The organism is Sporomusa sp. GT1 (genome assembly GCF_014634905.1).
GTDB lineage: Bacteria > Bacillota > Negativicutes > Sporomusales > Sporomusaceae > Sporomusa > Sporomusa sphaeroides.
On record NZ_BMBX01000006.1, the window covers coordinates 115,344 to 173,014 of the forward strand.

The following is a 57,671-nucleotide window of genomic DNA, read 5'->3' on the forward strand; positions in this document are numbered from 1 at the left end:
CAGCAATATCCCGGTAAGCTGGGCCTGTTAATTCAGTAAAACATCCGTTAATATCATTAAGATTTATATAAGCTTCACTTGCCCCATCTGTAATAACATGTTTGATACAACTATGTTTTTGCACTAACCTGGCAGCCAATTCTTCATAATTAAATCCTAAATAAGTGGTCGGAATTATATAGGCAACAGGTTTTGCCACTTCCAAGATTCCACTTACATCAGATTCTCGCTGCGCCGGCAGAATTAACACAGGTACAGCACCAATTCTAAAAAGAGCAAAACAAGTGACAAAAAATGAAATGGTATTGGGCAGTTGAACTGCCACGTTATCACCTTTTTTGATACCCATATGATAAAAACCAAAAGCTAATTCATCTGCTTTTTGATCAAGTTCTTGATAAGTCAATCTAACATTATCTTCTATCAAAGCGATTCTATCTTTATAAGTGGCAGCCCACTCCCTTAAACGTTCTCCATAGGTAACTTTTTCCCAAACCCCTAACTCTTCAAATCTTTTTTCCGCCTGAGCAAACCACTCTTCCCGGCCACTGGCTATTCCCATAAGTCTCCCTCCCCAAATAAAAATTGTATTTTGCGTTTTACTTAACCAATCATCCTGGCATTTGAATATTTTAAAACAATATCTTTTACAAAACTCAGCAACACGTCCTTATTTGATTGAAGAAAAAAGTGATCTCCTGCAATCATTTCAAGGTTAAATTTGTTACTGGTATGCTGTCGCCAAGCTTCTAATTCTCTTGGATCAGCTTCAGGATCAGCTGTTCCCCCAAATGCCGAAATTGGACAAGCAATCGGTTCTTCCGGCAAATGAACATAGGTTTCATCAACCATAAAATCAGCCCGTAATATAGGAATAAACAATTCCATCAACTCTTTATTTTGTAAAATTGCCTCTGGCGTACCCGAAAAACGCCTTAATTCATTAACAAAAGCCTCATCAGTTAAATGATGCAATGGTTTTGGCTCCGGAATATGAGGAGCGCGACTGCCTGAAACAATTAAATGACATGGCACTAATTGCCATTTTCTGCGTAAAGTACGCACAACTTCAAAAGCTATTCTTGCACCTAAACTATGACCAAAAAAGATAAAGGGCTTTGTTAAGTATGGTCTTAAAACATTAGAAATTTCAGCTACCAAATCAACCATATCGGTGAAGGGTTTATCGGAAATACGGTTTTCCCTGCCTGGTAATTGAATTGGATATACCCCCACATTCTTTGGAAAAAGCTTCTGCCAATCCCGATAACTAGAAGCTCCGCCGCCAGCAAAAGGAAAACAAAAAATGCGAATTTGATCACTGACCGCTGGCAAAACCGATAGCCAAGGCGTCTTTTCCTGAAACATCATCATTACTCCTTGCATATGTATTAATACCTTCAAGTACCAACTCAGCAAGATGAGTCGCATTTGGTTCTGTTTCAATACAAGTAATATGATTACCATTAATTCTTTGTACTGCAAACTCACCCAGACAAATGTCTTGCCAGAAATTAAGCGTATCTTCGTCATATCCGCTAAAGAGAAATGGTTCTTCAGCTAATAAGAAACGAATATCACCCATATATGGTTCGGGTTTAAATAAAGCCGATTTTAAACTTTTGTGAAATACTTTAAACATCCCTTCAGCCATTTCAGCAGGCATATTATTACCCTGCTTCTTAGCAATTGCCTCCGCATAGGCAACAAAACGATCACTTCGCGGCATAGCGGCAAGCTTTCTAAATAATGCACCTACTTTATCCAAAATCTCGTCACCACTAATTGTTACCGAAGCATCTGCAGGCACACCCTGAGTATGGGTTTCGAAAATATGTAAGAAACCACGGCCAAGCTCCGCAGGACTTAACTCACATAAACTAGTATCACTAAGCGAAACACCAATATTGGGGACAAAAAGCGCCTCTATCAGCAAATCATCTTTGATATCATGAATAATGGGGTGACTGCTAATAAGCACAAGATCAACTACATTTACGCCTCTTTCCAACAGTCTTCTGGAAACTTCAAGCGCTACCAAACCACCTATACAATAACCAATCAATTGAACATCTGTATGCCCGGTTGCAATTATTCTTTCTGCATAATCATCTGCTAATTGCTCAGCAATTTCTAAATCAGCTAAAGCACAATACCTTTCCGTATCTGCTATGGTTATACCAATAACAGGGCCTGCTTGTTGCGTATCCAAATGTTTCAGCAAGAAACGGAAACAATTCATTGTTCCCATGCCGGCATGAAAAACAACTCTGAGAGGACCTTCTTCGCCACCGCCATAAGAAGTAAATACACCATAACTGTCCGGACTTGCTTGCTGCGCTACAGCAGGAGTACCATTTTTACTGTTACGCAAACTTTTTTCCTTGGTTTCTACAAATTCAACCAAAGCAGCTAAAGTGGAATAATTCAGCATTTGTCTAAGTAAAGTATCAAAGGGAATATCATATTTAAATGGTTCCTTAGCAAATAAGTCACGTAATTTACCTGCTACTTGCGCCATAATAAGAGAATCCGCCCCATAATCATAAAAACTTTTATTGGGACTCATTGCAGAAATACCTAAAGATTCCGTCCAAGCTTTTGTTATCTGCGCTACTAATGGACTTGCCGCCAACCTCTCACCCGCCTCTGCCGGAGACGCATCTGTACCTTTGCTCCAATTAAGTAAAGCCTTACGGTCAATCTTCCCATTACCGGTAAGCGGCAATGACTCTATAATATGAAATTGAGCCGGAACCATATAATTAGGTAAACGTTCTGCCAGGAAATCTATCATTTCAGTAATATTTACTTCTGCATTGACCGTATTGGTTTCAACAAAACCAACAAGTGTCTTACTGTCACCGACTGTCTCCACTATCACCACAGCTTGCGTAACCGCTGGATATTTTAGCAGAACGGCTTCAATTTCACCAAGCTCAACCCTGTAACCCCTAATTTTGACCTGATTATCTTGACGGCCTAAAAATTCAATTTCTCCACCGGGAACATATCTGCCCATATCCCCAGTACGATAAAGCGGCTCTCCATCAACAGGGTGTGTAAAGAAACGTTCTGCCGTACTTACCGGATCACCAAAATAACCTTGAGCTAAACCAATGCCGGTAATATATAACTCACCAGTTACCCACACAGGACAATCATTCATCTTTTGATCTAAAACACGCCAGCCTTGATTAGTCAGAGGTTTACCATAAGGGATGCTATTCCATTCAGGCAGTAATTGCTTATATAAATGATAAATTGACCAAATCGAAGCTTCAGTAGCTCCACCTAAACTAACTACCTGTACATTAGGAATAAGTTTTACCATCATGTCAGGTAAAGTTAGAGGAATCCAATCACCAGATAACAGAGCCACTCTGAGACTGGCCAACTTGGCTGCCTGACTCTCATGTAAAGAAACAAGCAACATCTGCATCATTGCCGGCACAGAATTCCAAATAGTAACTTTGTGTTCATTAAACAATTCTAGCAAATGTCCGGGCTCTGTCTGTTTATCAACAGCCGGATAAACTAAAGTACCGCCCCTGGATAAAATTCCAAAAATATCATAAACAGATAAATCAAAACTCAATTGCGCCAACCCTAATACTTTATCTGCTGCAGAAACCTGGAAACGGTTATTAATATCTTCTATCGTATTAACAGCGGCCCGGTGAGTAATAACAACCCCTTTTGGCTGCCCTGTCGAACCTGATGTATGAATAATATAAGCCGGTTTATCAGGATCTCCGCTTTCGGTAATAGTATTTTCCTGAAGCGGATTTAGGGTATCTACTTGAATAATTTTCGTATTTGCCGGCCAGCTGAGCAGGTTGCTGCCACAAGCCAAAACATGAATTATTTCCGCCTTCTCCAAAATAGCTCTCTGCCGAAGCAGCGGCTGCGTAACATCAATTGGAACATAAACAGCCCCCACTGATAAAATACCTAAGACCGAGATAACCTGATAAGCTGATTTATCCATAATAATCGCAACCCTGTCTTGCTCTTTGCAATCAGCCTTCTTCAATGCTTCAGCTACTGCCGAAGCTCTCAGCATAATGTCTTCATAGGTAAATTGACCTTGTCCGTCAATAACCGCAACTTTGTCCGGAGTTTTGTTTGCTTTTTCAATTATCTTGCTATGCAGGAAATAATTTGGTATTGTCCCGTTAGTGGCATTAGCAGCTTGACGCTCTTTTATTTGCCATTCCGGTAAAGTCACAGCATTATTAAGCTTCCAGGCTTGCTCGGTTTGCGCCAGTTGATTTAAAAGTATTGCAAAAGCATCAAACATATCATCAATCATATTTTCCGGAAAAACACCTGCGCGAACATCCCAATTCACTTGCAGTCCATGACGGCCATCCATAGCCTGACAATCAATAAACACCTGTGGTGTTTGACTAATACCAGTCCCTGTAAAATTACCCTTCATCTCCTCTTGCTCAGTCGCCTGCAAAAGACCAATCGCACTAGTAAATACAATAGGCATTAAAGCGGCTTCTCTGCCACGCCGGCGTGATAGCTCTCTCATTACTTCAACACCGGAAAATAAACGATGGTCTAAATCATCAAAAAGTTGAGCATTTAAAGATTTAGCCTGATCTGCAAATGATTTTCCCGTAGTACAATCTACAGCTAATAAATTTACGGAGGTAAAGTCACCGATAATACCATTAACCTCTGAATGAAGCGGTAATCGGTTTAAAACAGTAAGATTCAAACAAAATTCTTTATTATGGCTCCATTTTTCTATAGTTGCGGCATACGCAGTCATAACAGCAATTGTTGGTGTCAATCCATGTTTCTGCGCCTTCTCTTTAAACTGCTGCCACACCGCAGGCGCCAACTGTAAAAAGCGACGACTAAAACGCACTTTTTCAGAAGTGGCTTGAGCTATAGTACGCGACAAGTCGGGTGCCTGTGGCAAAGTATCAATACGGTTCAACCAATACTCTCTATCTTGTTTATATTTATCAGTTTCACGCAGCTTTCTCTCCGCTAACAAATAATCCCGAAAACTAAGTTCAAATTCAGGCAGCTTCTTTTGCGGTTGGTAATATAAAGTTTCAAACTCTGAAATAAGCTGCCAGATACTAGCCCAATCGGCAATCAAAAATTCTATTGAGAAATGAAAAATAGTGTCTTGAGCCGTTTTAGTTACTTTAACATCAAACATTGGCCAGGAGTTAGCCGGATAAACCCGATGGCCCATGTCTTCCCGCAAAGCTTCCAATTTTTCTTTAGCTGCTTTGGCTTCCAAAGTACTGATAACTTGATATTCCACCTCAAACCACGGTGTTTTTTCCTGTACCTGTTGATAGCCGTCCTCTTTCATCGTCGCCCTTAACATATCGTGCCGGGCTATCAATTGATTCCAAATTTCTGTAACACGCTGTATGTCAAGTTCGGGATAATTTAATTCAAAATAAATATGACAAGCAGTACCACCATAATCAAAAACATCATTGCGTCCAAGTAAATAAGCGGCTTGGACATCGGTTAGAGGAAACGGTTCATATCTTGCTTCAGGGCTAAGTTTAACTACCTGCGTTTCTTGTTCTGCCTTTAAGAACTCTAAAATTTTTTCTCTATGTTGCTTTAATATCTCTAAGTCACTTGCGGCCAACATTCCTTGAGGGGCTCTATAGCGTAGTCTACCTGCCTCCTCCCATAAAGTAATGCCTTCACTTCTTAAGCGCGTTACCAAACCATTTATATCAGCCAAGCCATTTTGCATATTTTCAGTCCTCCAACTTTCTTACATATCTGCAGTTGTAGAAAACACAGCCCCATGCAATAATTTTTTATCAAACTCTTTGTTGATATCACCACGTAAACCTACTTCCAAAATGCCATTTCTCGGAGCTGCCTCCAGTCTTATCCAGGTATCATCCAAAGTAAGCTGCCTGTACATATCTATTAAATCTTCTGTAACGCCTACCCTAATCCAGGCAACACCGGTAACACCATTAGCATGATTAATTTTCTTAGGCCTTTGTGGTGGATCATAATGAGAGAGAAAGAAAGGAAGACCAACTGTTTCTGGTGCAAAAAAGCTATACTTAACTTTTTCTCCATTTGGTTTAGTTCTGCCGCCCTTAACAACTTTAGAGGCATTAAGGCCAAGTTTATCAAAAGTATTTTTTACTTTTACCAGCTCCTGATAGTTGAACTCTGCGTCAGGAGGTGCTTCATGGTTTTCCCGATATGTTTCTAAAGCTATATCACACCAACCATGAGGACAATCAAACCAATACTCCCAACGTTTTCCCGCTGCTTTGCCAAGAAACCAGGAAAATGGATATTTCATGCATTTTAATGGTTTTGGTATCCTAAAAAATTCAATATGTGGTCCTGTTTCAAACCACAGGAAAGCATTTTGAGAATTTTTGGGGTTAGAGCCCCATTGAACAGTAAAACCTAACGCTTCATAATCCTTAACTACTTGCTTAATATCCTCTACCCGACAAACAAGTTGGCTGCATTTAAACATTCTTTCTCCCCACCATACATATTTTTTATCTAATTTTTATTTTAGCTATTTATTCAGCTAAAGAAGTTCTTACTATAAATAACTTTTGCCCCATAGGATCAAGGAGATGCCCCTCCTCAGGCAGTATTATTACTTCTGCTGCGCCTATTCTTTTGAATATTTCTTGCCATGCTTTTATTGGTCTGAATATTGTCTCCGTAATTTCCCTGTCATCTACCGGTCTCATAAACCCTTGAGATATTAACATTTGAGGAAAATCAACTATTGGTTCTGTCATAATTAACCAGCCGCCAGGTACTAAAACCTTCATTAAACCAGTAAGTGTTTTCTGCAAATCATAAGAATTGTCTATAACTCCTGCAGCAATAATAATCTCTGCACTATTGGGTCCTAAATTTTGCTTCTGAAAATCAGTATCAATATCAACTATTTGATACTTCACCCACGGATACTCTTGATATTTATTACGTGCATCAACCACAAAATAATTGGAAACATCGGTAAACAAATAACTAAGTTCTAAATCACGTATTTTTTCTTTCAATCTTGGCAATACCTCATCTGTGGTAGCTCCTGTACCTGCTCCGATTTCTACAATTCTCAGTCTCTTCTTATCTGGCTTTTCCAGCTTTTGAATATTACTAATGCGAATGACTGCTTCTGCCATTGTCTTATTTAAATAACGGGCAAGTACATCACGGTAACAGGAATTTGCATAATCCATTTTACCTTCAGGAAACATAAGCCAAGTAGGGTCTATGTTCCCGTTCATTAACTGGGCTAAATTTTTGGCATTTTGAACAATATAATCCATCGTCAATGGTGAACCCAGCTTGTTATCCCAAACATCTCTGACTGTTTTCCAGGCATCCTTCACTGTTTCTTCAGTAACCGGGTCACAACCATAATAAAGCTTATCTTTATTTGTTAAGTAATTATTTTCCACTAAAAGCTCTAACCAGCGTGTAACCAAATATTCATGTCTGGAGAGCAAATCTAATTTTGCCAGAATGTCTGCTCTGCTTTGTCCCTTTTCTTTATCAAGCAAAGCACCTTGGTTTTGCAAAGTATGAATGATCACAGAAAAAACAGCTTCCTTTATTCTAGCTGCAAACAGTTTTACTTTATTGGCATCGATTGCCCCAAGTTCTCGGTCGGCAAATTCAGTACATGTTAACAAATCAGTTTTACCTTCATCTTCTAAACGTTTTTTCTCAATAAAAAGCTCATCAGGAATTTTTGCAACAACTTCCTTAAAAACACTGGCAGCTAATGGTTGGTGAATAGCACCTGGACGTAAAAACGGATAGCCAAAAGACGAACTTATTTCTTGCCATTGTCTGGAACATAACAATTCTTGTTGGACCTTCATCATTACATTTGATTGACCATTTATCATCTGTTTCATATTCAGTAAATCCTGCTTAATTGCATTAGGCCAATATTGTGAGAGAATTTTCCTGTAGCTAGCCGGCGGCGAAGACCATAAAACTTCATTACTGTTTGCCAGCAGATATTCTACCTCAGTTGTGACAATATCGCTCATCATACTTAAATTATTAGGTACATGTAATCTCGGACGCCAAATAACATCTCCATGCGTATCACTTAAACATAAGTTGCCTGCCTCTGAGCCGATAACAACATTGTGAAGTAAACGCAGATAATTATCCGGATCATTCGGATTAACTTCGTTATTCACCCGAAAAATAGCTGGGATTTTACCAAGCGTTCCTGTTAAAACTTGAAAAGGCCCGTCTACATTACTTGCCTCTTTGGTCTGCCAAGGACGTATTGAGGGCAACACTTCCTGAAGAATATGGATCATCGGATAAGATACTTGAGAAGCAAACGCCGCATCAACATAAAGCAGCTTTTGTCTTTCTGCTAAAGCCTTAGCACAAGCAATAAATCTTTTTACTGCAGGTAAATGTACATATAAATTGCCTGTAGAAAATACCAGTTTTTTTTCATTGGCCTTTTTTAAACACAAGGCCATATCTTTATGATGAATAGGTTGTTCATGAATAACATGAATCCCTCGCTCCAGCAATGCCAAAGATACTTCAGTACCTTTACCGCCCAATACACCTGACCGTAATACTACACAAGCCAGTTCAACCTCTGCCGGAACCTCACTACTATCTGTATATAGTGCAATACCATGATATTGGGCACACTTTTTAGATCTTGTGCTGCCGTTAGCAAGCAAACCCACAAGTTCAAATTCTTCAGGTAAAAGCTGTAAAGCTTCCATATAAAACTGGCCAAAAGAAGAACCGCATACGATTGTCTTTATTTTTTTCATAGTTCACCTTCTATGGGTTGCAATAATTGTTCTATTGAAAGCTCAAATATCTTGAACATACTCTGACAGCCTAATTTCTGCAATGTATCGACCACTATATTCAGGTTAGCAATTTCCGAGAAAGGCCTCACGCCTGCCGGTACAATTCCTGCCAATACACTCATACCTGCCGCTGCTGTAGCCGAACCAATAACGGCTGAAGGGTTCTGAGCCTGTAAAACTAAAGTGCGCGTTGTTTTGCTTCCATTAATTAAACCATCAAGCTGTATAATAAATTTTAGATACTTTTCCCGGCCAGCAGCATCCAGTTTGGAAGCCTGACAAATACGTTCAACCGCAGTCTTAGGCTCTGTTAAAAATTGAATACTGATTTCTTCCAATAAAGCTGCGACTCGACTACCCTCATTGACTAAATACCATTTACCATCATGTAATCCCAAGGATTTCGCCACAAATTCGGTCTCTTTATCAAAATACGGATATACAGTGACTTCACGAGGAAAAAAGGGCAGCTCAGCCTTTTGTTTTCTCAGCACCCCGATACTACATTCCCCATCTTGCCAAGCTGCTAAAGGCTTATTAGCTTCCATTACCCCAGCGAGATAATCCTCAGCCGCCGAAGGCGTAAAATCAGCCAACATACCAGTGTAAGAAATTAGAGAATCGACTTTATCAAAAGAAGTTCCCAGCCAACGTGGCAATAAGCCAGATAGTCCTGGTATCGCCCCCGCTGCATGAATAACAGCTGTTCTATTTGATTCTTGTTGTAATGCTGCTAATTTGTCATCTGTACCTGAATCAACACAATGACAACCCTTTTCCAAACATAGTTGAGCCACCCGAACAGAAAACTTGCTTGACGGACCGGCACAATTTACTATCAACTTACAATTTTGACAAAAAGACGCTAAACTTTGGACATCATTAATATCAACAGCTACCCATGCAGCATTAGAAAATTCACTTTTAATTTCATCACTTACTGTTTGAGGGTTTCTGCCACCTATTTTCAGATTACTTTTCCCCAATTTCACAAAAGCTCTCGCTGCCTCCAAACCAACATCGCCGTAACCACCAATAATACCGATCATATTTCTCCTTCCTCCATGGGTTGGTTTATATCTATCATGGTTTCTTCAATACAAGCTGCTATTTCACATAAGGTTGGGGAATCAATTAACTTTCTAAGCGAAACATCTATCCCATATTTTTCTTTTACTGCTACAATAAAGCGAGTAGCCAGCAAGCTATCTCCCCCTAATTCAAAAAACCCTTGTTTACTGCCAACAGCCTCTATGTGCAAAAGACTTTTCCATATTTGCGCGATCTCATATTCCAGGCCCTCCAGAACTTCTGTTTCCACATTTGCAGTATTTTGAAGCTCGAATATCTTTGCAATTGCTTTACGATCCACTTTGTTATTGTTATTCAAAGGAATCCACGGTAATATTTCAATTTTTTCCGGCAGCATATGACTTGGCAAATAATTAGCTGCAAACTCTAAAATCTCACCTGCTTTAAGCTTTACCATGTTTTCCGAACAACTGGCCTCAATAAATTCAGTAAAAGAACCTTTAACCGGCACAGAATTCATCTGTTCAAAACCAACGCTCTGTAGAGCTATTTGCCACTCTCTAGCTGTCAACATTGGATTGCAATTCCGGCGTCGTTCCAAGTTCAAATTGGAAAATCCCTTTTCTAAAACAGCTGCTGTTATTTTAGCTATTGGCGTCAATTCACAATGCTCTAAAATAAATAGCTTACCGTTGTTGTTAAGCATACTATTAGCTATCTGGATTCCCTGTTTCGGCTCAGGATAACGATGCAATGAATTTATGGCTAAAACAAGATCATAAGAATATCTAAACCCCTCAGGCACAATATTTCCTAACAAATTACAATACTTAATAACATGTTTCTTATTCAATAATCTATCTTTAGCCGAATCAAGCATAGACGAAGCTGACTCAAATAAAGTCAATTCTATTTCCTTTGGTTCTAATAAATCCAGCAGTTTAACAGCAATAATACCACTTCTTCCGTCCAAAAGGGCTGCCTGCAACGGTTGCCCGGTCTGTTTTGCAAGCTGCCTTATTCTCGCCGCTATCAATCTTATTCCGTCACCAGTTCCCGGGTCTATAGAAGTTAGACTCTCCGGCGACAAAATATCATCATCTAAAAGAACTACCGGTGAAATCTCTCCACAAAGAATAGCTCTGTATATACTTATTTTTTGAAACAACTTGATACCTACACCTGTTAACCCCATCGCTATAGTTACTGTGCTGACCTCATGTACACTTTTAGCAAACTGTTCGGCAAACGCAAGCGCCTCTTGAAATCTTACCCCAGCTTCTAAAACAGACTCAGAAAACACAATAATTTCTCTTGCCTCAAGCCAAGCTAACCACATCTGGATTAACGGCCCATAGCTATCTATAAGAGCTAGCTTGTTTTTTAAGGCAGTTGTTGTTACCGGACTATATTGTAAGTTGTTTAGCTCTAACAAATTTATAATAAAAGTTTCAGCAAGTTTAGCTTGTTTTTCCCAACTTTCCATTCGAATAGAATCAAATTCAAGTGTTTTGGCTGACTCGACTACTTGCATTGCCGGAAAATTTCCTTTAGCTGCAATTGCAGCATAAAGATGTTGCAAGCCATTTTGTGAGGACATTATTGCCACAGCTTGATCAACCCCAGGATATTGCCGCAAAATTGTCTCTATTTCTCCAAGCTCAATCCGGTAACCCCTAAATTTAACCTGTTGATCGACTCTGCCAAGAAACTCAATATTGCCGTCAGGCCAATACCGCCCCAAATCGCCGGTTCTGTACCAACGTTGGTTTCCTTCATTAATAAAGCTCCTGCCTGTCAATTCAGTGTTGTTATAATAACCTTTGGCCACACCAGCGCCGCCAATCCAAAGTTCACCTGCAACCAAATCAGGGCAATCGCGACCAAGCTTATCCACAACCCGAAACCGCTGATTACTCAGAGGTTTGCCATAAGGTATGGAAAGCCAGGAAACTTCAACTTTTTCTATTTCAAAATAATTAGACCAAATAGCAGCTTCTGTCGCTCCGCCCAAACCAATCATTTTACAATTTGGCGATTTCATTTTTAACTTTCCATATAAGTCTAAGCCAATCCAATCTCCTGATAATAAAACAAGTCTGAGTGACGAAAGCTTATCAGCCACAGTAAGCAGCATATTAAATAACGCCGGTACCGAATTCCAAATCGTCACCCTCATATCACAAATAAGGTTCAACCAGCTTCCAGCCTCACGTTCCTCGCCTGCTTGCGGCAATACTAAAGCGCCACCTGAGGAAAGGATGCCAAAAATATCATAAACAGAAAGATCAAACTCCAAGGCTGATACAGCCAAAACTCGATCAAATTCATTCACTCTATAACGAATATTAATATCTTCAATTGTGTTATAAGCGGCTTGATGAGTAATTTCTACTCCTTTTGGTTCACCAGTGGAACCTGAAGTAAAAATAATATAAGCGGTAGCAGCAGGAGAAACTTCTACAAAACCCGGAGCAGGAATTTGCTGCTCACCAGCCTCAACTAAAATAACTTCTAATTTGTCTTTGGACGCAAAAATTGCCAAACCATTTTTATCCGTAATCAAGTGTCTGATTTTACTTATGCGATATATTCTATCTCTTCGTTCCATAGGCTGACTCAAATTAACAGGAACATAAGCCGCACCTGCCGCTAACACCGCTAAAACAGCAATTATCTGCCTCGGGCCTCTGGCTAAACTAACTGCTACATTGTCTCCCTTCTTAACGCCTTTTTCTAAAATTACCGTCACCAAACTAAGCACCCTATGTGCCAATTCCCCGTAAGTCATGCTTTTATATTTATCATCCTCTTGCCAAAACAAAGCCTCTCTTTCAGGATTATCCTGAGCTTGTTTAAAAAAATTCTGGTGAATTAATTTGCTCTCTATAGAAAAAAATGTATCATTAACTATTTGTCGGACTAGCCTCTGTTTTTCCGGAAGTAGTTCAGGAATTTTCTGCTCCCATTTCCCCTCAAGCAGCCAATTCAGCAATAAACTATTGGCAGCAAACATTGACTCAGGCATATCTTCAGGGAAAAGATTTTCAGGAATACTCCAAGTAGCTTTGAGGCCAAATTCACCTTCTAAAACTGAACAATGTAGACATTTTTTTTGTACTCTTTCATGAGAAAAATATCTATTTTCACCTTTACCATAATGAATCGCAGGATAAAAATTAAAATTACTTGCATCATATGAGAAGTAAATGATAGCCTCATCTTTTTTACCATCTTCAATATCGTCGAATGTAAAGTTTCCCTGCTCCAAACTTCTTAAATGTGATTCTACTTTTTGACAACATTCACACCAATTATTAAAATTGTCTGGTCGAAATACCATAGGAAAAGAAGTATTACACCCTTTATTACCTAAAACAATACTAAAAGGATTTCCCGAACTCCACCTGCTAAGCACCTCGCCCAAAGCGGCAAGTAAAATAGACAAAGCTGAACATTTATACTGTAAAGCAAATATTTTAATTGTCTGCCATTCCTTGGCATTGATGGTATGTTCCTTTTGGAAAAAACTGCGATCTGCAGTAGTTCTAATAGGTAACGATGGCGCCAACGATAATAAATCGCATACTTTATTTTGATTCTCAAGGTTTTCTTGTAACAATTTGTCCACTCCTTATAGCCAAACCAAGACTTATTCTCGAAAGTAACTAATAGACATCACTATTACATTATTTTTACCATTGATATTAATTATCATTATCACTAATAATATCCTATTTATCCCTTTTTTCCTATGACAAACAGGATAACTTTTATGGTATTCGGGATACTTAATAATAACGCAGAATGACACTAAGTCATTCTGCGTTATCATTTCGATAAGGAACTTTATACCAGGCAGCATACATAACAGGCAGTATTAACAAAGTAAGTATTGTTGCCCCAAAAAGCCCACCGGCTATAGCTACTGCCATAGGACCCCAGAAATCATTGGAAACTAATGGTATCATCGCCAAAATTGTCGCTGCCGCCGTAAGCATAATTGGCCTAAAACGGGAAACAGCGGCATTAACAATAGCATCCCAAGGATGTTCGCCAGCTTCTGTATGTTTTTCAATTTGATCAATGAGAATAACAGAATTCCGCATGATTATTCCCGATAAAGCCAAAATAGCCAGCTGCACGACAAATCCCATTGGTCTGTCAGTCAATAACAAGATAATACTAACCCCAATCAGCCCCATTGGTGCGGTAAGTAAAGTCAGCAGCATTTTAGGAATATTTTGTATCTGTAACATTAGCAAAGTAATAATCGCTAAAATCATGACAGGCACAAGCTGCATTACCCAGCCATTTGCTTTCAAACTCATCTCCAAAGAGCCGCCAATATCGATACTATAACCATTAGGCAACCCTGCCCGCAGCTCAGCCAAACTGTCATAAACTGCCTGAGTGGCATTATTACTAAGTATGCCTTCAATTGTATTTGCTTGCACAGTAATTGTTGGCTGTAAATCACGCCGCCAAATTAATCCTTCCTCAGCGGCATAGCTAATATTAGCAACCTGCGCTAATGGCACATAACCATTACCTGCCGGAACATTTATATTCTTAAGCAAGCTCAGATTATTGCGACTCTCCTGATCAAGTCTAAAAACAATACCGATAGTCCTGTCTTTTTCCCTAAATTCGGCAATAGCAGTACCTGATAACATCGCTTGAAGATTAGCAGCAAGTGTTTGATTATCAACGCCTAACATTCTTGCTTTATCTTGATCAATTTCAAGTTTTAAAATCTGGCTTTTTTCGCTCCAATCAAGAGTAACCTCTGTTATGATTGGATTATTATTCATTTCACCTACAACTTGTTCAGCTATTTTACGTACCTGATCATGATCTTTTCCTGTTACTCGCAAATTAACCGGATAAGGATAAGACGGACCTGTTTTTAAAAATTTTACATTACCGCGTACTTCCGGAAATTCAGTGCTTAATAATTCTCTGGCCTTTTTAGCCAGCTTATCCCGAACAGCTATATCTTTAGCAACAATAACAAATTGAACTAAATTAGTATTAGGAAATTCCGCATCACCTGTTAAAATAAATCTTGGTGCTCCTTTGCCGACATAATAAGAATAGTTTGTCAGCTCAGCCTCCCTGGTCAGCTTCTCAATAAAACGTTTAGCCTCTCGCTCAGTAGCTTTCACAGAAGCTCCTTGTGGTAACCGCATATCGATAACAATTTCCGGTCGCGAAGATTCTGGAAAGAATTCTTGTTTAACAATACCCATTAAAAATATCGAACCAATAAACGCAGCTAAAGTACTGATTAATACTTGCTTGCGATGAGATAAACACCAAATTAAAATGCTTTTAAACTTATTGTAAAAGCGGGTATTATACATATCATTTTTTATTAAACTCGCATCAGAAGAACTTTTTAATAAACTATAACCCAACAACGGTGTTACTAATACCGAGACAACCCAGGAAAGCAAAAGAGCTATCGTAATTACCCAAAAAATACTGCCGATAAATTCAGAAGCTGTTCCCTCAGAGAAGCCCATAGGAATAAAACCGGCGCAGGTAATTAATGTCCCGGTAAGCATGGGGAAAGAAGTAACCCTATAAGCATAACAAGCAGCTTCAAAACGCGCCATTCCCTCTTGCAGCTTAACTTTCATCATCTCAATGGCAATAATAGCATCATCAACCAGTAAACCTAAAGAGATAATTAATGCTCCTAAAGAAATTTTATGAAGATCTATTCCGAGCAATTTCATAACTAAAAAGACACCACAAATAACCAATGGAATACCCAGAGCCACTACCAGTCCGGAGCGTACCCCCAAACTAAAAAAGCAAACAAGCAAGACAATGATGATAGCTTCCGCCAAAGACCTGACAAAATCATTAATTGCTTGCTGCACAACTTCCGGTTGATTAGCGACAATAGCCAGCTCCATACCTACAGGCAGTTGCTGTTTGATTGCTAAAAGAGCATTATCTAAGTTCTCACCAAGTTTAATAATGTTTCCGCCTGTATCCATCGACAAAGCCAAACCAATTGCCGGTTGACCATTAAAAAACATTTTAGGGTCAGCCGGATCACTGTAATTGCGATTAATCTTAGCAATATCGGCTAAACGAAAACTTTGCCCCTTAGCATAAATCGGCATATTTTTTAAGTCTTCAAGATTATCAAATCTACCACTGATTCGTAAATGCAAATTACTTGTCTCAGTTTCGATCATACCTGAAGAACTCATAACATTATGGTTATACACAGCGTTCATCATATCGGAAGGAGCAAGGCCCAACTGTGCTAATTTGGCATTGTCCATTTCAATATATATTTTTTCAGTTTGAACGCCTTGCAGCTCAATTTTTTTAACACTAGGAATGTTAACCAGCAAACGCCGAATCCGCTCAGCCTCTTCTCTCAGTTCTTCATAACTGTAATCAGGCCCTGTCAAAGCGTAAATGCAGCCAAAAACATCATCAAACCGATCATTACAAAAAGGACCATTTACGCCTGCCGGTAAGGTATATTTAATTTCCTCAACCATATTGCGCACTTCAAACCACGTTTGCCGGACCTGACTGCCTTTAACCTCATCTTCTTTTAAGGCAACATAAATAATGCACTGCCCTGGTGTTGAATAACTCATTATATAATCAAGCCCTGGCGTATCCTGCAATCTTCTTTCCAATTTATCGGTAACTTGCTCTTCCATTTGACGGGCAGTAGCTCCAGGCCAGCTGGCAGACACTACCATCAAACGTAAAGTAAAGTCAGGATCCTCCATCCGCCCTAAATCCTGATAAGAAGATATTCCGGCAATAAAAATGATAATAATAAAATAGTAAACTACTTGCTTGTGTTTAAGAGCCCATTCTGTTAAATTTATTTTTCCCATATCAATTACTACCAATAACTTTAATTTGTTGTTTTTCCTGCAATTTATGAACTCCCGCTGTCACGATAACTTCTCCGGCTTGGAGACCTGACAGTATTTGCACCAAATCATTATCCTGCAGGCCGACTTCAACAACCCGTAAAGTAACCACATTATCCTTAACGACCCAAACACAAGGTTGATGCTCTGTTTGATACAAAGCTGTCAGGGGAATAGTATTTACTACAGAATGCTCACCATTTTTCATCATAACCGAAGCAGTCATGCCCAAACTTACTGCAGGCGGCGGATTAACTAAGGAAATTCGGACTTTATAAGTACGGGTAAGGGCATTAGCCATCGGAGCAATTTCCCTGACCCGGCCTTCCACACTTACCCCGGGAAGAGCCCAAAATATTACTTCACATTCAGGAGCTTCTTTTACTTCTGGCAAACGATTCTCCGGCACATGAATCTCGATCTCCCGTTCGCCGTCATATACAAGCGTCAGCACCGTTTCACCGGCACTGACGACTTGCCCGGTTTCTGCGCCAATGTGAGCTACAACTCCAGCTTGTTCAGCAACCAACCGGGTATAACCCAGTTGGTTGGAACCTTGTTCGTATTGAGCAGTTGCTTGACGGCTTGCGGCGCTGGCCACATCATAAGCATTTTGATAATAATCAAGTTCCGCTCTGCTGATAGCATCCTGGGCATATAATTGTTTATAACGAGCTAAATTACTTTCTGCAAGTTTTTGCTGCGTTTGAGCAGCCGCTAGCTGCGCAGCATTGTTATTGATAACTTCTTTAACATCCTTAGGATCAATACTCATTAAAACGTCTCCCGCTTGTACAGCCATGCCCAAATCCACAAAACGGTTACTGACTTTACCTCCCACTTGAAAAGCCAACTGGCTTTCGTAACGGCCACGCACTTCACCGGCATAAGTATAAGCGGCAGTTTTGTCCGCGCTGCCTACAATTTGTGTCCGCACCAACGGAACATTAGCAGCAACTGACTTGCCTTGCTCCTTCCCCAAGAAACCGCCGCTAACCAAGCTAACTGCCACGATAGCTATTAGTCCGTAAAACCATTTTCTCTGTTTTAACTTCAGAAAACCTTTTACTTGCATTTTTCTTCCTTCTTCCCAATAACCATATATGACGTGCTAAAATTTTTGCAGGCGGGTGTCACCGCGCCACCCGCCTGCGCCTGCCAATTCTTTAACACGGAGTATATAGCAAGCAACAAAAATCATAACAATAAAATTACAGACGCGTTTCCACACCAAATACGAACTGGCGGGAAGACATTGGCTGACTGCCAACAGTATTCCATAAATAGGTAGTCTCATAAGCACGATTTGTTAAATTGTAGACCTTGGCATACGCTTTGATATCTTGGTTAACCTGATAGCTGGCACCTATATCAAGCACCCAATACCGTTTGGAGGAAAAAGCATTTTCCGGTACCACTATCGGGTTCCCGGCTGCATCTGCCGACCACATGCCTCTGGTAGAATTACGTCCTGTGGCACCGCGGCCCATAATATTGACATTCCAACGATCCTGATGATAATTGAAACCTAATTGATAATAATTGGGATTGCTGTTGGTAATATCATATTGTTCTCCCCAGCCATCGTCTCTATCTTGTCTTACTTTTAAATAAGAATAGCCTAATACCACATCCCAGGTATCTGAAAGCGGATGGTTAATCCGCAAATCTAACCCACGCTTCTTTTGTTTGGCGACATTAGCCATATAGGCGGTTGGCTTATTAGTAGTCGGTTCAATAGGATACTGATACTCAAACGCATTGTCTACATCGGTTTTAAACAAGCTTGCCTGTATTTTTGTCCCCCCAGACAACACGGTATTATACCCTAAGGTAAACGAATCGCCGGTTTCCGGTTTAAGGTTGGGGTTGGGAAGATACATAGGGTCCCAGCCCCTAAAAAAAGAAATTGCGTTAGGAGCGCGGAAAAATTGTCCCCAGGAAAAGTAAGCATTACTGTTATCATTTATTTCTTTATTAAGACTGAATCTGACAGTATTTTCACCATCATATTTATTACTGTCATCATGACGGAAGCCGCCGGTTAACGTCCATTTTGGCGCAAAATTCCAATGATCTTCTAAATAGAGCCCCAGCATCCGCAATTTATTTTCAGCATAGGGAGCCGAACGGTCATCAACCTTAGCCATTTTCCAGTCAAAGCCCCCAACGATCCTGTTATTTTTGCCCAACGGTCTGGATTGGTTCCATTCAACACCATATTCTTTATCCCTATATCTGCTCATTGAATTATAATTACCCATATACCAATCCATTCGATAATCATTTTGATAAATTTGGAAATTATTTGTAATAGTTTCTCCCTGTTTCCAACGATAAGCTAATGCTACATTATTTTGCTTGATATCTCGAAATGCTTTAGAGTCGTGAATTTCATACGGATTACCGTCCATATCATACCCGATCGTACCAGGCTTTGCGATGGGACTTCCGGCTTCTTCATCCACATGGTCATAATAAAAGGTCAACATTCTCTCTTTACCCAAATCATGATCAATGCGAACAGACGCATTATTTCTTTCAAATTTACTATTCGGCATTTTTACAACATCGCCGGTTTGATGATCCTTGTATTCATAGTGGTCTTGCGTCCAGCGGCCGGCAGTTATCATATAACTGGTTTTGCCGTCTTTACCGGTACTGCCGCCTGTCGTTATTCCATATTTTCTTGAATTCCAGCTGCCAAATTCCGAATAAGCGGTTGTCTTAGTTTCCGCACCTGTGCGCGTAATAATATTAATAACACCGCCAACAGCAGCACTTCCATACATTGTGGAAGCAGCGCCTCTGACGACTTCAATTTTTTCGATACTATCCACACTGGGCAGCATCCCCAAATTGTAGCCCAGACTGTTCTGTTCCAATTTCTGCTCCACATTAATTTTCCGGCCATTTACTAACACAATAATTCTGTTATCACCATTTAAAATAATGCCGCCGGCATCACCAACACTGCCGCCTTCATAATATACTTCCACACCGGCATCAATAAGTGCTTCAGCAACACTTTTTATACTTTTTTGTTCAATCACCGCCTGATCGATTACGGTAACATGCGCTGCCGTCTCACTGATTTTAGTAGGCATTCTACTGGCTGTTACCACATATTCCTCCATACTAAATTCTTGCATACTTGCCTGAGCCTCTATTGCCTGCTCATCTTGAGCCCCGTTAACAACAGCTTCCTCAGCAGCAGCGGCTCCGGCACAACCTAAAAATAAGGAACTGCTTAGTAATAAGTGCAATAATTTTTTCCCGGTGATTTTTGGTTTTCTCATTTTTTCTCTCTCCCCGTTGTGCGCACATTGTACGCTTCATAATTCATACCTGACTGATTTTCCAACTGCCGGCCTGCATTCTTCGCTGCCAGAAATCTTTATACTGTCCATCCACCTCAATAAGCCTTTCATGCACACCCTGTTGAACAATCCTCCCTTTGTCCAAGACTAAAATTTGATCAGCTTCCTTAATAGTAGATAAACGATGGGCAATAACCACTAAGGTTTTATTTCTGACAAGCTCACTAATAGCAGCTTGAATCTGCTTTTCATTATCCGGGTCTAAACTAGCTGTTGCTTCATCTAAAAGAATAATCGGCGCATCCTTTAAAATAGCTCTGGCAATAGATATACGCTGCTTCTCGCCGCCAGATAAAGATGAGCCTCCTTCACCAACAATAGTGTCATAGCCATTAGGTAATTCCATAATGAAATCATGACAGCAAGCCTTTTTACAAACCTCCATAATTTCGCTAAGCGTTGCCTCAGGCTTGGCTAATCTTAAATTATTCAAAATAGTATCATTAAACAAATACACATCTTGAAAAACCATGCTAATATTCTTAAGCAAACTATCGAAAGTCATTTCTTTACTATCAACACCGCCTATTTTAATGGCTCCGCCTTGAACATCCCAAAACCGGGCAATCAAATTAGCAATAGTCGTTTTGCCGCTGCCGGATTTACCAACTAGAGCAGTCATACTATTCTCCGGCACAACAAAACTAACATTGTGTATTATTGGTTCTTGCTCATAAGCAAACGAAACATTGTTAAATTCAATGTCAAATTTATTTAAAACAATATCTTTACCATCTTTATCAACATTTTCTATATTACAAATGGAATCAAAACGGTCCAAAGCATTTTTCATAATATTAATCATGACACTAAGTACATTTATAGTTTTAAAGGGCAGATATATTTGAAATGCAAAAATTATCATCACCAGCAGCATTGATAATTCCATTGTCTTATTAAAATAGAAATAGGCTGAGGCAAATACAGTAAGCGTGGTACCAAGTGCTAAAGCCCGGTCAAAATTTATACTTGGCGGAATAAACTCTTCTTCAAAGTTAATATTTACATCACGATGGTTTTTAAACTCTTGATAGATTCTCTCTGTTCTTTCTGCCGTCATATTAAAGGATTTAATCACTGAAATACCTTTTACATATTCTAAAACAGCGCTAATAAGTCTGGACTGACTTTCCTGCCTGTCGGCAGCACGAACTACAATAACTTTTTCAACTTGTTTCAAAGCCAAAGAGGCTAATATAAAAGTAAACAGCGAAATAAAGCCAATACGATAATCAAACGTAAACAGCAAAATTACGCTGACTACAATCCCGAGATAACAAGAAACAACCTTGGACAGCACCGACATGGAATGTTCTTCAATAAAAACCAAATCAGAAGTAACCACTGCTGTAATTTTACCTATGTTTCCATCGGAAAAATATCCCATTGGCAGCCTTTTCAAACGGTCACCCAGCTTTAATCTTTCTCTGGCAAAAATCTCATAACCGGTACTGCTTTGTAGGCCATCTATCCATCTTTTTAGCAAAGCTCTTATAAGAATACTAAGTACAATAACCAAAGCTACCAGTTGGACATCTTGAACTGTAATATTATTGGCAGATATTTTAATCAAAACAACTAACACGGCTAAAATCGGAACTTGACCCAAAAAGGCTTCAAAAGTACTAAGAAAAAAAGCAAACTTTATCCGCAGGGAATATTCACCGGCCAGTGTCAAAAGCCTATTGATGATCTTAAACATGTTCCACCTCCTTAACCTTGATTCCCCACTGCAAGGTTTCCATGTGAGAATTCCATAAATGATGGTATGCGTCTGAGGACTGCAGCAATTGTGAGTGGGTTCCCTCACCAATTAAAACACCTTTATCCAGTACAATAATCTTATTGGCATCGGCAATAGTGGAAAGCCTATGAGCAATAACAATTACTGTCTTGCCAATGATCAATTTATTTAAAGCTGCTTGAATTTTATCTTCATTTTCAGGATCGGTAAAAGCAGTCGCTTCATCTAAAACAATAATCGGCGCATTCTTTAAAATTGCTCTGGCAATACTAATTCTTTGTTTTTCTCCCCCGGAAAATTTATTGCCGTCCTCACCGGCAATAGTGTCGTAGCCTCTGTCCAATTCAGTGATAAAGTCATGACACATAGCAGCTTTCGCGCACGCAATAACTTCCTCATTGGTTGCACCCGGGCGGCCAATTCGAATATTTTCCATAACCGTAGTATTAAACAGGTAAACATCCTGCGAAACATAACTGACAATATCCATCAATTCTTCAAAAGAAAAATCATGTATATTGACTCCCCCGATAGTTATCTCTCCTGCTTTCACATCCCAAAAATGCACCAATAATTTAGCCAACGTGCTTTTGCCACTGCCCGAAGCACCAACAATGGCAGTAACACTATTTTCCTTAGCTGTAAAAGAAATATTGCTGATAACATTTTGCTCTTCATAGCCAAAATAAACATTACGGAATTCTACGTCATAATGAGCAGGCTTGATATTTTTATTTAAAGTAATTAATTCCTGACCACTGAATGTTTTCTCCAACTGCTCTATTTTGTGCTTTAACACAGGAATAGTGGGCATAAAGTCAACCAACCTAAGTAACGGCTGCCCCAGCCCCATAGACAAAAGCAAAGAAAAAGCCAGTACCGGCAAAGTCAATGTGCCATTAAGATAAAATAGTGTGCCTACAGGCAATAGAAATAAGATTGTACACGGCAGTATCGAACTATAAATAGCCATATAAGTCCATGATTCTTTGAACCAATCCAACGTATATTTTTTGTAATTTTCAATAGACACCACATAGTTTTCATAAGAGCTTGTGGTTCTATTAAAAATTTTTATAACTTCCATACCGGAAACATACTCAACAATAGTTGCGTTCATCTTACGGGCCGAATCATAATAATACCCCATCTTTTTTAAACTGCTCCGCATCATAATAAAAATCGGTATCATGCCAACAAATACCGAGGCAAGCGAAAGAAATCCCAGGCGCCAATCTAATAAAAATAAAACAATATAAACGATAATAGGTGTTATTACGAACGGAATACCCTCTGGGATCATATGAGCCAATAAGGTTTCGGTACTTTCAATATCATCAACAAAATTTTTCTTATAACTGCCTACTCCTCTTGCTTTTATATCTCCCATCGGTAATTTTGACATCTTTTCGGCAAATTTAATTCTCAATTCCATCAAAGTATCATAAGCTGCTTGGTGTGATGCCGTTAAGCCTTTATAAAATAAAAAAGATTGCAATAATAAACCAATAAATATTCCGGTCGATATAACTAATAAATAATTTAGAGTAACCGTATTTGATTCAATAAATCGAATCATCATATCATAAGTAAAAAGATAGGGAACAATCCCAGAAAAAGCACTGAGAAAAATTAAAAAGATCGCCAAATATGTCTTTTTTCTATGTTCTTTGGCATAAGAACATATCTTTATAAAACCACTCATAATGTAACCTCCAAATACAGTTGCATTTATAGTTGATATTGATTCTCATGATTAATAATAAAAAAATAATAGATTCTTTCACAAGAGCTGCTTTAATTCTAATGAACAAATTTCAAACATATGAGTTTCATAAACTTTATACAATTACACGCCCTGAATGCCAGCCGAGTGCCAATTCCCCAACTCTCATTCATAGTTATGCCTTTAAGCAGTGATTGAGATGAAACCCTAATGTTAGGCGACCATTGCTCCAATTGCTCATTATTATTAACCCAAAAATGCATCATTGCTCCCTTGTTGCCTGATTTCTCAACCATCCTATTAGAACCTTTAACCGCATATTTGGGCTCTGCATCAAAATATAATTCTCCACCGGAAAAACGCTGTGCCATAGCAGCAATTATTGTTTTTAACTGCTCTTCTTTAAAATAGTAAAAAACGCCTGCGGAAATAAAAACTATGCCATCTTCCATATTAAAAATTATGTCATCAAACCAAGACGGATCAAGGAAATTCTTAGCAATACAGGTATTTCGGGGAGTATCTTCAAGTAAACTCTTTCGATAAGCAATAGCATCCGGTAAATCAAGATTGTAATAATTAATGAGGCCATTATCAATTCTGGAAAAAGTCGTATCAAGACCGGCACCGATGTTTACTACAGTTGCTCTAGGATGCTTTGCAAGATAATTACGTATAGCATCATCAAATCTCCTCGCCCGGGCAATATATGTCAAGCCACTAAACTCTCCAAACGATTTAGCAACAGGCGCAAAATCATATTCACATTGTTTAATAAGCCGAATTGCATCCTGATCATCCAAAATAGCCGGATCTTTCCGACTATAAGTAGCGCGTCCCCAAAGAGGCAGCAGCATAGTTGATTCAACAGACTGAGATTTTAATACTACCGATGTACTCAATACAACTCCTCCATTTCTTCACTATATAAACCCATTGATGTATTAGTATTATTGATATTGATTGTCATACTCATTTATAAATGAGTATAACTGATTTATATTTTATTAGCTAAGACAAACAGGATAACTTTTATGGTATATAGCTCAATATCGTTAACCTTTAGCCGAACAAGCTATTTCCGCCATTTTTTCCCGTTGCCGGTCTAATTGCCTATAAGTAGATATAGGCAAAGGCAAATCGGTTCTCTGTCCCTTCATTTTGATGATTTTGGGCGGCGAACCGATCACCGTACAATCTTGCGGGACGTCTCGGTTTGCAATGACGGTTTGCGCGCCAATTTTGCTTTGACTGCCGATAGTAACCGGACCGAGAATTGTCGTACCGTGGCCAATATACACATCATCACCAATAGTAGGATGCCGCTTCCTTTTTTCCTTCCCTGTTCCGCCCAGCGTAACGCCATGAAACAGGGTGCAATTTTTTCCCATTTCCACTGTTTCGCCGATTACCACACCGCAACCGTGGTCGCAAAAGAACCCAGGCCCAATTTTTGCTCCCGGATGAATTTCTATTCCCGTAACAAAACGCATCAATTGCGAAAATAGGCGTGGCAAGAACGGTATGCCGAGGTGGTAAAGCGGATGAATTAAATATCGGTGGGCTGTTATCGCATGAAGGGAGGGATAGAGTAAAAATTCTACATTTTTGCAGGCCGGATCATTACGGTAAATGGCCTTAATGTCCTCAAATAAAGCAACCATCTTCTTCTGCCGCCTTTCCTTACAAAAATAAATTTTTCTCTCCATAAACCAGTTTCTACTAATGCTTGGTCTGGATGTCCATCTGCTTTAAAATGATATTGATTCTCATTGTCGCTAATAAAAAAATCATACCTCATTTTTCCGTCTTTCTTCTATGTCAAACAGGATAAGTTTTATGGTAAAAAGTATTAAGGCACAAAGAATGCGTTATTCCTTGTGCCTGGGCTAACTATCCATATGAAAATAAAGTTACAATTTCTTGCTATATTGTGACGGATTAACGCCATATTTTCCCCGGAATTTTTCCGCAAAATAACTTAAATCATTATAACCGACCAATAAGGCCGCTTCTGTAACCCGGAGTTTTTGGTCCTCGATCAGCAGACGCGCAAGCTCCAGCCGTTTGTCGATAATATAGGCATGAACCGGCAGTCCGAACAATTCCTTAAAGCCGATTTTTAGCTTATATTCATTCAGGCAGATCATTTTTGCCAGTTTTCCCAGAGTAGGCGGGGCTGCAAGATTTTCGTCCAGAATTTTCCTGGCTTTGTATAATGCCTCCCGGTCATAGGCGGAAACTTTGCCTGCCGAGGTTCTGGTCCCGTCTTCAAAAATAGCTTCGTCCAGATAGACGGCAACCAGCTCCAGTATTTTTCCTTCCAGATAGATTTTTTTCAGATGTTCCCGGTAGCGGCAATTCATCATTTCGTTGAGAATCAGACGAATGCCTGGGGAAGTTTTGCCATTACATAAGAAATTACGGCCGGCAAACAGGCTGTGATATGCATGGTCTTTGCCCCTGTGCTGCATAAAACCGGCAATAATGTCAAGATCAAACTCCACACAAATCCCCCAAAAACGCGAACCCGGATGATAGCTGCTGACACTGATGCCTTGGTCGCGGTTGAATATACAACTTTCCCCATAGGTGATTCCATATTCCCGTGGCGGTTTTCCCTCCACCTGCCACCAAAACCCCTCACCCAGACAAAAGGCCAGACTATACAAGGAGCTTTCCTGCTTCTCCCCCATGGTTATCCTTCTATAAAAAGTCATATCGCTGATGGATATCCGCAGGGAGGGTTTGACAACAATCCGCCGGAAATAACCTTCACCAACCGTTTCCGGTATCTTCATCTCCGTTTGAAACGAACTGGTTCTGTAAATATGATCAAGGTCGGCACATATCGGGCAGGCCTCATCCTGCGGATTAAATATCTGATTTTTTGACACGGCATTTTTTATCATGTCTATCGCCCCTTGGTATCGGTAAGTATATCAATGGAGGATATACGCCAAACTCATCCGGTTGTGGCGCGCCGGCGTTCCTAACCCGTAAAACAAAAGAGTTTTTTTAGTTCTGCCAGACTGTTGTCATTAAGAAAAAAATCGGCACCAACTCTGCCACCCGCCAGATTGACAATCCTGGTACAGGTGTGCATGATAAATTCATAATCATGCGTGATGACAAACACCGTTTTTCCCTGGGCCGCAACCTGTTGCAGCAGGGAGGCCACCCGCCGCATATTTTCCGCATCCAGACCACTGGTGGGTTCATCAAAAATCAATATATCCGCCCCCTTGACGATGGCCACGGCAATGGTCACCCGCTGCTTTTGGCCACCGGAGAGAGAGGCAGGATGACGGCTCTTAAAAGTGGATAAACCGAGTGTTTCCATCGTTTCCGCCACTTTTTCCGTCAAATCAGGCAGGCGCTCGTTGCCCAGACCCAGTTCTTCCTCGACGCTTTCGGTAAATAACTGATAGTCGGCATCCTGCATAACAAAATAGGATTTTTTTAGACGCTCGCCTGCTTTTGTCGGCCCGGAGCCAATGCGTATTTTCCCCTGCCGTTCGCTTACCAGTCCGCAGAGAATTTTCGCAAAGGTACTTTTGCCGGCACCATTCAAACCGGTAATACCAATAATTTCTCCTTGTCCGGCCATGAGACACAAGCCGTCGAGAATCCGTGGGCCGCCCTCATACCAAAACGTTGCATCCTCCAGTTGCAAACAGGCCGGCGGGGCGGCTAGCTCTTTGCCGCTGCACTGCAAAGGCAGTTTTTCCGGAAAAATGCATCTTAATCCTTTGTCAATCCGCTCATTATCAGACATAGCCAAAAAACTTTGCCGGTCATACTCGGCGGCAACTGTCCCACCCTCCATATAAACTACTTTGTCAACAAGGTCTTTCAGGTAATACAGGCGGTGTTCGGCGATAATGACGGTATGGCCCGCACTTTTCAGCAGGGCCAGGGCCTGCCTGAGTTCTTCCGTGGCTTGGTGGTCCAGATTGGCCGAAGGTTCGTCCAGCACATACACCGTGGGGCCTGCCGCATGGACAGAAGCGATGGCAATTTTCTGTTTTTCGCCGCTGGACAACTTGAACAGGCTTCTTTCCAGCAGCGGCTCAAGTTTCATGGCCGTTACCGTATTTGTAAGCCGCCGGAGCATTTCCGCTCTGGGTACGCCCATATTTTCGCAGGAAAAAGCAATCTCCGAGGTGGTGTCCACTGTAAAAAACTGCGAACGCGGGTCCTGAAATACCGAGCCGACTAGCCGTGCGAGCTGGTGCAGCTTCATATCACGGATACTTTTCCCGTCAATAAACGCCTCCCCGTGCAAAGTTCCTTCATAAAAATGTGGAATCAGTCCATTCAACAGCCTGGTAATGGTGGTCTTGCCGCAGCCGCTGCGGCCGCACAGCAGGACGAATTCCCCCGGTTTGATCTGTAAATTAATACCTGAAACACTTTCAGCCCGGTCCTCCTGATAGCTGAAATGCACATTCTTCAGTTCAATCACGCGCCCAGCCCCCTTAACGTCAAACGGGGAAATACATTTTTGTCAAGAATTTTTACATCAATGTTATGCTGGCTGGAAAACAAAATCAGTACAAACACCGCCTGCCGGATAACTGTTTCTAACTGCTGCACCTTTTACACCTCACAAGTTTTTTACGTCAATGCTTTGTTCTATCCAAGCAACGGATAGCCCGATAGCTTCCTTAAGCTCCGTACCGTGGTTATACACTCCCGGCCTTTGCAAAGTGTTTTGACAAAATCCACCGGCCCAGGAAAGCACATGTTCTGGATCCCCCGTGCAATCATGATATGATCCTCTATCAATGCATTGATAATGATTTTCATTTATATTATTATAACGAATCCTGTTACGATTGGCAACCCTTTCCATTTAACAGACTAAGAAAAGCCGCCGAGGTGCGCAAAACCTATATTTATTATCAGGTAAAGAAAACACTGTTTGCATCGGGCCTCTGACGACCGTAGTGCCCATATCTTGTTTAACAGAAAATTAACTTTCTGTTAAACTAAAGCAACTACTGTGTACCTGCATCCAGACACACAGTAGTTACCAATGAAAACAAACTACAACAACTTTTTGTTCACACTACCTGAACCTTATACTCGCGCAGCCAATGATCTGCCTGGATAAGGTAGGCAAACAACTGCGGCCCGCTCATCAATTGACCAAACCAGGGAATATTTGCGGCAGTCATAGGAGTCTGAGCCAGTTGCTTAAGCTTTTCAACATTCAGAATTTGCTGCAAGGGGGATGCCGGGTCTTGCAAAATAGCCAAGGCCTCCCCGATCACAAGCTCAGTATAGGCAGGGTTATGCGTTTTGGGGTAAGGACTCTTTTTCCGCCATAGCACATCGTCTGGCAAAATTCCCTCCATAGCGTGGCGCAACAGTCCTTTTTCTCTATTTTGATAATATTTCATGCTCCAGGGCACATTCCAAACATATTCAACCAGCCGGTGATCGCAGAAGGGTACCCTGACCTCCAGGCCAAAGGCCATACTCATGCGGTCTTTACGGTCCAGCAGGGTTGGCATAAACCGCGTAAGGCTGAGATAAAATATTTCACGCATTCTGGCCGAATGCGCATCCTCTCCCGGCAGGCACGGCACTTCTGCCAGCGCCTCCTGATACCGCTGAGCTACATAGTCGTCCGGCTTAATTCTGCTGTACAGGTCCGGATTTAGCCAGGAAATGCGAAATTCCGGCTGGAGCGACCAGGGAAAAGTCGTTGCCTGAATCATCTCTTCCCGTTGAAACCAGGGGTAACCGCCAAACACTTCATCGGCACATTCACCGGATAAAGCCACTGTGGCTCTTTTTTTGATTTCACGACAAAATAAGTATAGTGAAGTATCAATATCGGCCATGCCCGGCAGGTCCCGGGCCAAAACAGCAGGCTTCAGACTGGCTGCCAATTCCGGATTATCTAATACAATATTGTGGTGACAGGTGCCAAAATGTTCTGCTACCCTTGTGACCCAGGGAGCATCCGCATTGGGCTGAAAGCTATTTGCCTTAAAATATAGATCATTGTCCAGATAGTCTACCGAATACGTAGGCAAACTACCTAAGCCTTCCTGTTTAAAAGAGTTGGCCGCTAACGCCGTAAGCACACTCGAATCAAGGCCACCGGACAATAAGGTACAAACAGGCACATCTGACACAAGCTGACGTCTGGCAGCATCAAGCAAAAGCTCCCGAACCTGAGTCGCCGTTGCGGCGAAATCCTCGGTATGAGGTTTGGATACCAGCTGCCAGTAGGGTTTAATCCATTGTCCCTGCCGATTGTAAACCATAAAGTGTCCAGGCTTTAATTCCCGAACACCGCGGAACACGCCATGTCCCGGTGTCCGGGCCGGCCCAAGCATAAACACTTCCGCCAGCCCCTCTTCATCAAGCTCCGGCCGAATCAGGGGATTGGCAAGCAGGGTTTTTAACTCTGAACCAAAGATAAAACTGCTGCCACGTTCAGCGTAAAACAACGGCTTAACTCCAATACGGTCACGGGCTAAAAATAAGCTTTGCCTGGCTTCATCCCAAATACCAAAGGCATATATACCGTTAAACTTCTCAACACACGCCGGCCCCCATTCAATAAAAGCCTGCAGCAGTACTTCCGTATCACAATGGGTACTGAACGTATACCCCTTTGCTTCAAGCTCCTGCCTGATTTCCGGCGTGTTGTACAGTTCACCGTTATAAGTAATGACAAATTGCTGCGCACCGCGACAACGAATCATCGGCTGCGCACCTCCCACAGGGTCAATAACGCTAAGCCGCCGATGCCCAAGTGCCGCATGTGGCGTAATATAGGTCCCCTGCGCATCCGGCCCGCGTGCAGCCAGTGTAGCAACCATAGCTGATACAATATGGCTTTTCTCTGTTAGATTTCCATCCCAGTCAATCCAGCCGGTAATCCCGCACATATATCCATCATCTCCCTAAAAAAGTATTGCCTGTGGCGCCAAGCCGGTAAATCGGCACGCTCCACAGGCAACTTTGCCTCACATATTACATTACCTGCTTATAGATATGCATTAAGGCAAACAATTGTCACTATCGGTAAAAAAATATGTATGGTACGGCGTATCCGCGGATACGCTAGTTTTAATCACCCGATTCAATTAGGGAGGAATTGCTATGAACGAAACCAGACAAGCTTCCGAAGCAGTCACAACATCACAGACAACTGCACAGTCTGATGTTCAAGGCGCTGATATTGATAATGCCGGTGACCTCTACCAGGAAAGCGGTCTTGATGCCACCCAGGATACCCTCCGGACAAGCCATCTAAAGGCAGGCAATCAGCATGCCACAAATAATTTAGTAGCCAGAATGCTGTGGGGACATGAAGAAAAGGTCAATCTTAATATGCGGGTGTCCGAAGATGGCTCCTTAGATTTAAATGATGATGTAAGGTAAAGAAAACACCGGCTTGCGCCGAGCCTTTGGCGGGCCGAATTGCTATGCCATCCATGGCGCAATCGGAACTAGCGCTATCCAGGCGCGTCGCAGCGGAAGCCGATGTTGACCCTTATCCTGTTCTTAAGAAAGTTATACTTTCTGTTAGGTAAAAAAGTTGGAAAAAAGCAGGCCTGTACGGCCTGTTTTTTCCGCGAACAGTGACTTTTGTCACAGCTTATAGTGCATTTATTTGCTAAACTAAGTACAAAGATAACCAAAATCCCCAAATATAAGGAGGTTCTTTGCATGGAAAAGCAATTCATAAAAAATATCGAATTCAGTAAAGCCCTGGATATGGTTAACCTGGTAGACTATCAGCCTGGCAAAGTTGTGAGCCTGACCTTATCACAGAATAAAACCCTCAGTATGACACTGTTCGCCTTTGCCAAAGGTGAAGCCATCAGCAGTCACTCGGCTCCCGGCGATGCTATGGTGTACATCCTTGACGGCAAGGCGGAAATCACTATCGGTGGCGAGACAGTCACTGCAACAACCGGGCAGGTGGTTGTTATGCCAGCCGAAGTTCCTCACGCATTAGACGCTGTCGAGAACTTCAAAATGCTGTTAGTACTTGTTATGTAACGTCAATTGACAAAAACCCGCATTATTTCCCAGGAAATAATGCGGGTTTTTATGTTGAAATAAGGTTACTGTGACAAAACGTCGGCCAGGCGGTACAATTCCGGGTCAATATCTTTCTTCTTGCCGACAGCATCTGCAATCGGCACTTCCACACATTGTTGATTATGATAGCCAATCATAATACCACTCTTCCCGGCTAGCAGTGATCTGACGGCTGTTTCGGCCAGCCGGCTGGCCAGCAGCCTGTCGGCAACCGTGGGCGCCCCGCCGCGCTGAATATGGCCAAGCACCGATACCCTGGTTTCCAAACCGGTTTTAGTACGAATGTACTGACCTAATTCAATAGCACTGCCTGCCCCTTCGGCAACCACCATAATGCTGTATTGCTTGCCCTTAGCTCTCGATTCCAGCAGTTGCTTGCAAATATCCTCCCGGGAAAATGGCACTTCCGGAATGAGGATACTCTCAGCACCGCCCGCCAAGCCGGCAGTAAGGGCAATCCAGCCGCAATTTCTCCCCATAACCTCGACCAGCATGACCCGGCCATGGGCAGAGGCTGTATCCCGTAATTTATTAATGGCTTCAAGCGCAGTATTTACCGCTGTATCAAACCCAATAGTATAATCGGTGCCCCAGATGTCATTATCAATACTGCCTGGGAGGCCCACCATCTTTATTCCCATTTCGCCCAACTGCTTAGCGCCGGTCAGAGAGCCATCACCGCCAATTACAATAAGCCCCTCAATCCCATGGGATTGTAAGTTAGCCACCGCTTTCTGACGTCCGGGTAATGTTTTAAATTCCTCACTGCGGGCTGTTCCCAGGAACGTCCCGCCTTTTTGAATAATATCACCCACTGAGCGCGAATCCAATTTCGCCATAGTATCCGCAATCATGCCGGCATAACCGTTTTTAATTCCCCAGACTTCAACCCCATGGGCTAAAGCCACACGAACTGCCGCACGGATAGCCGCATTCATTCCCGGACAGTCACCGCCGCTGGTAATCACTGCAATTTTCTTCACATTACCACTGCCTCTCAATACCAAATTGCCGTGGATATCTGCTGTATTATTTCTGCAAGCCGGTTCGAATTGCCTGCTTCTCTGCAAAAAAGTACAACTTATTTTATCCATTATCTTTACAGGTATTGCGTGAAATAAGCAGTTTGTTGCTTGTAACTGTTTTATACTTTGAATTTATTAACCGCCTGGATTAATTCTTCAGCCATTTTTGCCAGTGCCTGACTGGAAGCGGCGATTTCTTCCATGGACGCCGATTGCTCCTCTGTTGCGGCAGAAATAGTTTGGACCTGAGCCGCCGCTGCTTTACCTGCCTCATCTATATGGATAGTTGCCGAGCTAACCGTTGCGCTGTCCGTCGACACGATTGCCAACGCCTCGTTTACCTGATTTATATTGGTTACTATATTGCCGACAAGGGCTGTAATCTCCGCAAATGCGTCCCCGGCTTTATTTACAGCCTCGGTACTGTTATTTACGATTACGCCGGTTTCGGACATTCCTTCTACAGCCGCCTTAACATCAGCCTGATTGGCGTTGATGAGCTCTTTAATGTCTTTTGCCGCATTGGCAGACTGCTCTGCCAGTTTGCGTACCTCATCGGCAACTACGGCAAAGCCTCTGCCATTCTCGCCGGCACGGGCGGCTTCAATAGCCGCGTTCAATGCCAGCAGATTGGTCTGCCCGGCAATATCTGTTATGACATTAACAATTTCGCCGATTTGTTTAGAGCTTACTGCCAGCTTGTCAACAGCCATCCCCACACGCTTGGTACTTGTCCTCACAAGCTCCATCTCTTGTACGGCATTTGTTACAAATACAACTCCGTTTTTGGTGGCAGCCAGTGCAGTATCAGCCCCCGCGGTAATGGTTTGGGCCGATTCGGCTACCTGGTCTAAGCTTGCTGCCATATGCCCAACCGCGACAGCGGTCTGATCCAAAGCTTTACTCTGAGTTTCAGTGCCTGCAGCTACTGCCGAAATAGACTCAGCCACATTGTTAGCTGTTTTGGCTGTTTGATCAGCACTGGCAGTCAACTGCTCCGACGAAGCAGCCACCTGTTCTGCAGCCTGCGATACTTGCCGTACCAAGTTACGAATATTTCCTGCCATTTGCAAACAACTGCCAGACAACCGCCCGACCTCATCATTACTATTAATACCTGCTTGGTTCACATTAACTTGTAGATTTCCATTAGCCATTTCCTGCATAAATCTACTTAGCGCATTCAGCGGGTTGGAAATCCTGCCGGCAGCCAGAACGATTATAAATCCGAGAAGCGCAATAGTAACTATGCCAATACCTATACTGTAGTTGCGCATAGTAACCAGATCCTCGAAAAATTCCTGGGTAGGGGCGGTTGTTACAAACAGTAACGGCGTCCCTGCAATAACAGTCGCGCAATATGACTTTTCCTCACCGCCATAAACACCTGTTGCAATCATACCGCTGGGTTCAGCTTTTATGTGATTATAAAGGGACTCCAATTCACCGTTATTAACCGTCTGCATATATTCACCGGCTTTTATCGCCGGGTGAATAACAAACATCCCGTTACTGTCCAGGATAAAACCATAGCCGGTCTTAGCTACTTTTGTTGCCAGTACGAGATTCTTAACAGCATCAAGATTGACTTCAATGGCAATAACACCTGCTGTCATTCCGTTACGGACAACCGCCTTGGCAATGGTAACAATTGTCTTACCGGTTGTTTGGCTCACATAGGCATTTGTTACAAGAAATTTATCCGGATCGGCAATCGCATTTGTATACCAGCCTCTCACTGTGGGATCATACCCGGGAGGCATGGAGCCCTCTGCCGATTTTATAAAACGTTTATCCGCATAGCCAACACAGATGTTATCTATATTGTCGGCGCTCTTATGTACGCGTTTAAATAATGCCTCTGCTTCGTTATCAGGCACAGGTACGGACAATGCCTGAGACAGCGTCAACACCAGCCCTCTTACCCTCTCGAATTCGGTTTCAACATCTTTGGCCCGTTGGAGCCCGTCATTAACCATAGATAAATTTACATACTTAACCACTGCTTCATCAGCAATGTGATAAGATACTACGGAAGATAAAGCAAAGAAAACAATCACCGGAGTCAGTACAAACAGCAACATCTTCGACCTAATTGAGTCAAGCTTGATGATATTATCCAGTTTGCGAAACATGAGTCCACCCCTTTCTTATGCGTTTGATATAGGTTACAGAACACCGCTGTTGCAGTAGAAAACCTACTATTGCAACAGCGGCTCTTATTTTACAGTTTAAGGAAGTTCCTCACTCCGCTCGGAACTAAGCGATTCACACAAGTTCTGTCGTCGCGTTGCTCCTAATAACTTGGTTCACTGCTTATGAGTATGCAGCAGTTCATGGGATTTGTGACTTAAGGGTTTACCCAGGAACTCGTCATACAACGCTTTCACTGCCGGATTTTTGTGCGACTGCCTGATAGGCAGCTCGCGGTCGGCCTGATACAGACCGGCCATCCGGGCTTCCTTGGTAGCCTTGGTGGTGCCCCAGGGCTGACCGCCGCCGCCAATGCAGCCGCCAGGACAGCACATGATTTCCACAAACTGATACTCACAGTCGCCGGCGCGGATTTTATCCAAAATGACCCGGGCATTTTTCAGGCCGTTGGCAATGGCCACTTTGACTTTCTTGCCATCCAGGTCCACTTCGGCTTCTTTAACGCCGGTGAGGCCGCGTACGCCTTCGAAATCGACGTTGGCCAGTTCTTTGCCTGTGACTACTTCGTAGACGGTACGCAGCGCGGCTTCCATAACACCGCCGGAGGTGCCGAAGATGACGGCGGCGCCGGTGGACAGGCCAAGGGGTGCGTCAAATTCTTCTTCGGTCAGTTTATTAAAGTCAAAGCCGGCTTGTTTGATCATTCTCGCCAGTTCACGGGTGGTTAAGACGATGTCGACATCCCGGTAGCCGCTGCCGTTCATTTCGGGACGCGCGCTTTCATATTTCTTGGCGGTGCAGGGCATGATGGAGACAGATACGATTTTGGCGGCGTCGATACCGGCTTTTTGAGGGTAATAGCTTTTGGCCAGGGCGCCAAACATTTGCTGCGGCGATTTGCAGGTGGAGACGTTGTCCAGCAGGTCGGGATAGAAGGTTTCGACAAAGTTGATCCAGCCGGGGCTGCAGGAGGTGATGAGGGGCAGGGTGCCGCCCTGGCTCATTCTTTCGAGGAGTTCGCTGCCTTCTTCCATGATGGTGACGTCGGCGGCAAAGTCGGTGTCAAAGACTTTGTCAAAGCCTAAACGGCGCAGGGCGGCTACCATTTTGCCGGTGGTGATGCTGCCTGGCGCGAGGCCGAATTCTTCGCCGAGGGCTACCCGGACGGCGGGGGCGACTTGGACGAGTACATGGTTATCGGTGTCGGCAATGGCTTGCCAGACTTTCTCGGTTTCGTCGTTTTCGTAGAGGGCGCCGACAGGACAGACGGCTATGCACTGGCCGCAGTAGACGCAGGTGCTGTCCTGGAGCGGCCGGTCGAAGGCGGTGGTGATTTCGTAGTCCACAGACCGGTGGGCGGTGTTGATGGCGCCGACGGTCTGGACTTCCTGGCACATTTCGACACAGCGGCCGCATTTGACGCATTTGGACATGTCGCGGACGATGACGCCGTTGGAGGCTTCGACAGGGATTTGTTTGGGCTGGTTTTCAAACAGGGGCTTAGCTATGCCAAAGTCACGGGCCAGCTGCTGGAGTTCACAGTTGGTGTTTCTGATGCACTGGAGGCAGTCCTGGGGATGTTCGGCCAATATGAGTTCAAGCACGTCTTTTCTGGCCTGGCGGACAGCCGGGCTGTTGGTGATGAATTCGGCGCCGTCCCAGACTTCGTTGCTGCAGGCGGTTTTGAGTTTTTTCTGGCCTTTAAGCTCGACTACGCACAGGCGGCAGGTAGCTCGCACTTTAAGGTCCGGATGGTAGCAGAGTACGGGAATGTCGATGCCGACCATTTTGGCGGCATCTAAGATCAGGGTAGTTTCAGGACATGATACGGGGATGCCGTCTATGGTAATGTTGACGATTTTATTGGGATCGGATGCATGATGACCCACACTACTCACCTCTTTCCTGTTCAGTAAAGCAAATTTGTGCCGGACATTTCTGGTTCAGGTGATCTTCGAATTCGGCTTTAAAGAGCTTCCAGCAGGTGTTGAGGGCTACGGCTGCCGATTGGCCCAAACCACAGAAGGAGGCATTGGTCATGGTGTCAATTAACCGCCGCAGCACGGTCATGTCGTGCTGGGTTGCCTGACCTGCGGAAATTTTGCCCAGGATCTCATAGATTTGCTTGTTGCCTTCGCGGCAGGGGGTGCATTTGCCGCAGGATTCATGGATGAAGAATTCGGTTACGCCTTTGAGGTAGTCGATGACGCACACGTCTTCGTCCATAACGACGACGGCACCGGAGCCAACGCTTAAGCCGGCATTGCGGAGGGCTTTGTAACAATAGGGGGTGTCAAGCTGGGCTTCACTGCCAATGGGGCCGGACTGGCCGCCTAAATGGAAGAATTTTAGTTTTTTGCCGTCAGGGATGCCGCCGCCCAGTTCAGGGTCATAGATGACATCGCGCAGGCTGACGCCAAAGGGAATTTCGTATACGCCGCGGTTAACGACGTTACCGGACAGACAGACCAGCTTGGTGCCGCCGCTGTCTTTGGTACCATAGCTTAGGTATTTGTCGCCGCCTTCTAAGACAATGGTGGGGATGTTGGCAATGGATTCTACGTTGTTTACGAGGGTGGGCAGGAGGAACAGGCCGACTTCGGCCAGATGGGGCGGTTTGATGCGCGGGCGGCCGGCCTTGCCTTCGATGGAGTTTAGGAGGGCGGAGTTTTCGCCGCAGACATAGGCGCCGGCGCCGGTCATGATGTGGATGTTGAATTCAAAACCGCTGCCCAGGATGTTTTTGCCCAGATAGCCGGCTTTGACGGCATTGTCGATGGCGCTTTGGAAGACTTTCTGAATGGCGCGGTATTCGCCGCGAATATAAATATAGCCGTCGTGGGAGTTGAACACATAACCGGCAATGGTCATGCCTTCGATGACCCGGAGCGGATCCTGGCCTAAAAGGATTTTATCCTTAAAGGTGCCTGGCTCGCCTTCGTCGGCGTTAATGACAATGTATTTGGGGAACTCGGGAATTTCCAGCAGCTGTTCCCATTTGGAACCGGCCGGATACGCCGCGCCGCCGCGGCCTAAGAGCTTGGCCTTTTTCACTTCGCCGATAATGTCTTCCGGTTTCATGGTAAAGGCTTTTTTCAGACCTTCATACCCGCCGGACTTTACATAGGCTTCGGTACAGTCAGGACGAATGACGCCGCAATTGCCGGAAATGAGTTGGTTTATTTTTGACATGACGACACCCCCCGGTAACTTGTCACAATTTCGGCTACCTTGGCTGCGGTCAGGTTACCATAGACTTCATCGCCGATTTTGGCTACCGGACCAATATCACAGGCGCCCACACAGCTGGTGTGCAGCAGGGTAAACTGATTGTCAGGAGTGGTCTCACCCAGCTTAATGCCCAATTCTGCTTCAAACAGGGCCACTACGGCATCGGCTTTGGTTACATGGCAGGGTGTGCTTTTACAGATTTCAATGACATATTTGCCCCGGGGCACCGTACTGAACATGGCATAGAAGGTAAGAACATCATGGATTTTGCTGATGGGCACATCCAGTTGGCAGGCGACGACTTCCGCCCATTCTTCGGCTACGTAGTTTTCGCCGGAGGTTGCCTGAATATCTAATAGTATTGATAACAACTGCTCTTTGGCTTTACCATATTGATTGATAATCGCCAAGACTTGCTCGTATCTTCTGATGATTTCTAGTGCCTGGTCTTTTGTTACTTTTGAACAACACATGCTTGTTATCTCACCCTTTCCTGAAACTGACTGGCACCCTGGCCAGACGGGCTATTAAAAGAAGCCGTTCTTATGCAAAAAGGCCCCAGGGTTGTCCGATCGTTTAGCGACTGCATAAACCCAGTGGCCCGCCTACGCGGAAATCATAATGACTTCACGGGACTTTTCCCGCAAACGCCTTTACCCTTTCAACGCAGGCGGACCACTGAAACCGCTCTGACTATAATGGCACTATCGCAACAACGCCCCGGAGATGACCATACGTTGAACCTGGTTGGTTCCCTCGTAAATCTGGGTAATTTTCGCATTTCTCATTAAACGTTCAACAGGGTATTCGCAGATGTATCCATAACCACCAAAAATCTGAACAGCATCTGTAGTTACTTCCATAGCAATGTCGGAAGCATACATTTTAGCCATCGCCGATTCCTTAGAATAGGGCAAGCCTTGGTCCTTAAGCCAGGCAGCCCGGTAAACCAGGAGACGTGCTGCATCAACTTTGGTGGCCATATCGGCAAGCATGAAGCCGATTGCCTGATTATTGGCAATTGGTTTGCCGAACTGTACCCGCTCTTTAGAGTATTTTACTGCGGCATCAAGCGCAGCCTGAGCTATCCCGAGTGCTTGGGCGGCTACCCCCAGCCGACCGCCGTCAAGAGCAGCCATGGCAATTTTAAAGCCTTCGCCTTCTTTGCCCAGCATGTTCTCTTTCGGCACTTTAACATCCTGGAATACTAATTCCATCGTAATGGAGGAGCGAATGCCCATTTTATGTTCCTTTTTGCCAAAGGTAAAACCGGGCATGCCTTTTTCCATAATAAAAGCGGTGATGCCTTTTACACCTTTTGCCCTGTCGGTAATGGCGAAGACAATGTAGGTTTCGGCTTCTCCGGCATTGGTAATAAAAATTTTACTGCCATTGATCAGATAATGGTCGCCTGCCAAAACGGCTACTGTCTGCTGTCCGGCAGCATCAGTACCGGCATTTGGCTCTGTAAGGCCAAATGCTCCCATATGCTGGCCCTCTAACAGCGGGCGCAGGTATTTCTCTTTTTGGTCTTCTGTGCCAAAAGCAAAAATTGGCCAGGCACATAATGATACCGTAGCAGATAAAGTAATACCGATACCGTCATCGACTTTCGACAATTCTTCAACAGCCAGGAGATAGCTGAGATAATCGCCGTCTGCTCCGCCATACTTTTCCGGGAAACAAATGCCGTTTAATCCCATTTCTCCCATAGCATCAATTAAAGAACGGTCAAACAGACTCTCTTCATCCCGTTTGACAACACCTGGCGCCACTTCTTTCTCGGCAAATTCCCTCACCATTTTTCTCATCATTTGTTGATCTGCATTTAATTCAAATTGCATCACATAACACTCCTATAACCTAATTTATCTTGTACCTTTATCAAGGTTTTTGCTGGGCACAGACCCACTGGGTTTTGGGGAATATAAGCGGGTATTCAGGTGAGGAATATCCCCACCTGAATTAACCAACCCAATCTATGCAGTAAGCCCTATTGTCCTTTAAAAACAGGCTTTCTTTTTTCAAGAAATGCGCTCATTCCCTCTGTCTGGTCATCGGTGGTAAAGCACATACCAAACAGCTCGGCCTCAAAAGCATAGGCCTGCTCAGAATCCAGTTCCACGCCCCGGTTAATGGCAGTCTTGGCTTGACTGACAGCAATGGGTGCTTTGGTTATAATCCTTCCGGCCAGGTCTTTGGCGGCAGTCAAAAGTTCTGCATGCCCAACTACTTTATCAACCAGGCCAATGGCCCGCGCTTCCTGCGCGTCAATGATGTCACCGGTTAAGATAAGCAGTTTGGCCTGGCTTTTGCCTGCCAGTCTTGCTAACCGCTGCGTGCCGGCAAATCCCGGGGTAATACCTAAATTTACTTCCGGCTGGCCAAACCTAGCTTTTTCGGACGCCACCCTGATATCACAAGCCATGGACAGTTCGCAGCCGCCGCCCAGAGCAAAGCCGTTAATGGCGGCAATTACTACCCGAGGGAAGTTCTCGATCTGGGAAAAAACCTGCTGACCTAATCTCGCCCAATCCCTGGCGGCAACAGCAGATATATTTGCCATCTCGGTAATGTCTGCACCTGCGACAAAGGCCTTTTCACCACTGCCGGTAAGGATAACCGCGCCTACTGTCGAATCAGCCTCTAACGCTTTAAACACACTGTCAAGTTCCAGCACGGTTGCCCGGTTAAGAGCATTCAATTCCTTGGGCCGGTTAATAGTGATGACCACCACGGCCCCGTCTCTTTCAACAATCAGGTTGTTATATGCCTGCATGGACGAACCTCCTCCGTTTTAGTTGTATGTATAAAAGCCGCGGCCGGATTTGCGTCCTAACCAGCCGGCGTCAACATACTTGCGCAGCAGCGGGCAGGGTCTGTATTTGGAGTCACCATAACCTTTATACAATACTTCCATAACATACAAAATAGTATCAAGACCAATCAAATCCGCCAGCGCCAACGGTCCCATCGGGTGGTTAAAGCCTAATTTGGCTACATTATCAATATCTTCCACACTGGCAACGCCTTCCATGAGCGCATATACCGCTTCATTAATCATGGGAACCATGATTCTGTTGCCGCAAAACCCCGGGAAGTCTTCTACTTTTACCGGTGATTTCTTCAGAGTAACCGCGAACTCGCGGATGGTTTCATAAGTCTCGTTCGAAGTAGCCAGGCCCATAATGATTTCCACTAACTGCATCACAGGCACCGGGTTAAAGAAGTGCATGCCAATAACTTTGTCCGGGCGCTTGGTTACGGCAGCAATTTGCGTTATCGGCAGCGAGGATGTATTGCTGGCAAGTATTGTATGCGCAGGGCATACCGCATCAAGGGTAGTAAAAATCCCCTTTTTGATTTCAAAGTTTTCCACAGCGGCTTCGATGGCGAAATCCACATCAGCTGCGCTGGCCTTCAAGTCAATGCTGCCGCTAATCCGACCCATAATTTCCTGTTTTTCAGCCTCCGCCAGCTTGCCCTTTTCCACAAGTTTGCTCAGATTTTTCTCAATTCCCTTAAGACCGCGTTCAACAAATTCAAGCTTAATGTCGTTAATAATTACTTCTATTCCTGCTGTCGATGCTATCTGGGCAATACCGCTGCCCATCTGACCGGCTCCGATAACCAGCAACTTTTTAATGGCCATATGCATATCCTCCTCCACACAATCCTATACAGTTAAACCTTTTCAATAACAGTTGCTATCGCCGGGCCGCCGCCCACACACAGGGAGGCCAGACCATACCGTTCGCCTCTGCGTCCCATCTCATAAATAAGCGATACAATAATCCTGGCTGCGGTACAACCTACCGGATGCCCCAAACCGATACCTGAGCCATTGGCGTTAACTTTGTTCATATCCAGTTTGAGCTCCCTGTTTACGGCCAAAAATTGGGCGGCAAATGCCTCGTTCAGTTCATAATAACCGATGTCTGACGCCGTGAGCCCGGCGTAACTAATGGCCTTCGGCACAGCATATGCAGGACCTATACCCATAATTTCAGCTTCAACCCCCACACTTGCGGTAGAGAGTAGTTTAGCCAGCGGCTTTATTCCAAGCTCATGCGCTTTTTCCGCACTCATAAGTACCAAAGCGGCTGCCCCGTCATTTACGCCGGAGGCGTTGCCGGCGGTGACCGTACCTCCTTTTTTGAAGGCAGGTTTCATAGACGCCAGTTTCTCTAAGGTGACATCGGCGCGAGGATGCTCATCGGTGTCAACAAGCATTGCCCCTTTTTTAGTCTCTATGGTGACAGGCGCAATTTCATCCTTAAAAATTCCGTTTTGAATGGCTGTGACCGCTCTTTGGTGGCTGTTGAGCGCCAATTCGTCCTGCTCTGCCCGGGTAATGTTATAGCGCTCTGCGAGGTTTTCAGCCGTAAGCCCCATATGATAACCCATAATCGCGCAGACTAGTCCGTCATACAGCATAGAATCCTGTACATCGCTTGGCCCCATACGGTACCCTTCTCTTGCTCCTTTTAACAGGTAAGGAGCCTGGGACATGCTTTCAACCCCGACTGCAACGGCAATTTCGGCTTTGCCCAGCAGGATGGATTGACTGGCTAATTCAAAAGCCTTCATCCCTGAGCCGCATTGCTGATCTACGGTATAGGCATACCCTTCTGCCGGCATACCGCATTTTAACTGAATCTGCCGGCCGGGATTTCCTTTGACACCTGCTTTATAAATCATGCCGCAGGCTAATTCCTCAACTTGGGCCGGTTTGATTTGCGCCTGAGCCAGTGCTGCATTTACAGCCGTTATCCCTAGTTCAACCGCGTTTACGCCTTTCAGCTTACCAAGAAAATCACCAATCGGTGTACGCTTTGCTCCGACAATTACAACTTCACGCATATCATTACCTCACTTTATCAAATGACTTTTCTGGCTCGCAGTTCAGCTATTTCTTCCCCGCTCATCCCGGCATACTCTTTCAGCACGGCTTCAGTATTGCCGCCAAGCAAAGGAGGCGCCTCATTATTAATTACACTGGTCTCGGAAAAGCGCATCGGCGTTGCCGGTAATTTTACTTTGCCAAAAATGGGATCCTCGACTTCTACAATCATATCTCTCATCAGGAATTGCTGATCCTGCATCAATTGTTCTATATCCAGCACCGGAGCCGACGGCACGCTGCTGGCTTCTAAAATGTCCAATGCTTCGTTGACATCTTCAAAACCCTGCAGCCATTCTTCAATGATTGCCACAGTTTCGTTTAAGTTCTGCGCCCGAAGAGTTGTGGAGCTGAACCTGGGATCATTAATATACTCCGGCCGGTTCATTGCGGTACAAAGCCTGGCCCATATTGCCTCATTGAGCGCTCCGAGGACAATATATCTTTCCCGTCCGGCGTCAAAAACGCCGTAGGGCCCCATAGTAGCATGGTGCGGACCCGAGCGGCCCGGTTTATCTGTGCCACCACTCATCGTGTAACGGGGAATGGCCGTTTCAATAATGGCACTCAGGCAGTCTCGCAGCGAAATATCGATATACTGTCCTTTACCGGTCTTTTCGCGATAATATAAGGCGGCTAAAATAGCGCCAAGGGCATGAGAACCGGCATTTACGTCACCAATGGAAGTACCGCTGCGGGCCGGCCGGCGGTCCGGATCACCGGCCATCCACATTAAACCGCTCATGGCCTGAGCGATAATATCATAACCTGCCCGCTGCGAAAGCGGGCCTTTTTGACCAAAGGTGGAAATAGAACACATGATGATATCAGGTTTTACTGCTTTGAAAGCCTCATAGGAAAACCCGAGCGATTCCATAACACCTGGCTTGAAATTTTCTGTAATGATATCAGCCTGCTTGGCAAGCTTAAAGATAATTTCTTTGGCCTTGGGATCTTTTAAATTTAAGGTAATTGATTTTTTTCCCCGGTTAAGCATCATAAAATAACCGCTTTGCCCGTTGACAATCGGGGACATCTGCCGCTCATCAGCGCCCTTGCCCGGCTGTTCAACCTTAATGATTTCGGCTCCCAAATCCCTGAGTATTTGCGTTAAATAGGGCCCGGCCAATACGCGGGTAAAATCCAGCACCCGCAGTCCGGCCAAATTTTTTTCTGCCATTTTCACCACTCCTGTATGGTTAAGGGTGCAGTGGTTGCTGCACCCTATTTTATTGTTCTGTTAATTCAGTTACTGAGCAACCCGAATGGCATCCAGTATAGCGGCGGGTAAATCTTCCTCCCGGACAGGCCAATTCCGGACACTTTCGCTGGTCACGACAATATGTGGACCGGTGAATTCCGGGAGGGTTGCACAACCTACCTGACAGCTATTGAGAACCAGCAACACTTCATAGCCACCCGGGTCATCCCAGCGGACAAAGTGTACCCCCTCTGCCGCTGCTTCTGCGGCCAGTGCTTGGAAAAGTTCCGGCATATCCAGGCGAGGATTGCAGTTTCCGCAAAATTTGACGCCTATCCTCATGCTGCCTGTCCTGCTATTTATCTTTGTTTGCAGCAACCCCGGCAATATGCAGGGCTAATTTCTTTTTGTGTTCAAGGTTGCCCAGCTTGGAATACATAACTTTTTGTGCCTGCGGCGAACCGGCGCCATGCATACTCTCTACCAGGGCAGTACCGCCTGTCATATTCTCGATCAGCCGGGCCACCCTCATTCTGTCCTCTGTCGATACACCGGCTGCACCTTTGAAATATTTATCCACATACTTCCCGATTTCCGGATGACGCAAATCAGATTCCGAAGGCAGAGTGGCAGTCAGGCCGCCGCCGATGTCCTGTGCCAGCCGGTCAATATCATAAATCAGCCGGGTGACATTGTGTTTACCCACATTGGCCAGCAGCGGATCAACAAAGTAGCCGCCGGAGGCTGTCGGTTTTCCTTCCGCCGAGCAGGCAATGGAACAAGCATACAGGCTTTCTGTCAAATGAATCATTTCATTGATTTTTTCTTTGACATGTCCGGCTTTGCCATAACCGCTCATATCGGCCATGACAGCTGCCGCACCAATAACCACATCGGAAACGCCGCCTTTGCAGCCACCATAGTTCTGACGATGATAGCAGGCAAATCGCTCTACCAGCAGACCGGAAAATTCCGTTTCCCCACACATAAAGACCTTGTCCCAGGGCACAAAGACATCTTCCAGCACAGTCAGGCATTCGCCGCCAACAATACCATACCGAGCATTGCCTTGATCGATGTCACCTTCACATTTACGGTCATCGTTGGTTTGGCGGCCAAAGATATGGATTACTCCCGGTGCATCTACCGGTATGGCGCATGATACGGCATAATCGCTATCATCAGGCGCCATTCCCATTGTCGGCATAATCAGCATTTCATGGGAATTGACCATACCGGTCATATGGGCTTTAGCACCGCGGACAATAATGCCTTTATCATTTTTTTCAACAATCCGGACAAACATATCCGGATCCGGCTGTTGCCCGGGACGTAGGCTGCGGTCGCCTTTCGGATCAGTCATGGCGCCGGCGACCATCAAGTCATTTTCCTGCCAGTTGATCAGGTATTTTTTCAGGCGTTCATGATATTCAGTGCCTAGCTTCTTATCCATTTCATAGGTAACGGTATAGAGAGCGTTGATGGCGTCAAAGCCTACGCAGCGCTGATAACAGGTTCCCGTCTTTTGCGAAATCATCCGCAGCATTTTTACTTTCTTCAGCAAATCGTCCACACTTTGGTGAATATGGGTAAACCGATTGATTTTTTTGCCGGTAAGATGCGAAGTGGTGGTCATCAAATCTTCGTATGCCGGGTCATGGGCCAAATCAAAGGTCAGCGCCGCCGAATTCACATGCCCGCGGATAAAGGGATGGTCGACAACCTCTTCACTTTTAAGCAATTGGCCTTTGATATATACTTTGATATTCCGTTGTCTTAGACTGTCTATATACTCTTTGCCTGTTCTCATGTGTTTGCCCTCCTGTTTCGTTCGCTATTTATATTTGATCCGGCGCAGAACCGGCGGCTTACCTGGCCGCCCACCCGCCGTCAACTAACAGAGTGTGACCGGTTACATAGTTTGACCAGTCAGAACTCAGGAAAACAGCCGGTCCGGCTACCTCTTCGAGGGTGCCGATTCTGCCCAGCGGCGTGCTGTCTAAGATCGGCTTCAGTCTGGCTTCGTCATTCAGCCAGCCCTCGGTCATCGGGGTACGGATATAGGCTGGAGCCAGACAGTTGACATTAATGTTGTATTGAGCCCACTCTAAGGCCAGCACCTTAGTAAGCTGGACAACCCCCCCCTTGCTGGAGCAATAGGCTGCCAGCCACGGCATGCCGACTACCCCCATAACGGAAGCAACATTAATTACCTTACCACCGCTCTGTTGCTTAATCATCTCTTTACCCACACGCTGCGCTACCAGAAAGACACCTTTCAGATCGGTGCCAATTACTTTGTCCCAATCCGCTTCTTCCACATCGACTGCCAGCTTGCGGATATTCATGCCGGCGTTATTTACCAGAATATCAATTTTGCCAAAGGCGTTTACGGCTGTTTGCACCATGTTGTCAACCGAGCTGACAGAGCTCACATCACAGGATATAGCTATAGATTTGCGTCCTAATGCCTGTATTTCTTTGGCAGCTTGCTCGCCTTCAGACAGATTTCTGCTTACAATGACAACATCAGCGCCTACCTGAGCCAGCGCCTGAGCAATGCCCAAGCCGATACCCTTACTGCCACCTGTCACTATTGCCACCTTACCTGTTAGGTCTGCACTCGGAAATTTCATACTATTACCCCCATTTTATAAATTTTATAAAGAAGCAGATGCCTCTTGTTTGTTACCATCATCCTCTTTGATAACAAATGGCTCTTCCTTCAGGAAGAAGGTTACCAGGGCTGCGACAGCCGCGAAACCGGCAAACATGAGAAATACATTGTCATAAGAAATTCCGGCGGCAGTCTTGTGTACCAGATAACCGGCAGCCAATGGCGATATAAATGCACCTAATTGACCAAGACCATTGGTCAAGCCAACAGCCGAACCAATTACTTCTTTAGGATAACGCATTTGCGGGTAGGCATAGATTACACCCCAAACCATATTAACAAAGAAACCATTGAGAATTAGCATCAGAATCAGCAGGTTGGTGCTGCCTTTAGGGATTTGCCCCATGTAGATAAGAATGGGAATGGCAGCTAAGAAGGAAATCAGGGCTACCGGCTTGGTACGGTGGAACACCTTGTCCATCAAGGTTCCGCCAAGCATTGTGGAAATAATGGCGACAGCATACGGTAATGATGCCAGCAAGCCCATGGTTTTGAGACTGAAACCATGCTGTTCAAAGAGGAAGGAGGATATCCACGAGGTACTGCCCCAATAGATTGCCAGTAAGCAGAAAAGCTGCAAAGAATAGAGCCACAGGCTGGGATCTTTGATGATAACGCCGATACCCAGTTTTTTTACATTATCTTCATCTGCGGTAACAAGTCCTGCTTTAATGTAATCATATTCTTCCTGGGATAAGCGTCCTTTGGCCAGCATCTCTTCCGGCTTATCGGATACGAAATACCACAGAATTGCTATGCCGACAAGCCCGGGGATAGCCAAAACAAAGAATATTTCACGCCAGCTGCCGCCCATAGCCGCGGCAATATAGGTTATCAATACGGGAATAATGGCCGGAGCAAATGCCCAGGTAGTAGAGAAAAACGCAGTAGCCCTTCCCTTTTCACTTTTGGGAAACCAATCAGAAATAGTTTTATTTGCCGGAGAAAAGTGATGGCCTTCGCCTAAGCCCAAGCCTAAACGCAGCAAAATAAACTGAGTGTAGTTGCGAACCAAACCGGTGACAAAGGTAACCGCGGTGAATACCACAATCGCAAGATACATTACACGTTTTGACCCGATTTTATCTGCCAAATAACCGGCGCTCACTTGCGCTACTGCATAAGCAAAGAAAAAGATGGAGGCAGCAAAACCTATTTGCTCATGGGATAAATCCAAATCTGCCCTGATAAGCGGCAGGAAGGTCAACACACTGATTCGGTCAAAATAGTTGATGATGTAGACTAACCAAAGAACAATCAAGATAACATGACGGTATCCCCACATTTTTTTGGCTCCAGTTTGTACCAGACTCATTACATATCCCCTTTCGCTATTACTGCTTAACCGATGGCGCCATCAGGTTTTCAATTACTATAATATGCAACTTCCATGCCAACCCCCAAAAACCAACGCTTTGCGCTTCGCAAGCCTGCCATCAGCAGGTTCCGGTGATAATATTCACCATTTTTTGAAATTTTCAGAAGATATTGTCGAAAAAAGCGGTGAATATTGTCACCGTTGGTGACAATATTCACCGCTTTTCCTCTGAGCATCACACAACTCTGCAAACAAACCGAAGATTTCAGCATTATGTTATTAAATTAATTTTACCCCGGTTTTTGCGATAAGCTTAGCTCATATTTGGCCGCTTTTTTTACTACCGTAGAATGATCCACCGCTAATTGTTCGGCTACACGCCGGGAAGTCTTATATTTCGCTATTGCCTGCCGGAAGAACTCCTTTTCGAATTCTTCTTTAGCTTCCTTATAGGTTTTTTGACTACTTTCTCCCGGTATAATAACCGGTGGGGCTCCGGCTACAGTCTTTCTTAGCTCTTCCGGCAGATATTCACCCGTAATTTCATCACGTTCACATATAACTACCAGCCGCTCAACAAGGTTTTCCAGCTCACGCACATTCCCGACCCAGGTGTAGTTGGTCAGAATCCGGTATACTTCACCGCTAATCCGCTTTTTCAGCGAATATTTTTTATTATATTTCTCCAGGAAAAAGTTTGCCAGCGGGATAATATCCTCTGCCCGCTCCCGGAGCGGCGGAATGGTTATCTTAAGAACATTCAGCCGGTAGAACAAATCTGAGCGAAACAGTTTTTGGCTGACCATCTCTTGCAAATCCCGGTTGGTAGCGGCAATAATCCGCACATCAACCTGGATTAATTTTTTGCCGCCGACACGATAAAATTCACGCTGCTGGACAAACCTGAGCAGCTTAACCTGCAATGCCAGCGGCAGCTCACCAATCTCATCCAGCAATACTGTGCCGCCGTGGGCTGTTTCAAACAGACCTGCCACACCATCCCGCTTAGCCCCCGTGAAGGCACCCCCGACATAACCAAACAGTTCTGATTCCAGCAAATTCTCCGGAATTGCACCGCAATTAATCTTCAAAAACCGGGCATTGCTGCGCGAGCTGTTTTTATACACAAGATCGGCAATAACTTCCTTACCTACTCCCGATTCCCCGCCAATTAAGAGCGGGGCATCCACTTTGGCAAACTTCAGGGCAGCATCAGTAACTATCGACATCTTCCGGCTCCGGAACACGAGGCTATGGGCCAGTTTTTGTTCTGCCGTAAGGGTCTCCAGGATTTTTGTGTACTCATCCAGCTTTTCTTTGGACTGGGCCAGTTCTTCCCGCAGCCGGTTAATCTCAGTCATGTCACGGACATTGGTCACTACCCGGAAGATATTGTTATTCTCGTCAAAAATCGGCGTAGACGTAACTACACTCTGCCGGCCGGAACGGAAAGTCTGGTGGATGGTATATGGCTGACCTGTTTTTAAGACTTCCAGCGTACCCGAGTCGGAAACAATTCCTTTTTTGACGATCTCGGCAGCTGTTGAACCAATAATATTTTCTTTTGCAATACCGGTAATCTGCTGATAACTATTGTTGATGCGAACAAAAAGCCCGGTCCCATCTGCAACCACGATCCCATCATGCGACGATTCAAAAATGGCCTTCAAATCCCTATGCTCTTCCTCAAGCTGGCCAATGGCATTCTCTCGAACCCTGTCTTTGCGCAAAATCCCGATAATTCCTTTAAAATAGCGGTTATCCAAACGGTACAAGTCAAAGACGCCATGTTGCTCATCTTTTATAACCAGTGTCGTATCTAACTCTTGTTCTCCCTGATCCGGCATCGCAAAAATCGGTGACCCCACTGAAAAATCCTCTTGTGGAAGCATCGGATGGGCATAAATGATGGTTCCGTCCTCTGTACTTAAAAAAAACTTGACAGTATTATCTTGCGAAATGTTCACATCATCCCTTCCCTTTTCTCTGTTTTAGTCCACATTTGTTTCACTAATCAGAAAACAACTTCAATAAAAAAAGAGCACTCCTGAGCTTTGACTGCAACATACCTTATGATAATTGTATGGTTTTCGACAAATTAAGTCAATCGTCTGTCGCATTATGTCATCTTACATTTTGTAGTAATTTACTATATAAAAAGCCCGAACACTCATCCTGTAAGTGTCCGGGCTTCACCAGCTTACTGCTTAGCTTTTTTAAATTCTTCGGTAAGCGCCGGCAACACTTCCATAACATCACCAACAATACCATAATCAGCTACTTTGAATATCGGAGCATCCGCATCTTTATTAATGGCGATAATTGTATCTGACGACGACATTCCCGCCACATGCTGAATGGCACCGGAAATGCCACAGGCAATATATACTTTCGGACCTACGGTTTTACCTGTTTGGCCAACCTGGTGCGGGTGCGGCTTCCAGCCGGCGTCAATGACTGCCCGCGATGCACCTACTGCACCACCCAGCACTGCGGCTAATTCTTCAATTAATACGAAGTTTTCCGGCTTGCCCATTCCCCGCCCGCCTGAAACAATAATTTCGGATTCTTCCAAATTACAAGAGCCGGTGCATACTTGTACGGCTTCAATTACCTTAGTCCTGATAGCTTCCGGCTTAACCGTACTGCTTACCCGTATAACCTCACCGGTTCGCCCAAAAACCGGCTGCGGTCTTTTAAATACATTCGGACGTACTGTTCCCATTTGCGGACGATGCTCCGGACAAAGAATTGTTGCCATAATATTGCCGCCAAAGGCAGGACGGGTCCAGGCAACCAGCCCTGTTTGTTCATCAATGCCAAGGTCGGTACAATCGGCAGTCAGGCCGGTACCTACCCGGCAGGCAACTCTCGGACCAAGGTCTCTGCCATTAATTGTAGCGCCCATAAGAATGACTAAAGGCTTGTAATCAGTAATTAGATCAGTAAATACGGCGGTATAGGCGTCTGTGGTGTATTTCGCAAATTCTTTTCCTTCAACCAAATAAACCTTATCCGCACCGTTGGCAAATACCTCTTTAACCAGTTGCTCCACTTTATCGCCGACAATTACGCCTGCCAGCTTTTGCCCCATGCTATCAGCCAGTTTCCGGCCTTCACCCAATAATTCAAAACCGACATTTCTAGCTTGTCCATCGGCATGTTCAATGTACACCCAGACGTCTTTGTAAGCCGCCTTATCAATCGCAGTTGCGGCCTCTTCCACATCCCGGATAATGGCTGTTACCGGACATGTCGATACACAAGCACCACAAGCAGTACAGGCTTCCGTAATTACCGCTTTATCCGCTTCCATAACAATCGCGCCAAATGGACATGCACTTTCACAGGCTCCACAGGCAACACACTGTTCTTTGTCTACCCAAATTGCCATTCTAACTACCTCCGTTATACAATCTTTGCTTCTATCAATTTATTTACCAAACCGGCTGCCGCTTCCCGGGCCGTATCTGCCTGAATAATTTGCCCTTGAACGCGCTGCCCGGGGGTAAAAATGCGGCGCACCTGGGTAGGTGATCCTTTTAGGCCGATAGCCCCTTCTTTAACATCCAAGTCAGCGGCAGTCCACACGGGAATTTCTTTACGATTGGCTTTCATTGTTCCCTTTACGGTAGGCAGGCGTGGCTCGTTGATGGATTTAATTACTGTAATAAGTACAGGTAATTGGGTTTCAATCACTTCATATCCTTCTTCCTGCTCACGCTCTAAGCGCACAACATTTCCGGCTACTTCAATCTTGGATACGCAAGTTGCCTGAACCATATTGAGATGCTCGGCCATCTCAGGACCTACCTGCGCTGTGTCACCGTCAATTGCCTGTTTACCGCAAATAATCATATCAACATCACCTAGCTTTTTGGCAGCAGCCGCCAAAGTATAGCTTGTAGCCAGCGTATCAGCCCCGCCAAAGGCTCTGTCACTAATCAGCAAGGCCTCATCAGCCCCCATGGCAATACACTCTTTCAATGCCTCTTTAGCCTGGGGCGGCCCCATGGAAATAACCGTGACACTGCCGCCATGTTTCTCTTTAAGTTGCAGCGCCGCTTCCAGGGCATTCTTGTCAAAAGGATTAACAATACTTGGCACCCCTTGACGAATCAGCGTATTGGTAACCGGATCAATCTTAACCTCGGTAGTGTCAGGTACTTGCTTGACACAAACTAAAATATGCATTTTTCAGTCCTCCTTATAGAACATGCTACGGAATACAATTAGAAACAGACTATCATTTACGTGATTTAAAAATTTCGTACCTGTGCCGTTAACCTCTCCCGGAATTCAGGATGACTTACAGCAATTAAAGCTTGCGCGCGCTGACGCAGGCTGCGGCCTTTAAGCTCGGCCACACCATATTCTGTTACTACATAATGAACCTCATTGCGGGAAATGGATATCGCAGCTCCACGGTCAAGTTCACAACAAATATTGGATATCTGACCATTGGCAGTCGTAGATGGCAGCGCAATAATAGACTTCCCGCCAAAGGAACGTGAGGCGCCGCGAACAAAATCCGCCAGACTGCCAGCACCGCTTACCTGTTTGGAATCAATGGTTTCAGCATTAACCTGCCCTGTCAAATCTACCTGTAGAGCCGAGGTGACAGCAATAAATTTTTCATGCTGACCAATGATATAAGGATCATTAATATACTCCAGCGAATGCATCTCAACATCTGGATTGTTATGAACAAAGTCATAGGTTTTGCGCGTTCCCAGCAGAAATGCAGCACAAAACTTTCCGGCATTCATTGTTTTTTTCCGGTTAGTGATAACTCCGGCTTGTGCCAGCGAAACTATATGATCAGAAAAAACTTCAGAATGAATGCCTAAATCCTTTTTATCCTGCAAAAACAGTGTTACTGCGTTGTCAACGGCTCCTATACCTAATCGTAAAGTAGCTCCGTCAGGAATAAGTGCGGCAATATTTTTCCCTATCTGCTTCTCAACTTCACTGATTTGCACCGGATTTAACTCAAGTATCGGTTCATCCTTTTCTACAATATAATTGATAGCTTCCAATGCTATCTTTGCGCCACCGGTTCGCGGCATATTACCATTCATTTGCGCAATTACTATTCTGGCACATTCGGCAGCCGGCTTAGTATAGTCAACCGCTATACCATAACTACAAAACCCTTGTTCGTCAGGCGGAGTAACTTGAATCAATGCTACATCTACCGGCAATACCTTATTGCGGAATAAACAGGGAATCTCGGAAAAAAAACAGGGCGTATAATCTGCCGACTGCTCTTCCAGCATATTAATGATAGAAGGGATAACAAAGAGAGCATTATAGCGAAAGGTTTTCTCCATTCCCAGTTGTACATATTGATTTGCTTCCATCGCTGGTAGTTGGACGATTTCAACAGCCTTCAATTCAGAACCTCTGGCAGCTAATGCTGCCATAAGTGCTTTAGGTTCGCCACAGGCACTGCCTACGACCACACGGTCTCCGGAATTAACCATCTGCATAGCTTGCTCTGCTGTAACCAGCTTAAAATTGTGGATATTCCTCCAGCTAGTCTCGATCTTCATATCTGCCTTCTACTACCTTGCTTTCCCGCGGTCCTGCACTGCCGATATAATCTTTGTCTCTTCTCATAAAATCGCCCTCCCGGTCAGTATGTATCTGCGACTCTTGCCATCACCTCCGTTAAACCTTTTTTTATACGGAAGCAGCTCTGAAGTACATTTTTGCTTTTTCTGCTTTTGTTTTAATAACATGCATTTTTTATGCCAATCTTAAAAATCCAGGGATTTCAAGTCTTTTTAAACATAAACCAACAGTCATGGTGCTCTTTTTCACCATGACTGTTGGTTTAATCACAAAGTGTGGTTTATTTTATCACCAATTGGTGCTTTTTTTCACCGTCATCCACTCTTTCCCCTGGCCACCATTACACGAAATACTTTTTTACTAACGCTCTCCAGGCATATTAAAAAACCCCTTAACAGCAAGTTGTATGTTTGAATCATACTTCCTGTCTGCCAAAGGGCTAGCATATTTTGTGATGGCCTAAAGCCAATTATTCACTAAAACGGCGTAAAATTCCTTCTAACATCCTGGCATGTCTTGCCTCATCCTTGGCCGACTCATTAAAATAATCTCTTGCTGTCTCCAGGCCCAGTTCCTGCGCTTTCTCAGCCGCTTGTTTCTTGCCCTGGTTGGCAAAGGTTTCTCCTTCCAGCATTTGCTTGATATTTTCAAACAAATCTTCCTGAATCATGCCGTTAAACTCGGCAAAGCGGGCGGCATGCTCGGCTTCTTCCCAGGCGATAGTCTTCAGCACTTCGGCAATTTCCGGATAGCCCTGCCGCTGAGCCAGTCTTGCCATAGCCAAATACAGTCCGGCCTCAGTGGTTTCACCGGTAAAGTTTTGTTTAACAATCCGTTCGATTTCGGTTCCTTTCGTTTCGCCAATAATGTTCTCCACTGTCAATTCTCTTTTCATTCTGCATACCCCTTCCTATTTTCGCTGTTGAACACTTTGAAAAATTTGATCTGCTACCTCGGGATTAACATTTTTAATGTCTCCTAAATACAGCAGCATACTGCCTTTGTATTCCTGAACTTCGCCTAACAAAATGATTTCCAGGCTGGAGCGAATAATATTAATAATACATTCCTCATCATGATACACATTACAGTTACGGCATTGATTCAACAAAAAACCGATAGCATTCACCACCGAGTCAGTATCATATATCTTGGTGTCGCTATAGGGAATATCCCGGAGGCCGTCGGTTATGAATTCATCCTTTTGTTTAAGTACTGTCATCAGCGATTTCTTGCAAAACCCGATTAGACATTTTTCCTTTTTGCATGTCAAGCAAAACTCTTCTTCCAGACAACAGTGGCCTAGTTCCGATATAAGAGCATCAATCTGCAAAACCCATTCCTCCTCTAACTTCCGCTTGTACTATTTCTATCCAGGTGTTAGGTATATTTTAACAATAATCATTATTTCTTGCAAGTCATTTTTAGAAAATTTACTCATACAACAAGAACATCTCTACGGCGCAAGCGGCCGTTATCCATAAGCGAAGGGTACGTCAGCGGCGCCGCGTTGTATGACGGTAAAATGCCACAAATGCAAAAAAGACCATGTTGAACTTTTTCTTTCAACATGGTCTCTTTCGCATTTACAGACTATGAGCTAGGAAGTTGTTTTTACCGGCGACGGCTGCCGTACATATTTTTGCTGGTACATAGCATAATCGGCTTTATGCAACAGGCTCTCGACATCAATATTCTCGCCGTCCGGTACCGCGATCATGCCCACACTGACTTGCATAGTATAAGGTTTTTCCAGGCGCGAAGCCGTCAATTCCAATTGCTGCTGCATTTTCCTGATACAAACTTCTACCGTCTGCTGTGAACATTTGGTAAAGACTATGGCAAATTCATCGCCGCCCACTCTGCCAACAAAATCGTTTTCACTAACTCCATTGCGCAGCAAGGTTGCGAAAATATTAATATACCAGTCTCCCTCCCGGTGTCCGTAAGTATCATTAACTTGTTTCAAACCATCCAGGTCCATATAAGCCAAACAAAGTCCACGTTTTTCCTCACCGGCAGCCTTCAGCGCCAATATCAGTTTTTCCTGAAAGGCCTGCCGGTTCAACAACCCGGTCATGCCGTCGATGGTGGCAAGCTGCTCCAGGCGTTTAGCCTCTATATGTTTTGCGGTAATGTCGGTCATACTAAGAATCAGATGAGGCTTACCCATCAGACTGACATTGCCGGTCACTGCCATCACCAAAGCAACCCCGGTGTGGCGGTAAAGGGGAAGTTCCTCCTGCACGACACCGTAATGAAGCAGTTCACGCCAGGCAGACCAGACTTTCTGGTCTGTACCGAAAAAATCGGTCATATATTTTCCCGCCGCCACTGCCGGCGCAAGAGCAAACAAATCGGACGCTGCCCGGTTTAGCTGCACCAATTGCCAATCGGCTTTGGTTATCAGCACCACCGGGGTAGGAACCAGGTTAAGCAGCCGCTTAATCTCATCCTGACTGTAGGAACATTCACGTGATGACTGCTCAGTATCCTCCGTTCCCTGGAAATAGAGGATACTGAGCAGTATAAGCATCAATAGCCCGGGAATAAAAATACCTGCCCATGGTTGTTTCACACTAAAAGCAACCCCAACGATGCCCAATATACCGACGGGAATACATTTATCCTGGAAAAATTCTTCAAATTCAGAGAAAATCAATATAGCAACATCACCCGCCTTACACGATCATTTCTCCCAAAAGTCGGGAAGGCACCATTTTTTTGTATATGGTATAATCATGCCAGATATCTGCCGCAAAATCCATTGCCTGCGAAGATAAAAAATATCCTCCGACCTATCATCGGAGGATATTTTCACGAAACCGCAGCAAATGCAGGGCTATAGATATATTAAACCGGACATCAAAACCATCCAGTGAAATTCCTAAAATAGTTTCGATCCGCTGTTTCCGGGACACTATGGTTTTGTGGTGCAAATACATTTCCTCCGCCACCACCTTGAGGTTGGGAGATTGCAGGATTTTTTCCAGCGTTGGCAGCAAATCGGTACCATTTTCCCGGTCAAACACCAGCAGATTGCCAATCATTCTTTCAATAAATTCCTCAGTATCCTGACTATCGGCCAGTGGATACAGCAATTGATACGCCCCTCCATCCTGGTAATGGTAGACATCCATACCCGGCCAAAGGCGGCACCCTACTGCTGCAGCCGCCCGTGCCTGCTTGCAGTAATGGGCGAAACGGTCGAATGCGCCTAGTTTCCCGGCAATACCGACCGCAATCCCGATCCGGGGAAAACGGACAGCCAGCTGCTTTTTCAGAGTCGTCCCGATAGCCAGTTGCTGTTCTTTAGTGTCTTTCGGTAAAGCAAAATGCAAGAGGCCGATACCTTCGTCCCATTCCCAGGCGACAATGCCCTGACACCGATTCAGATTGTCTACCATCGCATCAATATCGGTCTGCACTTCGGCGGCATTTTCCGCCGTCCAGTTTAAGGATTTGCCGCACCAACCAGTAAACCGCAAATAAAAAACATGAAATATTGTGGGCAAGTATAACATCAGTTGCCTGGCCGTATTCCACGCCGAATCATCAAAGACCCGGTGTCCCTCCGCCAGGTCGAGCAGGAACTGGTTGCGCCGGTGCCGTTTATAGGACTCGGCCAATTTTTCTTCCACCTTAATCCGCTCTTCAATCTCACGTTCCAGTTCCTGCTGTATCTCCTGTAAATATAGTTGCTGCGAATCGCTAATTTTTGTCATCTTCATCATGGAGCGAAGGTTTTTTTCAAATATCCTTGCCATATCGGCATAGTGAACCATCAATGCATTCCCCTGATACTGTTCATCACTGCACCGGCTTTTAAACTGCTCCAACTGCTCCAGTTCC

43 protein-coding genes (2 of these 43 cut by a window edge) are annotated in these 57,671 nt (G+C 44.3%); 2 read left to right on the forward strand and 41 right to left on the reverse strand.

Going from position 1 to position 57,671, the window contains the following annotated elements; genetic code table 11:
• The 18 genes from GT1_RS10040 to asnB all read right to left on the reverse strand — a co-directional run.
• Window positions 1–562: the beginning of a (2,3-dihydroxybenzoyl)adenylate synthase gene (locus GT1_RS10040; protein ID WP_188398579.1), read on the reverse strand. The gene continues 1,046 nt to the left of window position 1, outside the view; the window shows 562 of its 1,608 coding nt (coding positions 1–562); its start codon is at window positions 560–562; the stop codon falls past the left edge of the window.
• Between the two features lie 41 nt (window positions 563–603).
• Window positions 604–1,374: a thioesterase II family protein gene (locus tag GT1_RS10045; protein WP_223226161.1), complete on the reverse strand. Its 771-nt coding sequence runs from the start codon at window positions 1,372–1,374 to the stop codon at window positions 604–606.
• Window positions 1,319–5,749 carry a non-ribosomal peptide synthetase gene (locus GT1_RS10050; RefSeq protein ID WP_188398580.1) on the reverse strand — a complete coding sequence of 1,477 codons (4,431 nt, stop codon included), beginning with the start codon at window positions 5,747–5,749 and terminating at the stop codon, window positions 1,319–1,321. The genes GT1_RS10045 and GT1_RS10050 overlap by 56 nt, the downstream gene beginning before the upstream one ends.
• A 21-nt stretch (window positions 5,750–5,770) precedes the next feature.
• Entirely contained in the window at window positions 5,771–6,505 is a 735-nt protein-coding gene (locus GT1_RS10055; protein ID WP_188398581.1) for a VOC family protein, read from the reverse strand.
• Between the two features lie 49 nt (window positions 6,506–6,554).
• Window positions 6,555–8,813 (reverse strand): bifunctional Gfo/Idh/MocA family oxidoreductase/class I SAM-dependent methyltransferase, encoded by a 2,259-nt coding sequence (locus GT1_RS10060; protein ID WP_188398582.1) that lies wholly within the window; start codon window positions 8,811–8,813, stop codon window positions 6,555–6,557.
• On the reverse strand, window positions 8,810–9,904 hold the full coding sequence (locus GT1_RS10065) for a saccharopine dehydrogenase NADP-binding domain-containing protein (RefSeq protein WP_188398583.1): 1,095 nt from the start codon (window positions 9,902–9,904) through the stop codon (window positions 8,810–8,812). The genes GT1_RS10060 and GT1_RS10065 overlap by 4 nt, the downstream gene beginning before the upstream one ends.
• Window positions 9,901–13,509, reverse strand: coding sequence for an amino acid adenylation domain-containing protein (locus GT1_RS10070; protein ID WP_188398584.1), 3,609 nt, complete (start codon window positions 13,507–13,509; stop codon window positions 9,901–9,903). Before GT1_RS10070 ends, GT1_RS10065 begins: the two co-directional genes overlap by 4 nt.
• 196 nt (window positions 13,510–13,705) lie before the next feature.
• Complete coding sequence (locus GT1_RS10075; protein WP_188398633.1) at window positions 13,706–16,768, reverse strand: efflux RND transporter permease subunit; 3,063 nt, start codon at window positions 16,766–16,768, stop codon at window positions 13,706–13,708.
• Between the two features lies 1 nt (window position 16,769).
• A complete protein-coding gene (locus tag GT1_RS10080) occupies window positions 16,770–17,882 on the reverse strand; it encodes an efflux RND transporter periplasmic adaptor subunit (RefSeq protein ID WP_188398585.1) in 1,113 nt (370 codons plus the stop codon).
• A gap of 136 nt (window positions 17,883–18,018) precedes the next feature.
• Window positions 18,019–20,106 carry a TonB-dependent siderophore receptor gene (locus tag GT1_RS10085; protein WP_188398586.1) on the reverse strand — a complete coding sequence of 696 codons (2,088 nt, stop codon included), beginning with the start codon at window positions 20,104–20,106 and terminating at the stop codon, window positions 18,019–18,021.
• 43 nt (window positions 20,107–20,149) lie between these two features.
• Window positions 20,150–21,889, reverse strand: a complete 1,740-nt coding sequence (locus GT1_RS10090; protein ID WP_188398587.1) for an ABC transporter ATP-binding protein — start codon at window positions 21,887–21,889, stop codon at window positions 20,150–20,152.
• The gene (locus GT1_RS10095; protein WP_188398588.1) at window positions 21,882–23,636 is read right to left on the reverse strand and encodes an ABC transporter ATP-binding protein; all 1,755 of its coding nucleotides are present in this window, start codon (window positions 23,634–23,636) and stop codon (window positions 21,882–21,884) included. Before GT1_RS10095 ends, GT1_RS10090 begins: the two co-directional genes overlap by 8 nt.
• Window positions 23,637–23,734: 98 nt before the next feature.
• Window positions 23,735–24,559: a class I SAM-dependent methyltransferase gene (locus GT1_RS10100; protein WP_223226162.1), complete on the reverse strand. Its 825-nt coding sequence runs from the start codon at window positions 24,557–24,559 to the stop codon at window positions 23,735–23,737.
• 153 nt (window positions 24,560–24,712) lie between these two features.
• Complete coding sequence (epsC, locus tag GT1_RS10105) at window positions 24,713–25,321, reverse strand: serine O-acetyltransferase EpsC (protein WP_188398589.1); 609 nt, start codon at window positions 25,319–25,321, stop codon at window positions 24,713–24,715.
• 249 nt (window positions 25,322–25,570) lie between these two features.
• Window positions 25,571–26,569, reverse strand: a complete 999-nt coding sequence (locus tag GT1_RS10110; RefSeq protein WP_188398590.1) for a helix-turn-helix transcriptional regulator — start codon at window positions 26,567–26,569, stop codon at window positions 25,571–25,573.
• A gap of 80 nt (window positions 26,570–26,649) precedes the next feature.
• The gene (locus GT1_RS10115) at window positions 26,650–28,125 is read right to left on the reverse strand and encodes an ABC transporter ATP-binding protein (RefSeq protein WP_188398591.1); all 1,476 of its coding nucleotides are present in this window, start codon (window positions 28,123–28,125) and stop codon (window positions 26,650–26,652) included.
• Complete coding sequence (locus GT1_RS22530; RefSeq protein ID WP_255430427.1) at window positions 28,122–28,256, reverse strand: hypothetical protein; 135 nt, start codon at window positions 28,254–28,256, stop codon at window positions 28,122–28,124. Before GT1_RS22530 ends, GT1_RS10115 begins: the two co-directional genes overlap by 4 nt.
• Before the next feature lie 470 nt (window positions 28,257–28,726).
• Window positions 28,727–30,571 (reverse strand): asparagine synthase (glutamine-hydrolyzing), encoded by a 1,845-nt coding sequence (gene asnB / locus GT1_RS10120; protein ID WP_188398592.1) that lies wholly within the window; start codon window positions 30,569–30,571, stop codon window positions 28,727–28,729.
• 214 nt (window positions 30,572–30,785) lie between these two features.
• On the opposite strand from asnB, the gene GT1_RS10125 reads away from it, so the two are divergent.
• Complete coding sequence (locus GT1_RS10125; protein ID WP_188398593.1) at window positions 30,786–31,067, forward strand: hypothetical protein; 282 nt, start codon at window positions 30,786–30,788, stop codon at window positions 31,065–31,067.
• Between the two features lie 288 nt (window positions 31,068–31,355).
• A complete protein-coding gene (locus tag GT1_RS10130; RefSeq protein WP_075753377.1) occupies window positions 31,356–31,691 on the forward strand; it encodes a cupin domain-containing protein in 336 nt (111 codons plus the stop codon).
• Between the two features lie 65 nt (window positions 31,692–31,756).
• Here GT1_RS10130 and pfkA read toward each other — a convergent pair whose 3' ends face one another.
• From pfkA to GT1_RS10245, 23 genes are all read right to left on the reverse strand, one after another.
• Window positions 31,757–32,716 (reverse strand): 6-phosphofructokinase, encoded by a 960-nt coding sequence (gene pfkA / locus GT1_RS10135; RefSeq protein ID WP_223226163.1) that lies wholly within the window; start codon window positions 32,714–32,716, stop codon window positions 31,757–31,759.
• A 161-nt stretch (window positions 32,717–32,877) separates the two neighbouring features.
• Window positions 32,878–34,893 (reverse strand): methyl-accepting chemotaxis protein, encoded by a 2,016-nt coding sequence (locus GT1_RS10140; RefSeq protein ID WP_188398595.1) that lies wholly within the window; start codon window positions 34,891–34,893, stop codon window positions 32,878–32,880.
• A gap of 174 nt (window positions 34,894–35,067) precedes the next feature.
• Window positions 35,068–36,801, reverse strand: coding sequence for an NADH-dependent [FeFe] hydrogenase, group A6 (locus tag GT1_RS10145; protein WP_223226164.1), 1,734 nt, complete (start codon window positions 36,799–36,801; stop codon window positions 35,068–35,070).
• A gap of 1 nt (window position 36,802) precedes the next feature.
• On the reverse strand, window positions 36,803–38,104 hold the full coding sequence (locus GT1_RS10150) for an NADH-quinone oxidoreductase subunit F (protein ID WP_083945380.1): 1,302 nt from the start codon (window positions 38,102–38,104) through the stop codon (window positions 36,803–36,805).
• Window positions 38,092–38,616, reverse strand: coding sequence for an NAD(P)H-dependent oxidoreductase subunit E (locus tag GT1_RS10155; RefSeq protein WP_075753373.1), 525 nt, complete (start codon window positions 38,614–38,616; stop codon window positions 38,092–38,094). Before GT1_RS10155 ends, GT1_RS10150 begins: the two co-directional genes overlap by 13 nt.
• Before the next feature lie 231 nt (window positions 38,617–38,847).
• A complete protein-coding gene (locus GT1_RS10160) occupies window positions 38,848–39,987 on the reverse strand; it encodes an acyl-CoA dehydrogenase (RefSeq protein ID WP_075753371.1) in 1,140 nt (379 codons plus the stop codon).
• A gap of 149 nt (window positions 39,988–40,136) precedes the next feature.
• Window positions 40,137–40,922 carry an enoyl-CoA hydratase-related protein gene (locus GT1_RS10165; RefSeq protein ID WP_188398596.1) on the reverse strand — a complete coding sequence of 262 codons (786 nt, stop codon included), beginning with the start codon at window positions 40,920–40,922 and terminating at the stop codon, window positions 40,137–40,139.
• Between the two features lie 18 nt (window positions 40,923–40,940).
• A complete protein-coding gene (locus GT1_RS10170) occupies window positions 40,941–41,795 on the reverse strand; it encodes a 3-hydroxybutyryl-CoA dehydrogenase (protein WP_075753367.1) in 855 nt (284 codons plus the stop codon).
• A 32-nt stretch (window positions 41,796–41,827) separates the two neighbouring features.
• Window positions 41,828–43,006, reverse strand: a complete 1,179-nt coding sequence (locus GT1_RS10175) for a thiolase family protein (RefSeq protein ID WP_188398597.1) — start codon at window positions 43,004–43,006, stop codon at window positions 41,828–41,830.
• Window positions 43,007–43,023: 17 nt separating this feature from the next.
• Entirely contained in the window at window positions 43,024–44,226 is a 1,203-nt protein-coding gene (locus GT1_RS10180) for a CaiB/BaiF CoA-transferase family protein (RefSeq protein WP_188398598.1), read from the reverse strand.
• A 69-nt stretch (window positions 44,227–44,295) separates the two neighbouring features.
• Window positions 44,296–44,541, reverse strand: coding sequence for a hypothetical protein (locus GT1_RS10185; RefSeq protein WP_188398599.1), 246 nt, complete (start codon window positions 44,539–44,541; stop codon window positions 44,296–44,298).
• Window positions 44,542–44,602: 61 nt separating this feature from the next.
• Window positions 44,603–46,057 carry a 4-hydroxyphenylacetate 3-hydroxylase family protein gene (locus GT1_RS10190; RefSeq protein WP_188398600.1) on the reverse strand — a complete coding sequence of 485 codons (1,455 nt, stop codon included), beginning with the start codon at window positions 46,055–46,057 and terminating at the stop codon, window positions 44,603–44,605.
• Window positions 46,058–46,115: 58 nt separating this feature from the next.
• Entirely contained in the window at window positions 46,116–46,883 is a 768-nt protein-coding gene (locus GT1_RS10195) for an SDR family NAD(P)-dependent oxidoreductase (protein ID WP_188398601.1), read from the reverse strand.
• Window positions 46,884–46,907: 24 nt separating this feature from the next.
• Entirely contained in the window at window positions 46,908–48,239 is a 1,332-nt protein-coding gene (locus GT1_RS10200; protein WP_188398602.1) for an MFS transporter, read from the reverse strand.
• A gap of 50 nt (window positions 48,240–48,289) precedes the next feature.
• Window positions 48,290–48,514 (reverse strand): hypothetical protein, encoded by a 225-nt coding sequence (locus GT1_RS10205; RefSeq protein WP_188398603.1) that lies wholly within the window; start codon window positions 48,512–48,514, stop codon window positions 48,290–48,292.
• 18 nt (window positions 48,515–48,532) lie between these two features.
• Window positions 48,533–50,209: a sigma-54-dependent Fis family transcriptional regulator gene (locus tag GT1_RS10210; RefSeq protein WP_075753351.1), complete on the reverse strand. Its 1,677-nt coding sequence runs from the start codon at window positions 50,207–50,209 to the stop codon at window positions 48,533–48,535.
• Between the two features lie 233 nt (window positions 50,210–50,442).
• Complete coding sequence (locus GT1_RS10215) at window positions 50,443–51,636, reverse strand: electron transfer flavoprotein subunit alpha (protein ID WP_188398604.1); 1,194 nt, start codon at window positions 51,634–51,636, stop codon at window positions 50,443–50,445.
• Between the two features lie 14 nt (window positions 51,637–51,650).
• The gene (locus GT1_RS10220; RefSeq protein ID WP_188398605.1) at window positions 51,651–52,436 is read right to left on the reverse strand and encodes an electron transfer flavoprotein subunit beta/FixA family protein; all 786 of its coding nucleotides are present in this window, start codon (window positions 52,434–52,436) and stop codon (window positions 51,651–51,653) included.
• Window positions 52,437–52,501: 65 nt separating this feature from the next.
• A complete protein-coding gene (locus tag GT1_RS10225; RefSeq protein WP_188398606.1) occupies window positions 52,502–53,797 on the reverse strand; it encodes an acetyl-CoA hydrolase/transferase family protein in 1,296 nt (431 codons plus the stop codon).
• Between the two features lie 491 nt (window positions 53,798–54,288).
• A complete protein-coding gene (locus GT1_RS10230) occupies window positions 54,289–54,714 on the reverse strand; it encodes a ferritin family protein (RefSeq protein WP_075753343.1) in 426 nt (141 codons plus the stop codon).
• Between the two features lie 15 nt (window positions 54,715–54,729).
• A complete protein-coding gene (locus GT1_RS10235; protein WP_188398607.1) occupies window positions 54,730–55,152 on the reverse strand; it encodes a hypothetical protein in 423 nt (140 codons plus the stop codon).
• 267 nt (window positions 55,153–55,419) lie between these two features.
• Window positions 55,420–56,481, reverse strand: coding sequence for a GGDEF domain-containing protein (locus GT1_RS10240; RefSeq protein ID WP_188398608.1), 1,062 nt, complete (start codon window positions 56,479–56,481; stop codon window positions 55,420–55,422).
• A gap of 139 nt (window positions 56,482–56,620) precedes the next feature.
• Window positions 56,621–57,671, reverse strand: the 3' portion of a protein-coding gene (locus GT1_RS10245) for a CdaR family transcriptional regulator (RefSeq protein ID WP_188398609.1). It continues 32 nt past the right edge of the window; 1,051 of the gene's 1,083 nt are visible here — the last part of the coding sequence; its start codon lies off the right edge, out of view; its stop codon occupies window positions 56,621–56,623.

Excerpts from the sequence above, each read along its gene's own strand:
- GT1_RS10045 (WP_223226161.1), bottom strand. The coding sequence starts at position 1,374 with ATGATGATGTTTCAGGAAAAGACGCCTTGGCTATCGGTTTTGCCAGCG.
- GT1_RS10050 (WP_188398580.1), bottom strand. The coding sequence starts at position 5,749 with ATGCAAAATGGCTTGGCTGATATAAATGGTTTGGTAACGCGCTTAAGA.
- GT1_RS10055 (WP_188398581.1), bottom strand. The coding sequence starts at position 6,505 with ATGTTTAAATGCAGCCAACTTGTTTGTCGGGTAGAGGATATTAAGCAA.
- GT1_RS10060 (WP_188398582.1), bottom strand. The coding sequence starts at position 8,813 with ATGAAAAAAATAAAGACAATCGTATGCGGTTCTTCTTTTGGCCAGTTT.
- GT1_RS10065 (WP_188398583.1), bottom strand. The coding sequence starts at position 9,904 with ATGATCGGTATTATTGGTGGTTACGGCGATGTTGGTTTGGAGGCAGCG.
- GT1_RS10075 (WP_188398633.1), bottom strand. The coding sequence starts at position 16,768 with ATGGGAAAAATAAATTTAACAGAATGGGCTCTTAAACACAAGCAAGTA.
- GT1_RS10080 (WP_188398585.1), bottom strand. The coding sequence starts at position 17,882 with ATGCAAGTAAAAGGTTTTCTGAAGTTAAAACAGAGAAAATGGTTTTAC.
- GT1_RS10085 (WP_188398586.1), bottom strand. The coding sequence starts at position 20,106 with ATGAGAAAACCAAAAATCACCGGGAAAAAATTATTGCACTTATTACTA.
- GT1_RS10090 (WP_188398587.1), bottom strand. The coding sequence starts at position 21,889 with ATGTTTAAGATCATCAATAGGCTTTTGACACTGGCCGGTGAATATTCC.
- GT1_RS10095 (WP_188398588.1), bottom strand. The coding sequence starts at position 23,636 with ATGAGTGGTTTTATAAAGATATGTTCTTATGCCAAAGAACATAGAAAA.
- epsC (WP_188398589.1), bottom strand. The coding sequence starts at position 25,321 with ATGGTTGCTTTATTTGAGGACATTAAGGCCATTTACCGTAATGATCCG.
- GT1_RS10110 (WP_188398590.1), bottom strand. The coding sequence starts at position 26,569 with ATGATAAAAAATGCCGTGTCAAAAAATCAGATATTTAATCCGCAGGAT.
- asnB (WP_188398592.1), bottom strand. The coding sequence starts at position 30,571 with ATGTGCGGGATTACCGGCTGGATTGACTGGGATGGAAATCTAACAGAG.
- GT1_RS10125 (WP_188398593.1), top strand. The coding sequence starts at position 30,786 with ATGAACGAAACCAGACAAGCTTCCGAAGCAGTCACAACATCACAGACA.
- GT1_RS10130 (WP_075753377.1), top strand. The coding sequence starts at position 31,356 with ATGGAAAAGCAATTCATAAAAAATATCGAATTCAGTAAAGCCCTGGAT.
- GT1_RS10140 (WP_188398595.1), bottom strand. The coding sequence starts at position 34,893 with ATGTTTCGCAAACTGGATAATATCATCAAGCTTGACTCAATTAGGTCG.
- GT1_RS10150 (WP_083945380.1), bottom strand. The coding sequence starts at position 38,104 with ATGTCAAAAATAAACCAACTCATTTCCGGCAATTGCGGCGTCATTCGT.
- GT1_RS10155 (WP_075753373.1), bottom strand. The coding sequence starts at position 38,616 with ATGTGTTGTTCAAAAGTAACAAAAGACCAGGCACTAGAAATCATCAGA.
- GT1_RS10160 (WP_075753371.1), bottom strand. The coding sequence starts at position 39,987 with ATGCAATTTGAATTAAATGCAGATCAACAAATGATGAGAAAAATGGTG.
- GT1_RS10165 (WP_188398596.1), bottom strand. The coding sequence starts at position 40,922 with ATGCAGGCATATAACAACCTGATTGTTGAAAGAGACGGGGCCGTGGTG.
- GT1_RS10170 (WP_075753367.1), bottom strand. The coding sequence starts at position 41,795 with ATGGCCATTAAAAAGTTGCTGGTTATCGGAGCCGGTCAGATGGGCAGC.
- GT1_RS10175 (WP_188398597.1), bottom strand. The coding sequence starts at position 43,006 with ATGCGTGAAGTTGTAATTGTCGGAGCAAAGCGTACACCGATTGGTGAT.
- GT1_RS10180 (WP_188398598.1), bottom strand. The coding sequence starts at position 44,226 with ATGGCAGAAAAAAATTTGGCCGGACTGCGGGTGCTGGATTTTACCCGC.
- GT1_RS10185 (WP_188398599.1), bottom strand. The coding sequence starts at position 44,541 with ATGCCGGAACTTTTCCAAGCACTGGCCGCAGAAGCAGCGGCAGAGGGG.
- GT1_RS10190 (WP_188398600.1), bottom strand. The coding sequence starts at position 46,057 with ATGAGAACAGGCAAAGAGTATATAGACAGTCTAAGACAACGGAATATC.
- GT1_RS10195 (WP_188398601.1), bottom strand. The coding sequence starts at position 46,883 with ATGAAATTTCCGAGTGCAGACCTAACAGGTAAGGTGGCAATAGTGACA.
- GT1_RS10200 (WP_188398602.1), bottom strand. The coding sequence starts at position 48,239 with ATGAGTCTGGTACAAACTGGAGCCAAAAAAATGTGGGGATACCGTCAT.
- GT1_RS10205 (WP_188398603.1), bottom strand. The coding sequence starts at position 48,514 with ATGCTGAAATCTTCGGTTTGTTTGCAGAGTTGTGTGATGCTCAGAGGA.
- GT1_RS10215 (WP_188398604.1), bottom strand. The coding sequence starts at position 51,636 with ATGGCAATTTGGGTAGACAAAGAACAGTGTGTTGCCTGTGGAGCCTGT.
- GT1_RS10220 (WP_188398605.1), bottom strand. The coding sequence starts at position 52,436 with ATGCATATTTTAGTTTGTGTCAAGCAAGTACCTGACACTACCGAGGTT.
- GT1_RS10225 (WP_188398606.1), bottom strand. The coding sequence starts at position 53,797 with ATGAAGATCGAGACTAGCTGGAGGAATATCCACAATTTTAAGCTGGTT.
- GT1_RS10230 (WP_075753343.1), bottom strand. The coding sequence starts at position 54,714 with ATGAAAAGAGAATTGACAGTGGAGAACATTATTGGCGAAACGAAAGGA.